The organism is Nocardia sp. NPDC004654 (assembly GCF_040609595.1).
Lineage (GTDB): Bacteria > Actinomycetota > Actinomycetes > Mycobacteriales > Mycobacteriaceae > Nocardia.
In genome coordinates this window covers 1-57,671 of record NZ_JBEXKI010000002.1, presented here as the reverse complement: position 1 = coordinate 57,671, position 57,671 = coordinate 1, and the positions used below count along the sequence as shown (strand labels likewise).

Sequence of the window (57,671 nt, the reverse complement as noted above, 5' to 3'; positions counted from 1 at the left end):
GCCAGGGCGACTGTCCCCTGATTCGTCCAGGTCAACCGAACCCGCACCCGCCGGGCGCCGTCGGCGTGCAAACGCACCGAAGACCAAGCGAAGGGAACGAGGGTCGGCCGCTCGGCGTCCTCGCCCACGGTCTGCGCGAGACCGAAGGGCAGTGCGTGCATGGCCGCATCGAGCAGTGCCGGATGTATGCCATAGCCCTGGGTAGCGGTCTGCTCGGGCAGCGTGACCTCCGCGAAGAGCACCTCGTCCCGGCGCCAAAGTGCCTCCAGTCCTTGGAAAGCCGGCCCGTAGTTGTACCCGTTGTCGGCGAGTTCGGCATAAGCGTCCGCCAAACCGATCTCGGAAGCACCGGCCGGTGGCCACTGCGCGAGGTCGGCCGAGCCTTCCAGTTCGTCGGACTCGCTGCTCGGGCTCACGGTGCCCTGCGCATGGTGCGCCCATGGGACCGACGGATCGTCGTCGTCATTACGCGAGTAGATGTCGACCCGTCGGCGACCGAACTCGTCACCGCCACCGACGACCACCTGGACCTGCACTCCGCCATGCCCTTGGAGCACGAGCGGCGCGAGAAGAGTGAGCTCCTCCAGTTCTGGACAGTCGACCTGGCCTCCGGCGTAAACGGCCAGCTCGACGAATCCGGTGCCGGGCAGCAGCACGGTGCCGAGCACGTCGTGATCGGCCAGCCAGGGATGGGTAACCGTGGACAGGCGGCCGCTGAATCTGGCGCCCCCATTCTCCGGCTGCGCCACCAATGCGCCCAGCATGGGGTGCTCGGCGGATCGCAGACCGAGTGCATGGGCCCCTCCGGTGTGCCGTGGACCCGTGGCCCAGAAGCGGCGGCGCTGGAAGTCGTATGTCGGTAGGTCTACCTTCGTGGCTCCGGTGCCCGCGTAGTAGCTCGCCCAATCCACCGCCGAACCGGTGACGTGCAACCGGGCAAGACCTGTCACCACGGTCGCGGGAGCCGCGTTGTTTCGTCTGGTCAGCGGGATTGCGGTCGCGGTGTCGAGGGTCTGGGCGATCATCGGGGTCAGCACCGCATCGGGCCCGACCTCGGCGAACCGGGTCACACCCATACCTGCCATCGTGGCGACCGCATCGGCGAAGCGCACCGTGTCCCTCACCTGACCGACCCAATACGACGGATCCGACATCTCGTCGACGATTTGGGCGCCGGTCACCGTGGACACCAAGGGAATGCTCGGGCGACCGAACGTCAAGCCCTCGATCGCCGTCGCGAATTCGGCGAGTATCGGCTCCATCGACACCGAATGGAAAGCGTGGGAGACGCGCAAACGACGCGTGCGCCAACCACGTTCGACGCACGTGTCGACTACAGCCGCAACCGTGTCTTCGAGACCGGAGAGCACCACCGACGTCGGACCGTTGACCGCCGCGATCGACACCTCACCAGCCAGGAGCGGCAGCACCTCCGCCTCCGAAGCACCGACCGCTACCATCGCCCCACCCGCGGGCAGCGCCTGCATCAACCGGCCGCGCGCGGCGACCAGCGCACACGCATCCGCCAGCGACATCACACCCGCGACATGCGCGGCGGCAATCTCTCCGATCGAGTGACCGGCCACCATATCCGCGCGAACGCCCCACGATTCGAGCAGGCGGAACAAGGCCACCTCGAAGGCGAACAACCCTGCCTGCGCGAACACCGTCCGGTCGACCAGATCATCGGACGCCAGCGCGGCGTCCAACGAAACCGACTGCCCCAGCAGCGGATCCAGTCGAGACACGATCCCGTCGAAATGCTCGGCGAACAACGGATACGCCGCACGCAGCCCGGCGGCCATGCCCGCCCACTGCGCACCCTGACCAGAAAACACCACACCCGTCGAACCCGGCACCACACGGCCGGTCACCACACCCGGCGCCTGGGCACCGGCGGCCAAGGCCCGCATACCTTCGAGCAGACCATCGCGGTCATCGGCGACGACAACCGCGCGATGCTCGAACACAGCACGGGTGGACGCCATCGAGAAACCGACGTCCACCGGATCCAGGTCGTGATCGACGACATGCGATGCCAGCCGGGCAGCCTGCCCGGCAAGAGCCGCACCGCTACGCACGGAAACCACCCACGGCAGCCCACCACCGGCCGGGACAGTCTTGGTCACCGGCTCTGGTTGCACAGCCGGGGCCTGCTCGATGACGACGTGAGCATTCGTGCCGCTGATCCCGAACGAGGACACACCGGCCCGACGCGGCCGATCTGTCTCCGGCCACGCCACCTGTTCGGTCAGCAACCGGATATGCCCCTCGGACCAATCGACCTTGGTGCTTGGCTGATCCACGTGCAGCGTCCGCGGCAATACACCGTGCCGCATCGCCATGACCATTTTGATCACACCACCCACACCGGCGGCGGCCTGAGCATGACCGATGTTGGACTTCAACGACCCCAACCACAGCGGACGATCTACAGCACGGTCCTGCCCATAGGTGGCCAGCAGCGCTTGCGCTTCGATCGGGTCCCCGAGGGTGGTGCCGGTGCCGTGCGCTTCGACCACATCCACCTCGGCCGGCGACACCCCCGCATTCGCCAAGGCTTGCCGGATCACCCGCCGCTGCGACGGACCGTTCGGCGCGGTCAACCCATTCGACGCACCATCCTGATTCACCGCCGAACCAGCGATCACCGCCAACACCGGATGACCATTGCGGCGAGCATCGGACAACCGCTCCAACACCAGAACACCGGCGCCTTCGGACCAGCCCACCCCATCGGCCGCGTCGGCGAACGACTTACACCGCCCATCCGGCGCCAACCCCCGCTGCCGACTGAACTCCACGAAGATCTCCGGTGTCGCCATCACCGCGACACCACCGGCCAACGCCAGATCACATTCCCCCGACCGCAGCGACTGCGCGGCCAGATGCATTGCCACCAGCGATGACGAACACGCGGTGTCCACGGTGACCGACGGCCCTTCCAGACCGAACACATACGACACTCGCCCGGACACCAAACTCCCGGCAGCGCTGTTGCCGGTTCCCTGGGCGTAGTCGTGGTACATCATGCCGGTGAAGACCCCGGTCGAACTGCCGCGCAGCGCAGCCGGATCCACACCAGCGCGTTCCAACGCCTCCCACGAGGTCTCCAGCAGCAACCGCTGCTGCGGATCCATGTTCACGGCCTCGTTGGGACTGATCCCGAAGAAATCCGCATCGAAATCCGCCGCCGAATACAGGAATCCACCCTGACGTGTGTAGGTCTTACCAGCCTTGCCAGGTTCGGGATCGTAGATGCCTTCGATATCCCAGCCACGATCCACCGGCAACTCACCGGTGGCATCGACTCCCGAAGCGACCACCCGCCACAGATCTTCCGGCGAGGCGACACCACCGGGATAACGACAAGCCATCGCCACCACGGCAATCGGGTCGTCGTCGACAGCTCTGCTGGCGGTGACCTCGACATCCCGCCCCGTGCCGGTGAGCTCGTCGGCCAGATATTCGGCCAAAGCCTGTGGTGTCGGGTAATCGAATACCAGGGTCGCGGGTAGGTGCAGGTCTGTCACGGTTTTGAGGGCGTTGCGGAACTCGACAGCGGTGAGCGAGTCGAAACCCAGCTCACCGAAGGCTTTGTCGGCCGCAATCGCGTTCGCGTTCTGGTGTCCCAGAATCGCCGCGACCTGACCGCGGACGATCTCGACGAGTACACCGAAACGTTCACTGTCGGGAGTGTTCGCCAGACGGGCGCGAAGTGCCGTGGACGCGACCGAAGCCGCCATCCGGCGATGCGGAACCAGCGCGGAAAACAGGGCGGGCGCGGTGAATCCCGCGCTGCGCATGGCATCCAGGTCGAAGCGGGCCAGGACGAGGGCGGCGTTGTCCATTCCTGTCGCGGCATCGAACAGCGCGAGGCCCTGTTCCTCCGACAACGGCAGCATGCCCGAACGAGACATGCGGTGCCGGTCGACGTCGCTGAGCTCTGCGGCCATCCCCCCGTCCGTGCTCCAGAGCCCCCAGGCGAAAGACTTGCCCCTGCGCCCGGTTGCCCTGCGGTGTGCCGCCAGGGCGTCCAGGCAGGCGTTGGCCGCGGCATAGTTGCCTTGACCTGCATTGCCGAACGCGCCGGCCACCGAGCTGAACAGCACGAACGCCTTCAACGGCAGATCCGCGGTCAGCTCGTGCAGATGCAGGGCGGCATCGACCTTGGGCCTCAACACCGCGTCCAACCGATCCGGCGTCAGAGAAGCGATGGGACGATCATCGAGCACACCAGCCATGTGGAACACGCCCGTGAGCGGATGACCGGCAGGCACGCCCGCCAGCACCGCGGCGAGCGCGCCGCGGTCGGCGATATCGCAGGCGACGAATTCGGCCTCGGCGCCGAGACGCTGCAACTCCGCGCGTAGCTCGGCGGTTCCGGAAGCAGACTCACCGCGCCGGCTCAACAGCAGAAGTCGGCGCACGCCATGTGCGTCGACCAGGTGGCGCGCGAACAACCCACCGAGGTAACCGCTGGCACCGGTGATCAGAACTGTGTCGTCGGGGTCGAAGGAGTCGGTCGCCGGAGCGGTCGCGGCAGTGGCGACGACTCGGGCGAGTCGCGCTCTGTATACCTGCCCGCCGCGCACGGCCACCTGCGGTTCCTCCGCCGCCAGAATCCCACCCAGCAGCGCACCGAGTTCGGAATCGGCATCTCGGGAATCGGTGTCGACCAATACGATCCGGCCAGGGTTCTCCGCCTGGGCAGAACGCACCAGACCGCCAACAGCGGCGCCCGCCAAGTTCGTAATATTCTCTCCGGCAACGGATACCGCACCACTGGTCCGGACCACCAGCACCGACTCGCCGAATCGACGATCAGCAATCCAGGGCTGAAGTGCCTGCAGCACATGATGGGTCGCGGCACGAACGGCGGCGGGATCATTACCCGCCGGGCAGTCCAGCACCACCACGGCCGGAACCTCGTCACCGAGATCCGCCCATGCGACCGCGGCGACTTCAGCCTCGGACACCGCAATCGGTGTCCAGCCGACATCGAACACAGCGGTGCGAGCAATGGGTGTACCGATGGTGAGCTGCGCGGGATCGATCGGCCGGGAAGCCAACTGCCGCACCGTCGCCACCGCGGCACCGGTCGAGTCCGCGAGATCCAGAGCAACCCCATGCGCACCGACACGAGTGAGCCGAACACGCAACGCATCGGCCCCAGCCGCGTGCACCGTGACACCGGACCACTCGAACGGCAACGCCAAACCGGTTCCGTCCGCCGAGGTGTCATCGGCGAAACGCAATGCGTGCAGCGCCGCATCCAGCAACGCCGGATGCATGCCGAAACGCTCCGCTTCGGGCCGGGCCTGCTCAGGCAATTCGATCTCGGCGTAGAGCCCGTCGGATCCCCGCCAGACCGACCGCAGTGCCTGGAAAACCGGACCGTAGTGGTAGCCCTGCGCATCGAGAGAGTCGTAAGCCCCATCGATATCGACCGCGACCGCACCGGCGGGCGGCCACTGCACCAGATCCACCGACGAGCCGCCAGCTCCTGGTGCGAGCACGCCTTCGGCGTTCAACGCCCATGATGACGCCGAGTCGATGTCGTCATCAGGGCGCGAGAAGATCCGCACTCCGCGACGCCCCGCGCTGTCCTCACCACCGACTACGACACGCACCGCGACGCCCGCCGACTCCGGCAACGCCAGCGGAGCCCGCAGAATCAGTTCGTCCAGGCTGGAACAGCCCACTCGCTCCGCGGCGTGCAAGGCGAGTTCGACCAAGCCCGTACCAGGGAAGAGCACGGTGTCCACGATCCTGTGATCGGCCAGCCAGGGGTGGGTCCGCAGCGACAACCTGCCACTCACGGCGACCACGTCGGAATCCGGTTGCGACACCACCGCGGAGACCAAGGGATGTCCGGTGGCCACCAGACCCATCGATCGAGCGTCACCACTACCGGCGGACCCCTCGGGCATCCAATAGCGCCGACGCTGGAAAGCGTAGGTAGGCAAGTCGATTCGCTTGGCGCCGGTACCGGTGTAGAAACCGGCCCACTCCACCTCGGCGCCGGAAACGAACAATCCGGCCAACCCGCCCAACACCGTGGACGGGTCGGCATGGTCTCGACGCGCCAAGGCCACCACAGTAGAAGCCGAAGTAGCCGAGCTCACCTGCTCGTCATCGAGGGTCTGGGCGATCATCGGGGTCAGCACCGCATCCGGCCCGACCTCGGCGAACCGGGACACACCCATACCAGACATCGCGACAACCGCATCAGCGAACCGGACAGTATCCCTGACCTGACCCACCCAATACGCCGGATCCGACATCTCATCGACGACCCGGGCGCCGGTCACTGTCGACACCAACGGCATGTTCGGCCGGGCAAACGTCAAACCCTCGATCGCCGAGGCGAATTCGGTAAGCATGGGTTCCATCGACGCCGAATGGAAGGCATGCGAGACCCGCAACCGATGCGTCCGCCAGCCACGCTCGACGCACCTATCGACCACAGCCACGACCGCGTCCTCGACACCCGACAGCACTACCGACGACGGACCATTCACCGCCGCGATCGACACCCCATCGACATCGACCAGCAACGGCAGCACATCGGCCTCGGACGCACCAACCGCCACCATCGCCCCACCAGCAGGCAACACCTGCATCAAACGACCACGCGCCGCCACCAACACACACGCGTCCGCCAGCGACAACACACCAGCCACATGCGCGGCAGCGACCTCACCAATCGAATGACCAGCCACCACATCCGCACGAACACCCCACGATTCGAGCAGCCGGAACAACGCCACCTCGAACGCGAACAATCCCGCCTGCGCGAACACCGTCCGATCGACAAGCTCACCGTCCGCCAACGCGGTACCAAGCGAAACAGGCTGTGCCAAAATCGGTTCCAGCTCGGCAACGATCGCATCGAAGTGCTCGGCGAACACCGGATAGACGCTCCGCAGCCCGGCCGCCATACCGGCCCACTGAGCACCCTGACCCGAGAACACCACACCCGTCGACCCCGGCACCACACGACCGGACACCACACCCGGAACCGTCTCGCCGCGACCCAACGCCTGTGTACCGGCCTTCAGGCCATCGCCGTCGGGTGCCAGCACCACTGCCCGATGCTCGAACAACACTCTCGAAGTCACGAGAGAGAAGCCGATGTCGATCGAGTCGTGATCGTCGACATGCGACGCCAGGCGCCTGGCCTGCTCGGCAAGCGCCTCGCCGGTACGCGCCGAGACCACCCATGGCAGCACTCCACCGGCCGGGCCGGTCTTGGCCACCGGCACGGGAGCCGGATCAGCTGCCGGAGCCTGTTCGACGATGAGGTGAGCGTTGGTGCCGCTGAGACCGAACGAGGACACACCGGCACGACGCGGCCGATCCACCCCCGGCCACGCCACCGCCTCGGTCAACAACCGGATATGACCCTCGCTCCAATCGACCTTGGTGCTGGGCTGATCCACATGCAGCGTCCGCGGCAACACACCGTGCCGCATCGCCATCACCATCTTGATCACACCACCCACCCCAGCCGCCGCCTGAGCATGACCGATATTGGACTTCAACGACCCCAACCACAGCGGACGATCCTGGTCACGGTCCTGCCCATAGGTCGCCAGCAACGCCTGCGCTTCGATCGGATCACCCAAAGTCGTACCGGTGCCATGCGCTTCGACCACATCGACCTCGACCGGCGAGATACCGGCGTTCGCAAGTGCTTGGCGAATGACCCGCCGCTGTGCCGGACCGTTGGGCGCCGTCAGACCATTCGACGCACCATCCTGATTCACCGCCGAACCGGCGATCACCGCGAGAACTTCATGCCCATTGCGGCGAGCATCGGACAACCGCTCCAACACCAGAACACCGGCGCCTTCGGACCAGCCCACCCCATCGGCCGCGTCGGCGAACGACTTACACCGCCCATCCGGCGCCAACCCCCGCTGCCGACTGAACTCGAGGAACATGTCCGGAGTGGACATCACCGCGACACCACCGGCCAACGCCAGATCACATTCCCCCGACCGCAGCGACTGCGCGGCCAGATGCAATGCCACCAACGATGACGAACACGCCGTATCCACCGACACGGCCGGGCCTTCCAACCCCAGGGTGTAAGCGATGCGACCGGAGACCAAACTGCCGGCCGTGCTGCTGCCGGTCCCGGTTGACTGGGCGTAGTCGTGGTACATCACGCCGGTGAAAACCCCGGTCGGACTACCGCGCAGTACCGCAGGATTCATACCGGCGCGTTCCAGCGCCTCCCACGAGACCTCCAACAGCAACCGCTGCTGGGGATCCATCATCGTGGCTTCGTTGGGGCTGATTCCGAAGAAGTCCGCGTCGAATTCCGCTGCGGAGTAGAGGAATCCACCTTGGCGGGTGTAGGTCCGCCCCGCCTTACCTGGTTCGGGATCGTAGATGCCTTCGATATCCCAGCCGCGATCCACCGGCAACTCACCCGTGGTATCAATGCCCGAAGCGACCACCCGCCACAGATCTTCCGGCGAGGCGACACCGCCGGGGTAGCGGCAACTCATCGCCACCACGGCAATCGGCTCGTCCGCACCAGCTCTGCTGGCGGTGACCTCGATGTCCTGGTTCGTACCGGTGAGTTGGGAATCGATGAACTCGGCGACGATCTGCGGATTGGGCTGATCGAAGATGAGCGTGGCAGGTAGTTGCAGACCGGTCGCGACGTTGAGCTTGTTGCGGAACTCGATGGCGCGCAAGGAGTCGAACCCGAGCTGCTGGAACGCTTGCTGAGGTTCGACAGCCTCGACAGAGGCATGACCGAGGACCTCGGAAGCCACCGATCGGACGAGGCCGAGCAGAGCGCTCTTGCGGTCGGTATCGGAGAGACCGGCCAGCTTGTGCGCGAAGGCCTGATCCGCTGGCGTTCGGTTGTGGCGGCGCACGGTGACCGGTGCGAGCGTGCGGACCAGAGCGGGGATCTGCTCGCCCCTGGTTCGAAGCACGGCCGGGTCGACGCGCAGCGCCACCAGCTGGGCGGTATCGGTGGCTATCGCGGCATCGAACAATGCCAGGCCCTCGGCCTCGGTCAGCGGCGGGAAGCCCTGCCTGCGCATCCGATCGAAGTCGTCCTCGGACAACTCGGCGCCGAGGCCGGTCGATTGCACCCACAACCCGTAGTCCACCGAGGTCGCGGGCAATCCCAGCGTGCGACGATGAGCGGCGAGAGCATCCAGGAAGACGTTCGCCGCGGCGTAGTTCGCTTGACCGGCGGCGAGGACGAGCCCACCCGCCGACGACAGCAGCACGAACAGCGAAAGCGAGTGCGGGCGGGTGAGTTCGTGCAGATGCCATGCCGCGTCGAGCTTGGGCCGGAAGACATGGTCGATCCGGTCCGGCGTCAGCGACTCGATCAGGCCGTTGTCGGCGGTTCCGGCCGCGTGCACCACACCCGTGAGCGGATGCTCGGCCGGGATGCTGTCCAGCAGCGCCGCCAGCGCATCCCGATCGGAGACGTCGCACGCGGCAACGGTGACCTCGGCGCCGAGCTCGATCAGCTCCGCACGCAGCTCAGTGGCACCGGGAGCATCCGGGCCTCGCCGGGATGTCAGAAGCAGTTGGCGCACACCGTGTTCGGTCACCAGATGCCGAGCGATCACCGCACCGAGGCCACCGGTGCCGCCGGTCACCAGCACGGTGCCCGGCTGGGTCGGCTGGGCGATCGCGCCGGGTGCGTGGCGGGTCAATCGCGGCACGAGCAGGGTCGTGCCGCGTAGTGCGGCCTCCGGTTCCGTCGCGGCAGCCGCTGCGACGGTCGCGACGAAGACCGGGTCACGGTCCTGGTCCACGCCGTCCTGAGCAAGATCGAGAAGCTGGAATCGACCCGGGTGCTCCGCCTGCGCGGCACGCAGCAGCCCCCACACCGGCGCCTGCCCCAGATCCACTTGCTCCGAACCCTCGACGGCCACCGCGCGCCTTGTCAGCACAACCAATCGACTACCGGCGAAACGGGTTTCGGCCAGGAAGGCCTGAACGGTGCCGAGAACACCGGTCACGACTTGCCGTGCCGTCGCTGTCGGCGGACCCTCGTGGTGCGGGCACTCGAGCAGCACGAGGTCGGGAACGACAAAATCGGGAGTCGAATCCAGGTCGGCGATCAACGCCGCGAGATCGAGATAACGCCGTCCCGCACCGGAACTCGGGCCGGAACCGAGTACCGTCACACGGCCAGGCTCGACGGCCCCCGACGGCAGTGGCGGAACTGTAATCCATTCCACGCCGAAAAGAGCATCCGAGACCCGGTCGACGACCAAGCGATCAGCCGACACCGGCCGAGACACCAAAGCGCCCACCGACAACACCGGGTAGCCGTGCTCGTCGGCCATCTGCACGGCGAACCGATCGCCATGAAGCACGACACGAACCCGCACCGAGGCAGCACCGGCCGAGTGCACCACCACGCGGTTCCAACTGAAAGGCAGCGCGGGGGTTCCCTCGCCACCACCGCGCAGGCCATGAACTATCGCGACATGCAACGCCGAATCGAACAGCGCCGGATGAATGCCGAAACCCTCGGCTTCCCGCGGATCCGGCAGCGCGACCTCGGCGAACAACTCGTCACCGCGCCGCCACGCCGCCCGCAAGCCCTGAAAGAACGGGCCGTACCCGTACCCAGCATCCAGCAACTCGTCGTACGCACCATCGATGGGCATCGGCTGCGCGCCGCTGGGAGGCCATGCGGTGAGGTCGAAATCAGCCGCCACCTGCCCCGGAGCGAGCATGCCTTCGGCGTGCAGCGACCACGGACCCTCTTGCCGAGAATGGACACTGAGCCGTCGACGACCGGCCTCATCGGCGGCGGCAACCACAACCTGCACCGTGACACTGCCCTCACTCGGCAACGTCAACGGGCTGTGCAGAACGAGCTCGTCCACTACGGCGCAGCCGAGGACACCGCCGACGTAGCCCGCCAGCTCGACGAACCCGGTTCCCGGCAGCAACACGGTTCCGAGCACACTGTGGTCGGCCAGCCACTCCACCGAGTCCGCCGACCACCGGCCGGTGAAGCTCATGCCTCCCGAATCCGGCTGCGGCACAACAGCACCGAGCAGCGGGTGATCCACCACATCCAGCCCGGCCGAGCTGATCCCGCCGAGCTCGGCACCCAGCCACGACTGCGCCAACACCTGCTTGGCATCGAGCCAGAAACGCTCGTGCTGGAACGCGTAGGTGGGCAGATCGATTCGCTCGGCCCCGCAACCGGCGTAGAAACCGGTCCAGTCCACCTCGGCGCCGGAAACGAACAATCCGGCCACCCCATCCAACACCGTGGACGGGTCGGTGTGGTCCCGACGCGCCAGAGCCACCACCGCGGCAGACCCGTCATCGAGAGTCTGGGCGACCATCGGGGTCAAGACCGCATCGGGGCCGACCTCTGCGAATCTGGACACACCCATACCAGCCATCGCGGTGACCGCATCAGCGAATCGCACGGTGTCCCGGACCTGGCGCACCCAATACGAGGGATCCGACATCTCATCGGTCACCCGCACACTGGTCACCGTCGACACCAACGGCATGTTCGGCCGGGCAAACGTCAAACCCTCGATCGCCGAGGCGAATTCGGCAAGCATGGGTTTCATCAGCGCCGAATGGAAGGCATGCGAGACCCGCAACCGACGCGTCCGCCACCCACGCTCGGCGCAGACCTCGACAACAGCCAGGACCGATTCCTCGACACCGGAGAGCACCACCGAAGCCGGACCATTCACCGCCGCGATCGACACCTCACCAGCCAGCAACGGCGACACGTCGGCCTCGGACGCACCAACCGCCACCATCGCCCCACCAGCAGGCAACGCCTGCATCAACCGGCCACGCGCCGCCACGAGCACACACGCGTCCTCAAGCGACAACACCCCGGCCACATGCGCGGCGGCGATCTCACCGATCGAGTGACCGGCCACCACATCCGCGCGGACACCCCACGATTCGAGCAGCCGGAACAACGCCACCTCGAACGCGAACAATCCCGCCTGCGCGAACACGGTCCGATCGACCATGTCCTCGCTCGACAAAGCCTCGCTCAGCGAAACCGACTGTCCCAGCGCGCGATCCAATTGAACCAGGATGGCATCGAAAACCTCCGCGAACACCGGATACGCGCCGCGCAGCTCGACGGCCATACCCGCCCACTGCGCACCCTGACCGGAGAACACCACACCCGTCGAACCCGGCACCACGCGGCCGGTCACCACGCCGGGAGTCGTTTCACCGCGGCCCAGCGCCCGCACTCCCGCCAGCAGACCATCACGGTCATCGGCCACGACAACGGCGCGGTGTTCGAAAACAGCGCGCGTGGATGCCAAGGAGAAACCGGCATCCACCGGATCCGGGTCGTGATCACCGATATGAGACGCCAGGCGGGCAGCCTGACCCGCAAGAGCCTCACTACTGCGCGCCGAAACGACCCACGGCAGCAATCCGCCGATCGGGACAGTTTTCGCCACCGGCACCGAAGCCTGCTCCGCCACCGGCTCGGCCACCGGGGCCTGCTCCACGATGACGTGCGCGTTGGTACCACTGATGCCGAACGACGACACACCGGCACGACGCGGGCGATCCGACGCCGGCCACGGCACCGGCTCGGTCAACAACCGCACATGCCCCTCGGACCAATCGACTTTGGTGCTGGGCTGATCGACGTGCAGCGTCTTCGGCAACACACCGTGGTGCATCGCCATGACCATCTTGATCACACCGCCGACCCCCGCGGCGGCTTGAGCGTGACCGATGTTGGATTTCAACGACCCGAGCCACAGGGGACGATCGGCGTCACGGTCTTGGCCGTACGTGGCGAGCAGGGCTTGGGCTTCGATCGGATCACCCAACGTCGTGCCGGTGCCGTGGGCTTCCACCACATCGACATCGACCGGCGACACCCCGGCGTTCGCCAACGCCGCCCGAATCACCCGACGCTGCGACGGACCGTTCGGGGCGGTCAAACCATTCGACGCACCATCTTGATTCACTGCGGAACCAGCGATCACCGCAAGCACCTGATGACCTTTGCGTTGCGCGTCGGACAACCTCTCCAGCACCAGTACGCCAACACCTTCGGACCAGCCCACCCCATCGGCGGCATCGGCGAAGGACTTGCACCGCCCATCCGGGGCAAGCCCGCGCTGGCGGCTGAACTCTACGAAGGTCTCTGGGGTGGCCATCACCGCCACGCCACCGGCCAACGCCAGATCGCACTCTCCGGACCGCAACGACGCCGCAGCCGAGTGCATTGCCACCAATGACGACGAACACGCTGTGTCAACGGTGACCGACGGCCCCTCCAGGCCGAACACGTACGAGACCCGACCGGACGCGATAGATCCCGAATTCGCATTGGCCGGATAGTCGTGATACATCATGCCGACCCACACACCGGTCCGGCTTCCCTTCAGCGAGCCGGGGTCGACGCCGGCCCGCTCGAACGCCTCCCAAGAGGTTTCCAGCAGCAGGAACTGCTGCGGATCCATCAGCGCGGCTTCACTGGGACTGATATTGAAGAACGCCGGATCGAATTCGCCGGCAGAATGCAGGAATCCACCCTCACGGGTATAGGTGCTGTTCGGTTTTTCGCCGGTCTGATCGTAGAGACGTTCGGTATACCAGCCTCGATTTTCGGGAAGCTCCGACGTCGCGTCGGTCCCCTCCGAGACCAACTGCCAGAGGTCCTCGGGAGAGCCGACACCACCCGGATAACGACATGCCATACCCACGATCGCAATAGGTTCGCGAAGGGCTGCGTCGAGCTTGCGGTTGCGGGCACGCAACCTCTCCGTCTCCTTGAGTGAGACGCGTAACGCCTGAGCGAGCTTCTGAGTATTGTCGTCGGGCTTCGTCACTATTGCTCCAGGTCTTCTTACGGTCACCGCGACTCGTCGGCGAAATAACGTCTACAAGGCGGAATTCCAAAGTATTTACGGGTGGTCACGGCACGGGTTCGTCCGCCCGTGCCGCGCACATCGCCGTCAGTCCTCTGATGAGTTGTTGTAAGCCATGTCGATCAAGTCATCGATATCGAGCTCGTCGATCGATTCGTCCGTGCCGCTCTGCTCGATCTCGCTGTGACTTCCCTGTCCATGTGCGAGCCGCATGAGTGCGTCCAGCAGGCCCGCGTCGCGGAGACGGGCGACGGGGATCGTTTGCAGGGCCCTGCGAATATCGTTTTCCGACAGATCCGCCGACCGGCCGGAGTCACGGTGGTCGGTGAACTCGTCTGCCAGATATTTGGCCAAAGCCTCCGGTGACGGATAGTCGAACACCAGAGTCGCGGCCATCCGCAGACCTGTCGCGGACTCGAGGGCGTTGCGGAATTCGACAGCGGTGACCGAATCGAAGCCCAATTCGGTGAAAGCCCTGTCCGCCAGAATCGCATTCGCATTCCGATGCCCCAGCACCGCCGCCACCTGACCGCGAACGATCTCGACGAGCACACCGAGACGTTCGCTGTCCGGAGTCTCGGCCAGACGAGCGCGCAGATCCGAGGCCGCACTCGCGGCTGCCTTCCTGCGATGCGAGCTGAGACCTGCCAACAGGGCGGGCGCGAATCCCGCGCTGCGCATGGCGTTCAGGTCCAAGCGGGCGAGAATCGGGGCCGGTGTGTCGATCTGCGCCGCGGCGTCGAAGAGCGCGAGGCCTTGCTCTTCGGACAGGGGCAGCATGCCCGAGCGAGACATGCGGTGGCGGTCGATATCACTGAGTTCCCCGGCCATACCGCCGTCCCACAGACCCCAGGCAAGGGATTGCCCGCGGCTGCCCGACGCCCTGCGATGCGCCGCGAGCGCGTCCAAACAGGCGTTGGCAGCCGCGTAGTTTCCCTGTCCGGCGTTACCGAACGCACCCGCCGCCGAGCTGAACAACACGAACGCCTTCAGCGGAAGCTCGCGGGTCAGCTCGTGCAGGTGCAGTGCGGCATCGGCCTTTGGCCCCAACACCGTGTCCATCCGGTCCGGGGTGAGAGAACCGATGGCGCCGTCGTCGATGACACCAGCCATGTGGAACACACCAGAAAGCGGTTGGTCCGTACGCACTTTGGCAAGTGCTTCGGCGAGCGCATGGCGATCGGCGACATCGCAAGCGACGAACTCGACCTCGGCCCCCGAACCCTCCAGTTCCGCCCGCAACTCGGCGGCACCTGGAGCGGATTCACCGCGGCGGCTGAGCAGCAGCAGGTGACGGACACCCTGGGTGGCGACCAGGTGCCGGGCGAACAACCGACCGAGAAGACCGCCCGCACCGGTGATCAGCACGGTGTCATCTGGATCGAAGGATGGAGCCGGCACCGAACGCACTGCGGCGGAACCAATTCGGACCAACCGCGCGGCATGTACTTGCCCAGCGCGCACGGCGACGTTCGGCTCCCCCGCGGCCAGAATCCCGCCGAGCAGCCCGTCGATGTCGGAATCCGTGTCGATGAACACGATCCGGCCGGGACTTTCCGCCTGCGCGGAACGAACGAGACCACCCACAGCGGCGCCGGCCAGGTTCGTGATGTCTTCTCCGGCAGTCGATACCGCTCCACCGGTCCGAACGACCAGCACCGATTCGCCGAATCGCTGATCGGCTATCCAGGACTGGATAGCCCCCAGCGCCTCGTGTGTCGCGGTTCGGACGGCGGCGGGGTCGTTGCCCGCGTGGCAGTCCAGCACCGCCACCGCTGGGATCTCGTCACCGAGATCCGCCCACGGTACTGCGCTGATCTGGACCTCGGACACGGTGATCGGTGTCCAATCGACCTGGAACAACGCATTGCCGACGGTGGACGCGCCTGCCGTGAGCTGTGCGGGATCGGTGGGCCTGGAAGCCAGATTCCGCACCGTGGCGACCGGAGCACCCGACTGATCCGCCAGATCGAGCGCGGCGCCGTGCTCACCGACGCGGATGAGCCGAACGCGCAGCGCGTTGGCCCCAGCCGCATACACGGTGACGCCGGACCACTCGAACGGCAGCGCGAGCCTGCCCGCCGCGGCCTTGGGCTCGGCAATGAGTAGCGTGTGCAAGGCGGAGTCGAACAGCGCGGGATGGATCCCGAAGCCCTCGGCATCCCGCGAGTCCGGCAGAGCGACTTCGGCGAACAACTCATCGCCACGCTGCCACGCCGCCCGCAGACCCTGGAAGAACGGGCCGTACCCGTACCCGACATCGAGCAGCTCGTCGTAGGCGCCGTCGATGGGCAACGGCTGCGCGCCGACCGGCGGCCACGAGGCGAGGTCGAAATCGGCCAACGTCTCGCCTTGCGCGAGCACACCTTCAGCGTTCAACGTCCACGACGACGAAGCGAAAGCGACATCGTCAGGACAGGAGAAGATCCGCACAGCCCGACGGCCCATCGGGTCTTGGTCGCCGACCACGATGCGCAGCGCGACACCGTCGGACTCAGTCAACACCAGCGGGGCATGTAGGACCAGCTCGTCCAGGGTCGAGCAGCCGACCTGTTCCGCGGCGTGCAAGGTGAGTTCGACGAGACCTGTGCCGGGGAACAACACGGTGTCCAGCACCCTGTGGTCGACCAGCCACGGGTGTGTCTGCACCGACAGGCGGCCAGTGAGGGTTACCGCGTCGGTGTCCGGTTGCGATATCACCGCCGAAACCAGGGGATGTCCGGTCGCCGCCAGACCCATCGCTCGAGCGTCACCGCCACCGGCGAAACCTTCCGCGACCCAATAGCGGCGCCGCTGGAAGGCGTACGTGGGCAAGTCCACTCGCCGACCACCGCTACCGGCATAGAAACCAGCCCAATCGATCTCGGTACCGGCCACGAACAACGCGGCCAGGCCCGTCAGCAGGGTCGTGGGGTCGTCGTTGCGTTTGGTCAGAGCGATGGCGGTCGCGGTGTCGAGAGTCTGGGCGATCATCGGGGTCAGCACCGCATCGGGCCCGACCTCGGCGAACCGGGACACACCCATATCGCTCGCCGTGCGGACCGCGTCGGCGAAGCGCACCGTGTCGCGGACCTGGCCGACCCAGTACGACGGGTCCGACATCTCGTCGGTGACACGGGCGCCGGTCACCGTAGACACCAACGCCATGGCCGGCCGAGCGAACGCCAATCCCTCTATCGCCGTGGCGAATGCGGACAACATCGGCTCCATCAGAGCCGAATGGAAAGCATGCGACACCCGCAAACGATGCGTACGCCAACCACGTTCGATACACCTATCGACAACAGCCAGGACCGCGTCCTCGACACCGGAAAGTACCACCGACGAATGACCATTCAACGCGGCGACCGACACCCCATCGACATCGACCAACAACGCCAGCACATCGACCTCCGAAGCACCGACAGCCACCATCGCACCACCCGTCGGCAGCGCTTGCATCAACCGGCCACGCGCAGCCACCAAGACACACGCGTCCGCCAGCGACATCACACCGGCCACATGCGCGGCAGCGACCTCACCGATCGAATGACCAGCCACCACATCCGCACGCACGCCCCATGATTCGAGCAGCCGGAACAACGCCACCTCGAACGCGAACAACCCCGCCTGCGCGAACACCGTCCGATCGACAAGCTCACCGCTCGCCAATGCCACATCCAGCCGGACCGACTGTTCCAGCAGCGGATCCAGCTCGGCGACGATCGCATCGAAGTGTTCGGCGAACACCGGATAGGCGGCCCGCAGCCCGTCAGCCATACCGGCCCACTGCGCACCCTGACCCGAGAAGACGAAACCTGTCGACCCCGCCGCGGCACGACCGGTGACCACACCGGGTGCCTGCGTACCGGCGGCCAGCGCCCGGACGCCCGCGAGCAGACCGTCACGGTCGTCGGCCACGACGACCGCACGGTGCTCGAACACCGCACGGGTGGACGCCAGGGAGAACCCGACGTCGACCGGATCGTGTTCGCCCACCCGCGATGCCAGGCGGGCAGCCTGAGCGGCGAGAGCCTCGGCGCTACGGGCAGAGATCACCCACGGCCGTGCGGCCGGTGCCGAGGCCGGCTCCAGAGCCGGAGCCACCACGGGCGCGGTCACCGGGGCCTGCTCCACGATCAGGTGGGCATTCGTGCCGCTGATACCGAACGAGGAGACACCCGCGCGACGCGGCCGATCCACCTCCGGCCACGCCACCGGTTCGGTCAACAACCGGACATGCCCCTCGGACCAATCCACGTTGGTGCTCGGCCGATCTGCGTGCAGCGTCTTCGGCAGCATGCCGTGGCGCATCGCCATGACCATCTTGATCACGCCACCGACGCCCGCCGCCGCTTGGGCATGACCGATGTTGGACTTCAACGACCCCAACCACAACGGCCGATCCGCAGGGCGCTCCTGGCCATACGTGGCAATCAGCGCCTGCGCTTCGATCGGATCACCCAATGTCGTGCCGGTGCCGTGCGCCTCCACCACGTCGACCTCGACCGGCGATACACCGGCGTTGGCCAACGCCTGCCGGATCACCCGCCGCTGCGACGGACCGTTCGGGGCGGAGAAACCATTCGACGCGCCATCCTGATTCACCGCCGAACCAGCGATCACCGCGAGCACTTCGTGACCGTTGCGACGGGCATCGGACAACCGCTCCAACACCAGCACACCGGCGCCCTCGGACCAGCCGACGCCATCTGCGCTGTCGGAGAACGATTTACACCGACCGTCCGGCGACAAGCCCCGCTGCCTGCCGAACTCGAGGAACATGTCCGGTGTTCCCATCACCGCCACGCCACCGGCCAGTGCCAGATCGCACTCACCGGACCGCAGCGACTGCGCGGCGAGATGCAGGGCGACCAGCGAGGACGAGCACGCGGTGTCCACGGTGACCGACGGTCCTTCCAGACCGAACACGTAGGACACCCGGCCCGAAACCAAGCTGCCCGCCGCGCCGCTGCCGGTGCCGGTGCGCTGGGCGTAGTCGTGGTACATCAGGCCGGTGAAGACACCGGTCGAACTGCCGCGCAGCACCGCCGGATCCACACCGGCCCGCTCCAGCGCCTCCCACGAGATCTCCAGCAGCAATCGCTGCTGCGGATCCATCATCGTGGCTTCGTTGGGACTGATCCCGAAGAAGTCCGCGTCGAAATCGGCTGCGGAATATAGGAATCCACCCTGCCGGGTATAGGTCTTGCCCGCCTTGCCAGGCTCGGGATCGTAGATGCCTTCGATATCCCAGCCACGATCCGTTGGCATCTCGCCGGTCGTGTCGGTGCCGGAAGTGACCAGGTCCCAGAGGTCTTCGGGCGAGGCGACGCCACCGGGGTAGCGGCAGCTCATCGCCACCACCGCGATCGGGTCGTCGCCCGTGCGCACCCGGCCGATCACCGGCTTTTCGGCCGCCGCGGTGCCGGTGAGCTGCGAACCGATGTACTCGGCGACGATCTGTGCGTTCGGGTAGTCGAAGACCAGCGTCGCGGGCAGTTGCAGACCCGTCGCGGCATTCAGCTTGTTGCGAAACTCTACGGCGCTCAACGAATCGAAGCCGAGCTGCTGGAAAGCCTGCTGCGGCTCGACAGCGTCCACCGACGCATGCCCCAGAGTGGCGGCGGCCACCGATCGGACCAGATCGAGCACAGCGCGCGCACGGTCCGCGTCCGGCAAACCGGCCAGCTCGAGCGCTAAGGCCTGGCCCGCAGCGGTCCTGGTCTGGCGGCGGACCGGTGTCGGTGCCAATGAGCGGACCAGAGCGGGGATCTGCTCGCCCCGCGTCCGGAGCACCGCCGGATCGACGCGCAGCGCCACCAGTTGCGCGGCATCGGTCGCGATCGCGGCATCGAACAGCGCCAGACCCTCGGCCTCGGTCAGCGGCGGGAAGCCCTGGCGGCGCATCCGATCGAAGTCGTCTTCGGACAGCTCGACACCGAGCCCCGACGACCGCGCCCACAACCCGTAATCCACCGCCGTCGCGGGCAACCCAAGACTCCGGCGGTGTGCCGCTAGCGCATCCAGGAAGACATTCGCCGCTGCGTAATTCGCTTGACCGGCGGCCAGCACCAACCCGCCCGCCGAGGACACCAAGACGAACAACGACAGCGAGGCATCACGCGTCAGCTCGTGCAGATGCCACGCCGCATCGACCTTGGGACCGAACACATAATCGACCCGCTCGGCCGTGATCGACTCGACGAGACCGTTGTCCGAGGTCCCCGCCGCGTGCACGACACCCACCAAGGGATGCTCAACCGAAATACCGTCCAGCAACGCGGCCAGCGCAGACCGATCCGACACATCACACGCGGCGATGGTCACCTGCGCACCGAGCTCGGTCAGCTCCTCCCGCAGCTCGGCCGCCCCGGGAGCATCCAGCCCACGCCGAGACGTCAGAAGCAGCTGGCGCACACCATGTTCGACCACCAGATGCCGGGCGATCACCGCACCGAGACCACCGGTACCACCGGTCACCAGCACCGTACCCGGCTCGGAGAGCAGAACAATCGCGCCGGGCGCATGCCGCCGCAGCCGCGGCACGTATGCGTTCATACCCCGCAATGCGGCCTCCGGCTCCGTCCCGACGGCGGCCGCCGCGGCGAGCGAATCACCGTCGGCCTCCAGGTCGAGCAGCTGGAATCGGCCCGGATGTTCCGCTTGCGCGGCACGCAACAGACCCCACACCGGCGCCTGTCCCAGTTCCACCTGCTCCGAATCGGTAACCGACACCGCATGCCTGGTCAGCACCACCAAACGCGAACCAGCGAAACGACTGTCGGCCAGCCAACGCTGCACGGTGCCGAGCACGTCCATCGCGACCCGACGTGCCGCCTCCGGCGGCGCACCCTCGTGAGTGGGGCACTCGAGCAGCACGAGATCGGGCACCACCAAGTCGGGGTTCGCGTCCAGATCGGCGATCAATGCCGCGAGATCACGGTCGCGTCCGCCGAGTACCACCACTCGATCCGGCTCGACGCTCGCCGTGGACGGCGCGGCAGCGACCCACTCGACGCCGAAGAGGGCATCCGATACCCCGGCTGCGCTCAGGCGATCGGCCGACACCGGCCGCGAGATCAACGCGCCCACCGAGAGCACGGGTCGCCCCTGCTCATCGGCCATCTGCACCGTGAACCGGTCGCTCTCCAGCACGATCCGCACCCGCACCGCGGCAGCGCCCGCCGCGTGCAGTACCACGCGGTTCCAGCTGAACGGGAGCGCCGGGAAACCCTCGATGCCGCCACGCAGACCGTGGACGATCGCGGCGTGCAGCGCCGCGTCGAACAGTGCGGGGTGGATCCCGAAACCTTTGGCGTCCTTCGGGTCCGGCAGCGCGACCTCGGCGAACACCTCGTCACCGCGCTGCCACGCGGCCCGCAGCCCCTGGAAGTAGGGGCCGTAGCCGTATCCGACATCGAGCAGCTCGTCGTATGCGCCGTCGACGTCCAGTGGTTGCGCGCCGGCCGGTGGCCACGCGACGAGGTCGAAGTCGGCCGTCCCCGTGCCGGGGACGAGCACGCCTTCGGCATGGAGCACCCACGGACCCGCGGCCGTCTGGCGCGAGTGCACGCTCAGTCGGCGCCGTCCGGCCTCGTCCGGAGCGGCCACCACGACCTGCACGGCGACATCGCCCTCGGCCGTCAGGGTCAACGGAGTATGCAGAACGAGCTCGTCGACCATCTCGCAACCCAGCAGTCCACCGACGTGACCGGCCAGTTCGACGAATCCGGTGCCCGGAAGCAACACGGTGCCAAGCACGCTGTGGTCCGCCAGCCATTCCACCGAATCCAGCGACCACCGGCCGGTGAAGCTCACCGCTCCCGAATCCGCGTGCGGCACAACGGCACCCAGCAGCGGATGCGCCGCCGCGTCCAGCCCGACCGCGGTGACGCCACCCAGTTCGCCGCCGAGCCACGACTGGGCCAGCATCTGCTTGGCATCCAGCCAGAACCGTTCGCGCTGAAAGGCGTAGGTGGGCAGGTCGATTCGCCGCGCTCCGGAACCGGCGTACACGCTCGCCAAGTCCACCTCGGCGCCGGCCACGAACAACCCGGCCAGCGCACTGATCACGGTCACCGCGTCCGCGTGGTCGCGTCTGGTCACCGCGACCGCCGTGGCGTCGCCGAGAGTCTGGGCGACCATCGGGGTCAACACCGCATCCGGCCCGACCTCGGCGAACCGCGACACACCCATACCAGACATCGCGACAACCGCATCAGCGAACCGGACAGTATCCCTGACCTGACCCACCCAATACGCCGGATCCGACATCTCATCGACGACCCGGGCGCCGGTCACCGTCGACACCAACGGGATGGTGGGCTGGGTGAACACCAAGCCCTCGATCGCCGAAGCGAACTCGGCCAACATCGGCTCCATCAATGCCGAATGGAAAGCATGCGAAACCCGCAAACGACGCGTCCGCCAACCACGCTCAGTGCACTTCGCGACGACCGCGACCACACTGTCTTCGATGCCGGACAACACCACCGACGACGGACCATTCACCGCCGCGACCGACACCCCATCGACCAGCAACGGCAGCACATCGGCCTCGGACGCACCAACCGCCACCATCGCCCCACCAACAGGCAACACCTGCATCAAACGACCACGCGCCGCCACCAACACACACGCGTCCGCCAGCGACAACACACCAGCCACATGCGCGGCAGCGACCTCACCAATCGAATGACCAGCCACCACATCCGCACGAACACCCCACGATTCGAGCAAACGGAACAACGCCACCTCGAACGCGAACAACCCCGCCTGCGCGAACACCGTCCGATCGACAAGCTCACCGTCCGCCAACGCCGTCACCAGCGAAACAGGCTGCCCCAGCATCGGATCCAACTCGGCCACAACCGCATCGAAGTGCTCGGCGAACACCGGATAGACGGCCCGCAGCCCGGCCGCCATACCGGCCCACTGCGCACCCTGACCCGAGAACACCACACCCGTCGAACCCGGCACCACACGACCGGACACCACCCCGGATGCAGGCGCACCGGCGGCCAGCGCCCGCACGCCCGCGAGCAGCTCCGCACGGTCCTCGGCCACCACGACGGCTCGATGCTCGAACACACTGCGCGTCGACGCCAGCGAGAAACCGACGTCGATCGGATCATGGTCGACCACATGCGACGCTAGCCGCGCCGCCTGAGCGGCCAGAGCCTCGCCGCTGCGCGCCGACAGCATCCACGGCACGGCCGGGACGGTCCGGATCTCCGGGACCGACTCGACCGCCGATACCGGAGCCTGCTCGAGAACGAGATGCGCGTTGGTGCCGCTGATACCGAACGAGGACACCCCCGCGCGACGCGGCCGATCCACCTCAGGCCAGGCCACCGGTTCGGTCAGCAGCCGGACATATCCCTCGGACCAATCGATCTTCGTGGACGGCTGATCCACGTGCAGGGTCTGCGGCAGCAGTCCGTGCCGCATCGCCATCACCATCTTGATCACACCACCCACACCAGCCGCCGCCTGAGCATGACCGATATTGGACTTCAACGACCCCAACCACAGCGGCCGATCCGCAGGGCGCTCCTGGCCATACGTGGCGAGCAGCGCCTGCGCCTCGATCGGATCACCCAAGGTCGTACCCGTGCCGTGCGCCTCCACCACGTCGACGTCGAGCGGCGACACCCCGGCATTGGCCAAGGCCTGACGAATGACTCGCCGCTGCGAGGGGCCATTCGGCGCGGTCAAACCATTCGACGCGCCATCCTGATTCACCGCCGAACCGGCGATCACCGCGAGCACCTGATGACCGTTGCGTTGGGCATCGGACAACCGCTCGAGCACCAGCACACCCGCGCCCTCGGCCCAGGCGACACCATCGGCGCTGTCGGAGAACGATTTACACCGGCCGTCCGGCGAAAGCCCTCGCTGCCGACTGAACTCCACGAAGGTCTCCGGAGTGGCCATGACGGTGACACCACCGGCCAACGCCAGATCGCACTCCCCCGACCGCAGCGACTGCGCCGCCAAATGCATGGTCACCAGCGACGACGAACAGGCCGTGTCCACCGTGACCGACGGCCCCTCCAGACCGAAGACATACGAGATACGTCCGGATGCAATGGATCCCGAGTTCGAGTTGACCGGATAGTCGTGGTACATCATGCCGGCGAAGACACCGGTCGCGCTGCCGCGCAGCTGCGCCGGATCGACACCGGCACGCTCGAATGCCTCCCACGAGGTCTCCAACAGCAGGAACTGCTGCGGATCCATCAGCGCGGCCTCGTTCGGGCTGATATTGAAGAACGCCGGATCGAATTCTCCTGCGGTATGCAGGAATCCGCCCGACCGCGTGTACGTGGTGTGCGGGGTCTCCCCGGTCGGGTCGTACAGCCGCTCGGTATCCCAGCCGCGATTCACCGGGAACTCCGACGTCGCGTCGGTTCCGGTCACGACCAGCTGCCACAGCTCCTCGGGCGATCGGACCCCGCCGGGGTACCGACACGCCATGCCGACGATCGCGATCGGTTCGCCGTCGAAGGCTTTCGCGGCGGTGACCGACACGCTGTGCCCGGTGCCGGTGAGCTCGTCGGTCAGGTGTGCCGCCAGCGCCTGCGGGGTGGGGTAATCGAAGACGACCGCGGCCGCCAGCGACAGGCCGGTGGCCGTCTTGAGCCGGTTACGCAGCTCGACCGCACCCAGGGAATCGAAACCCAGATCCTGGAAGGCGCGATCGGGATCGATCGCGGACACACTGCCGTGACCGAGAACGGCAGCGATGTGCGTGCGGACGGTATCGAGCACCGCCTGCCGCTGCCGACCGGCGTCCAGCCCCGAAAGCCGTTGCCGCAGAGTCGAGCCCGCCGTAGCGGGCGCCGTGGACCGCCGTACCGCCGGCGCCAGTGCGCGCAGCAGCGGGGGCAGCAGACCGGCCTCGGCCTGAGCGCGGATGGTGGCGGTGTCGACCGTGGCGATCACCGCGTGCGCCATGCCGCGTTCGAGCACCGCGTCCCAACCGGCCAACGCCGGCTCGTCCGGGATCGCGGTGAACCCGGCCCGGCTCATCCGAGCCAGGTCGGCCTCACCCAACTGTCCGGCCATACCACCCGAGCGCGCCCACGGACCCCAAGCCAGCGACTGACCGGCCAGCCCGCGGGCTCGCCGGTGGGCGACCAGCCCGTCCAGGAAGGCGTTCGCGGCCGCGTAGTTGCCCTGTCCGGGACCGCCCACGGTGCCGGATATCGACGAGAACACCACGAACGCGGCAAGATCCAGGTCCGCGGTCGCCTGGTGCAGATGCCATGCGGCATCCACCTTCGGCGCCAGCACCGCATCCACCCGCTCGGCGGTCAACGATGCGATGACCCCGTCGTCGAGCACACCCGCGGCATGGATCACACCGGTCAACGGCCACTGCTCGGGGATGTCGGCCAGCAGCCCGGCCACCGCGTCGGCGGCGGTGACATCACACGCCGCCACCCGCACCTGCGCGCCCAGCTCCTCCAGCTCCGCGCACAACGTCGCGACGCCCTCGACCCGAGGACCACGGCGACTCACCAGCAGCAACGACCGTACGCCGTGCTCGGCCACCACGTGCCGGGCCACCACAGCGCCCAAACCACCTGTGCCGCCGGTGATGAGCACCGTACCCGCACCGAAGGCGTCGGGGGCGACCGATGCGGACGCGGCGGGCAGGGGCCGCGTGAGCCGCGCGGTGTGGGTGATGCCGTCACGCAGGACGACCTGGGGTTCGCCGACGGCCACGACGGTGGCCGCGACGGACTGGGCGACGCCGGTGTCGGTGTCCACCAGGATGATTCGTCCCGGATCCTCGGTTTGCGCGGTCCGCACCAAGCCCCACACCGCGGCACCGGAGAGATCGGTGACGTCCTCGTCGGCCAGTGCGACCGCACCGCGGGTGGCGACCAGCAGGGTGCTCGCGGCGAACCGGTCCTCGGACAGCCACGCCTGTACCACCTCGAGGACGCGCGCGACCTCGGCATGGGTAGCGGTCACCACGTCGGTGCCGAGGGCCTCGCTCCAACCGGACCCGGCCTCGAGCACCACGACCGGAGGCACCGTCGCATCCGGATCCAGCCGATCCCATCGTATGGAGTCAGAATCCATTGCAGGCGAACCAGATTCGACCGGCGACCACACCACTTCCAGCACCGGATCGGCCGCGCCGCTCGCACCCGTGGCGAGCTGATCCAGTCGCATCGGCCGGGGCGTCACCGATCCGGACAACACGGGCTGCCCCTGCTCGTCCGCGGCCCACAGCGACACCGACGATCCGGTGGTGGTCAACCGAACGCGCAGCACCGATGCCTCGGCCGCGTACAGCGCGACCGACTCCCACGAGAAGGGCAGCACGACTTGCCCGGCAGCCACCGTGAACGGTGAATCCTGCTGTCCTGCCGCACCCTCGAGGACGCCCGCCAGCAGTCCGGCCTGTAGTGCACCGTCCAGCAGTGCTGGGTGAATTCCGAATCCTTCGGCGCGCGCACCACTCTCGGCGTCGACGGCGATCTCGGCGAACACCTCGGCGCCACGTCGCCACAACGCCCGCACACTTTGGAACGCCGGACCGTATTCGTAGCCCCGTTCCGACAGGACCGTGTACGCGGACGCGACATCGAGATCGGTCGCCGCGGCCGGCGGCCATGTCTCCGATGCGGGCGCGGCCGGGTCGTCCAGGGTGGTCAGCTGCCCCCGCGCGTTCAGGACCCACTGGCCGTCCGGGTCCTGCTCACTGCGCGAGTAGATCGAGATCGGCCGCTGTTCGAACTCCGGTCCTGGCCCGCCGACGACAACCTGGATCCGCACACCGCCCGAGGCGGGCAGCAGCAGCGGCGACTGCAGCGTCAGGTCGTCGACCACCGGGTATCCGGCTTCGGCGCCAGCGCGCAAGGCCAGCTCGACGAAGCCGGTCCCCGGCAGCAAGATCGATCCGGCGACCACGTGGTCGGCCAGCCACGGCTGCGTCGCCACCGACAACCGTCCGGTCAGCAGCACGTCGCCGGACTTCGCTTCCGACACGACCGCGCCCAGCAGCGGATGCCCCATCGCGCCCAGACCCACCGATTCGACACCGGCGGCACCGAGCGAGGGTTCGAGCCAGAATCGCCGGCGCTCGAAAGCGTAGGTGGGCAACGGCACTCGCGAGACCGGGCGACCGGCGAAGAACACGCTCCAGTCGACGTCGATACCGACCACGTGTGCGTGCGCCAGGCAGTTCACGAACTGCTCGACCTCGGCGCGCCCGCGACGTGCTCCGGCGATTACCGACGACTGCGATTCGATCTCGTCCGGCAGACACTGACGGGTCATCGCCGTCAGCACCGCGTCCGGACCGATTTCCAGGAATCGGCGCACACCCGAGGCGACCAGGGTGTCGACGCCCCGGGCGAACTGAACGCTCGCCCGGACTTGCTGGACCCAGTAGGCCGGTTCGAGCACTTCATCGCCCGCGATCCGGCCGGAGATATTCGAGACCAGTGGAATCTGCGGGCGGCGGTACGTCACACCCTTTGCGACAGCGGCGAACTCGGCCAGCATCGGTTCCATCCGGTGCGAATGGAACGCGTGCGATACCCGCAGCCGCGAGGTCTTTCGCCCGCGATCGGCAAAACGCTGTTCGAGTGCCGTCACGGCGTCTTCGTCACCGGAGACCACCACGGACGCGGGTGAATTCACCGCGGCGATGGACACATGGTCGTCGTGCTCGGCGAGCGCCTCGGATACCTCGTGCTCGCTCGCCGCGATGGCGAGCATCGCCCCTCCTTCGGGCAACTGACCCATGAGTCGGCCACGCGCCGCGACCAGCCGGCACGCGTCCGGCAGCGACCACATACCGGCGATGTACGCGGCGGCCAGCTCACCGATCGAATGTCCCACCAGGACATCCGGTGTCACACCGAACGAGTTCAGGAGTCGGCTCAGCGCGACTTCGTATGCGAACAAAGCGGGTTGGGTGAACTCGGTCCGATCCAGAACGCCGGCATCGGCAGCGCTGCCCTCGGCCGGCTGATCGGTGAACATCACCTGCTTCAGCGAACCGCCCAGCAGTGGATCGAACTGCTCGCACAGCTCGTCCAACGCGGCGGCGAATACCGGGAACGCCTCGTACAGCTCACGTCCCATTCCGGCCCGCTGCGCACCCTGTCCGGTGCAGAGAAAGGCTGCCTTGCGCGTCACCGCATGACCGGCCGTCACGCCGTCGGCGGTGCTCGCCGAGCCGTGTTCGGCGAGTGCTGCCAATCCGGCGAGCATCGTTTCGCGGTCGTCGGCGACCACCGTGGCCCGCCAGTCGAGCCGGGCGCGGGTCGACAGCAGCGAATAGCCGATGTCTTCGGTTGTCAGGTCGGGGTTTTCGATCACCCAGTGCCGCAGTTTCGCCGCCTGTGCGCGCAAGGCGTCCTCGGTTTTCGCCGAGAGCAGCCATGGGTGGACAGCGGCGGCCACCGCCATCGCACCACGATAGGCGGTGTCGTCCGCCGGTTCGGCGGGAGCCTCCGCCAGGACGGGCGCCTCTTCCAGAATGAGGTGAGCGTTGGTACCGCTGGCGCCGAAGGAGGACACACCGGCGCGACGAACCCGCTCGCCCGCAGGCCAGGGTTCTGCCGTGGTGAGCAGCCGCACCGATCCCGCCGACCAGTCCACATGCGGTGTCGGAGCATCGACATGCAGTGTCGCGGGCAACATTTCGTGTCGGAGCGCCTGCACCATCTTGATCACGCCGCCCACACCGGCCGCGGCGGAGGTGTGGCCGATGTTCGACTTGAGCGAGCCGATCCGCAGCGGCTCGCCGGCGCGATCGCGTCCGTAGGCGGCGATCAGCGCCTGCGCCTCGATCGGGTCGCCGAGGGTGGTACCGGTGCCGTGCGCTTCCACCACATCGACGTCGGCGGGCGTGAGACCGGCACTGGCGAGGGCCTGCGCGATCACCTTCTCCTGCGACGGACCGTTCGGTGCGGTCAGATGGCTGCTGGCGCCGTCCTGGTTGACCGCGCTGCCGCGGATGACCGCGAGAACTCGGTGGCCGTGACGGCGTGCATCCGACAACCGCTCGATCGCGAGCATGCCGAGGCCCTCGGAGAATCCGGTCCCGTTCGCCGCTGCCGCGAAGGCCTTGCACCGCGCGTCCGGGGACAGCGCACCCTGCCGGGCGAAGGCGATGAGCAGCGTGGGGTCGGACATCACGGTGACACCGCCCACCAGGGCGAGAGAGGTCTCGCCCTGGCGCAGCGCCTGACACGCCAGGTGCAGGGCGACCAGCGACGACGAGCACGCCGTGTCCACCGAGAGCGTCGGGCCTTTGAACCCGAAGGTGAAGGCGACGCGCCCGGACAGCACGCTGGCCGAAACGCCCAGGTAGGCATGCCCTTCCGTCTCAGCGGTCAGGCCGGGCGAACCCACGCGGGGACCGTAATCCTGGTGGATCACACCGGCGAAGACTCCGGTGTCGCTGCCGCGCAGCGTCATCGGATCGATACCGGCGTCCTCCAATGCCTCCCACGCCGCTTCCAGGAACAGGCGCTGCTGCGGATCCATCGCCTCGGCCGCGCGCGGACCGATTCCGAAGAAGGCGGCGTCGAAATCCCCCGCCGCGTTGAGAAATCCGCCTTCGCGGGTGTAGATGGTCCCCGGCGTATCCGGATCGGTGTCGAAGAGGCGCTCTAGGTCCCAGCCTCGGTCGGCGGGGAAAGGACCGACAGCGTCGGTTCCGGAAGCGACCAGATCCCACAACTGTGCCGGAGTTTCGACACCGCCCGGATACCGACAGCTCATGCCGACGATCGCGATCGGTTCGCCGGCCCGTTCTTCCAGATTCTGGATGTGTTTCTTGGCGGCGCGCAGGTCTCCGGTGAGCTTCCTCAGATACCGGCTCAGCCGTTCCTCGTTACTGGCGGCGGGGCTGCTCATGCTGGGCCAAACTCCTCGTCGATCAGGTCGAAAAGCTCACTGTCGGAATGGAAATCGAGATCGTCGTACGCGCCGTCCGGCGACCTGCCGGTCAGATAGGTGCGCAGACGCTCGTTGACACCCCGCAATCCCGCGACGGTCTCGTCGGTGTCGCCACCGTCGGCGATGATCCGCTCGAGCAGGGCCTCGAGTCGCGCGATGTCGTCGGGCACGGCCGGTGCCGGTTGCGCGGGCGCTGACGCCACGGTCTGCGCCAGTAGGTAGTCGGTGACATCTCCCGCGGTCGGGTAGTCGAAGACCAAGGTCGAGGGCAGCGACAGACCCGTCGTCTTCGAGAGCCGGTTGCGGAACTCGACGCCGCCGAGAGAATCGAAGCCGAGTTCGCTGAAGCCGCGATCGGGTCCGATGTCGTCGGCCGACCCGTAACCGAGCACCGCCGCCACGTGTTCTCGCACCAGATCCAGGACGAACCCACGTCGCTTCGCCTCCGCCACACCGTGCAGACGCTCCCCGAGCGACAGTTCACCCCTCGATGTCGGGGACGACCGGCCGCGTGTGCGAACGAAGCCGCGCAGCACCGCCGGAATCGGGCCGGCATGCGCTTCCATGCGCAGTTTGTCGGTATCCAGCTGCAACAGCGCAGGCACCGGTTCGGCCGTGGTCAGCGATTCATCGAACAATCGCAGGCCGTCGGTGCGCTCCAGCGGAGCCAGGCCCAGTCGCTCCAACCGGTTCATGGCCGCGCGGTCCAGCGCGCCGGTCATGCCGATGTCCTGCTGCCACGGCCCCCAGGCGAGTGCGAGTGCCGGTAGTCCCGCGGCCCGGCGTTGCCGCGCCAGAGCGTCCAGGAAGCTGTTCGCGGCAGCGTAATTCGCTTGCCCGGCCGAACCGATCGTTCCGGCGATCGAGGAGAACATCACGAACGCCGACAGATTCAGGTCCCGGGTGAGCTCGTGCAGATGCCACGCCGCGTCGGCCTTGGGAGCGAACACTCGATCGACCTGGTCACCGGTGAGCGTGTGGAACGTGCCGTCGTCGAGCACGCCGGCGGTGTGCACGACACCGGTGAGCGGGTGCTCCGCGGGCAGGCCGACCAGCAGCTCGCGAAGCGCGTCGCGGTCGGTGACATCGCAGGCGGCGATCCGCACCTCGGCACCGGATCGGGAGAGTTCCGCCGCGAGTTCCGTCGCACCGTCGGCCTGCTCGCCACGGCGCGAGACCAGCAACAGCCGCCGCACGCCGTGCGTGGTGACCAGGTGCCGGGCCAGCAGCGCGCCCAATCCCCCGGTTCCGCCGGTGATCAGAACGGTCCCGGACCCGAACGACACTTGCTGTGCGACATCTCCCGAGGTCAGCGCCTCCAGTCGCGGTATGAGCACGTGGTCGCCCCGCACCGCCACCTGCGGCTCGCCGGTCCCGAGCACGACTCGGACGAGGTCGGCCGAAATTGGCTGTGCACCGCCGGATTCGTCGGCATCGAGCAGCACGATCCGCTCCGGGTATTCGGTCTGAGCGCTCCGTATCAGCCCCCAGACCGCGGCCGACGCGGCGTCCGGCGTCTCATCGGGCGGTGCTGCCGCACGGCTGGTCAGCACAATCAGCCGCGATCGTGCGAATCGCTCGTCGGCCAACCAGTCTCGCACCGTGCGCAAGGCAGCCTTGACTCGGCCGCGCGCGGATGGCCGCGACTCACTGTGCGGTGCGGCGGCTTCGGACCACACCACGACGTCCGGAACGATCGAAGCCGAAGCGAGCGCGGTCAGATCCGGATACCGCTGGTCGATTCCGTCCACGTGCGCGGCTCCGAGCACGGCCGCGCTGCCGGTCGGGATGTGCCCGTCGGGTATCTCCACGGGCGCCCAGCGCAACCCGTACCGTGCCGCGCGTCCGCCCGGGAGCGTGGCGCGGAACTGCTGGACGTCGTAGGAGCGCATGACCGCTTCCTCGATGGTGACCACCGGAGTTCCGTCCTGGTCGACGGCCACGACAGCGATCGCCTCACCGCTGCGCTGGATGGCCATCACCCGCAACGTCCGGACGGTGGACGTGCTGTGGATCCGCGTTGCGCCCCAACGGAACAGGAGTTTGCCCTCGGCGGGATCGCCCTTGTGGTCGGGCCAGATCAAACAGGCGATTCCCGCATGCATCACCATGTCGAACAGCGCCGGATGCAGCTGGAACCGTTCGGCCGGGAATTCCTCGTTCAGGCTGACCTCGGAGAAAACCGTGTCACCGCTGCGCCACGCGGCGTCGACGCCGATGAACGAGGCACCGTATTCCAGTCCGGCGGCACGCGCCACCTGGGCCGGAATCCAGTCGGTATCCACCGGTTCGGCGTCGACCGGCGGCCACGGCGTGTTTCGCAGCATTTCCATCAGTCCGATGTCGATCAGCTGCCGGCTGCTCAGCACGCCACTGGCGTTGCGCGTCCACTCACTGTCGGCTCGATCGCCGGTGAGGCGGTAGTGGAATGTGAACGATCTACGTCCCGTGGAATCCGGTTCCCGCACCAGTACCTGGAGTTCGACCTCGCCGTCCGCAGGCGGGAGGATCGGCGCCTCGAGGATGAGCTCCTCCACGGCGCCGCAGCCGATCCGCGGACCCGCTACCAGCAGCATCTCCATGAGCGCGGCACTCGGGACGAGCACAACGCCGTAGGTGGCGTGGTCGGCGATCCATGGATGGGTGCGCAGCGAGAGCCGCCCCGTGAACAGCCACTCGTCGCGGTCGGCCACGCGCACCACGTCGGTGAGCAGCGGGTGTTCCGAGGTCGCGTTCCGGGTCTCCTCGAGACTGGGTTCGAGCCAGTATCGCCGATGTTCGAAGGCGTAGGTGGGCAGAGCGATTCGTGACACCCGGCGGGTGTCGAACAGCGGGTTCCAGTCGACGGCCAGCCCGGCGGTGTGCGCCTGGGCGAGCAGCGTCAGGAACTGCTCGACCTCGTCGTGATCCCGGCGGGCCGCCGCGGCGACCACCGATCGAGCCTCGTCCTCCGCGGACAGCGTGTGCCGCGTCATCGCCGCCAGCACCGCGTCGGGTCCGACTTCGAGGAACCTGCGCACGCCCGACGCCGCCAGCGTCTCGACGCCGGGCGCGAAACGCACCGCGGCGCGCACCTGCGACACCCAGTACCCCGGATCCAGGATCTCGTCTCCCGCGATCCGGCCGGAGACGTTCGACACCAGGGGAATACGCGGGGCGTTGAAGGTCACTCGCGCCGCCACGGACTCGAACTCGGCCAGCATGGGCTCCATCCGAGGGGAATGGAACGCATGCGACACCCGCAGTCGGCTGGTCTTGCGGCCCCGCTCGGTGAACTGCCGATCGATCTCGTCGATGGCGTCCTCGTCACCCGAGACCACCACGGACGCAGGCGCATTCACCGCTGCCACCGACACACGTTCGCCGAATCCGGCGATCGCCGCGCTGATTTCCGGCTCGGACGCGGCGACCGCGAGCATCGCGCCGCCGGAGGGCAGCGCATCCATCAGCCGCCCTCGTGCCGCGACCAGCGCGCAGGCATCCTCCAGCGACCAGACACCGGCCATATAGGCCGCGGTCAGTTCACCGATCGAATGCCCGATCACCATGTCCGGGACCAGTCCGAACGACTCCAGTAGCCGAGACAGCGCCACTTCGAACGCGAAGAGCGCGGGCTGGGTCAAGCGTGTCCGATCCAGAATCCCGGGCTCCGCGGCGACTCCTTCGTCGTCGATCAGGTGCCCGGTGACCATCGCCTGCTTCAGCGAGCAGCCCAGCAGCGGATCGAACTGGGCGCACACCTCGTCCAGTGCGGCGGCGAATACCGGGAAGGTCTTGGCGAGACCCGCGCCCATACCCACCCGCTGCGCGCCCTGACCGGTGAACAGGAAGGCCGTCCTGCCGGAGCCCACCGTGCCGGAAACCACTCCGGCCGAGGGAGTTCCGGTGGCGAGCGTCGCCAGCCGCGCCAGCAGTTCGTCGCGATCGGAGCCGAGGACCGCTGCCCGCCACTCGTGCTGCGCGCGTGTCGTTATCAGCGAATACGCCACATCCGCCGGATCGGCATCGGGGTGATCGATCAGCCACTGCTGGAGGTTCGCCGCCTGTGCCCGCAGGGCGGTCTCGGTCTTGGCCGACACCAGCCACGGCGCCGCCGTCGGTGCGTGGTCGGTAGCCGGTGGCGAGACGACGGACTGCGGGGCGGGCGCCTCCTCGATGATCGCGTGCGCGTTGGTGCCGCTGACTCCGAACGAGGACACTCCGGCTCGGCGGACCGTCCCCCCTGAGCGCCATGGCTCCGGCCGGTTCAGCAGACGCACCGCGCCGGACGACCAATCCACATGCGGGGACGGCGTTTCCGCGTGCAGGGTCGGAGGCAGGGTTTCGTGTCGCAGCGCCTGCACCATCTTGATCACGCCACCGACACCGGCCGCCGCGACGGTGTGACCGATATTCGATTTGATCGATCCGATGCGCAGCGGCTCCCGATCCCCACGCTCCTGCCCGTATGCGGCGATCAACGCGTTGGCTTCGATGGGATCCCCCAGGGGAGTGCCGGTCCCGTGCGCTTCCACCGCGTCCACGTCGGCGGGCGTGAGCCCGGCATTCGCGAGGGCCTGCGCGATTACTCGCTCCTGCGACGGACCGTTCGGCGCGGTCAGGCCATTGCTCGCACCGTCCTGATTCACCGCGCTGCCCCGGACGACGGCCAGGATGTCGTGGCCGAGCCGCTGCGCGTCCGACAGCCGCTCCAAGACCAGGACACCCACGCCTTCGGCGAAGGCCACACCGTCGGCCGCGGCGGAGAACGCCTTGCAGCGGCCATCCGGAGACAGGCCGCGCTGCCGCGCGAAATCCACGGAGAGATAAGGGGTCGCCGCCACGGTGACGCCGCCCGCCAAGGCCAGCGACGTCTCGCCCTGACGCAAGGCCTGACACGCCAAGTGCAAGGCCACCAATGACGACGAGCATGCGGTATCGATGGTGACCGCCGGTCCCTCGAGGCCGAACACGTAGGCGACGCGGCCCGAGACGACACTGTGGGTGGTGCCGGTCAGCCGGTACCCTTCGAGGTCGCCGGTGACCCGGTCGACGTACCCCGAGGCGCACGCGCCTGCGAACACTCCGGTGTCGCTGCCGCGCAACGTGACCGGGTCGATTCCGGAGTGCTCCAACGCCTCCCAGGAGGCTTCCAGGAGCAACCGCTGCTGCGGATCCATCGCCAGCGCCTCGCGCGGGCTGATTCCGAAGAATCCGGCGTCGAAATCACCGGCGTCATCGAGGAATCCGCCGCCGCGGCTGTAGACCGTCCCCGGTTTGTCCGGGTCCTTGTCGATCAGCTGCTCTAGATTCCAGCCGCGATCGTCCGGAAATTCCGTGGTGGCATCGGTGCCGGACCGCACCAGATCCCACAACTGCTCCGGGGTTCGGACGCCGCCGGGGAACCGGCAGCTCATGCCGACGATCGCGATGGGCTCGTCCACGCGGACGCGACGCGACACCCGGGTCGTCCTGGAACCGGACTCCGTTCCCGCGATCTTGGCGTGCAAGAGGGTGGCGACCGCCGCGGCGGTGGGGTGGTCGAAGACCAGGGTGGACGGCAGCTGGACACCGGTGGCCTTGGACAGGCGGTTGCGGAACTCGACGCCGCCGAGCGAGTCGAATCCCAGTGCGTCGAATCGCTCGCCGGGATTGATGTCGTCGGCGGAACCGTGGCCGAGCACGGCTGCCGCATGCTCCCGGACCAGGTCGAGCACCACTTGGGCGCGTTCGGCCTCCGGGACCTGGCTCAGCCGGGTGCCCAGCGAACTCGACGCGGCCGCGGGCCGGTCCGTGGTGCGGGGCAGGAAACCGCGGAGCACCGCGGGCACCGCACCGTCGCGCGCTTCGCGCCGCAGCTCCGCCGGGTCGAACCCGATCGCTGCCGCGTGCGCGGTGGCGCGGCCGGTGGCCGCATCGAACAGGCGGAGACCTTCGTCGTCGCTGAGGGGGTGGAGACCGAGCCTTTCCCAGCGGGCGAGGGCGCCGCGGTCCAAGCCGCCGGTCATACCGGCGGCGGAGTTCCAGGGCCCCCAGGCCAGCGCGATGGCGGGCAGCCCCGTGGCGCGGCGGCGGTGGGCCAGCGCGTCGAGGAATGCGTTGGCCGCCGCGTAGTTGCCCTGTCCCGCCGTACCGATCGTCGCCGCGACGGACGAGAACAGCACGAAGGCCGACAGGTCACGATCCCGCGTGAGCTCGTGCAGGTGCCATGCGGCCGCAGCCTTCGGGTCGAACACGCGCCGCAGCTGCCCGGCCGACATACCCGCGAGGGTGCCGTCGTCGAGGACGCCCGCCGCGTGTACTACACCGGTCAGCGGGTGATCGGCCTCGATCGAATCCAGAAGGGCGCGAAGGGCTTCGCGATCGCCCACATCGCAGGCCGCCACCCGCACAGCAGCGCCCGCTTCCACCAGCTCGGACGTCAGTTCCGTTGCGCCCTCGGCGGTTTCGCCTCGCCTGGACACCAGCAGCAAACGGCGAACTCCGTGTGCGGAGACCAGATGACGAGCCACGAGTGCGCCGAGGCCGCCGGTACCGCCGGTGATCAGTACGGTGCCTGTACCGAAGGACGGGTCGGCCGGTGCCGGGTCGGCATCGTGCTCGGCTCGCGCTCGCACCAGCCTGGGCACGAGCAGCGCCCCCGCGCGCACCGCGGCCTGCTCTTCGCCCGCCGCGATCACCGCGCCGACCAGCGTCGGATCGGCCAGGGGCGCGGCCGACGGGTCGGCGTCGAGGAGGACGAATCGGCCCGGATATTCGGTTTGCGCGCTGCGTATCAGGCCACGGACGGCTGCCGCGGCGAGATCGGGCGCCTCACCGGGCAGCCCGGCACCGTTCGTGGTCAGCACGACCAGGCGAGTGTCGGCCAGACGGTCTTCCGCCAGCCAGGCCTGCAACGTCGCCAACACCGCTTCCAGGTGACCGCGAACGATCACCGGGTCGTCGGCCGCGGCGCCGACCTCCGGATGCCAGCATACGACGTCCGGAATCGTCTGTGCCGCAGCGAGTTCCGAAGGACCGGGATAGCCGGTGCCGATTCCGGCGACCGGCGCCGAACCGAGTACGGCCAGGCGGTCCGCGGACACGCTCGGTGCCGCTACCGGCGCGGGCGTCCACTGGATCTCGTAGATGTCGGCGTCATCACCGGCCAGGGTGCCACGCATCTGTTTCACGTCGTACGGCCGCATGACGACCGCGTCGACGGAGACCACGGGCCGTCCCGCATCGTCGATGGTCGCGACGGAGATCGTCTCCGGTCCAGTTGCCACGGCGATGACCCGCAGCGTCGTCGCCTGAACCAACGGCCGATGCAGTCGCGCCCCGCCCCAGCGGAACAGCAGTCGGCCGGTGTTCGGATCGCTGTCCAGATCACGCCAGACGAGCCCGGCCAGTCCGGCGTGCATCACCAGGTCGAGCAGGGCGGGATGCAGATCGAACCGCTCGGGTTCCGGCGCGGCGGCGGTGTCCAGGGTGATCTCGGAGAGGACGGTCTCACCCCGCTGCCATGCGGCGTCGACACCGATGAACGCCGGACCGTATTCGAGTCCGGATCCCTTGGCGATGCGCTCGGGAATCCATGCGGTGTCGAGTGTTTCGGCGTCGACCGGCGGCCATGCCTCGTCCCGCAGCCGGTTCAGCAGAGCGTCGTCGCCGTCCCACGAAGGAGCCAGTACGCCGCTGGCGTTGCGCACCCATTCGCCCGATCCGCGACCGGACTTACGGAAGTAGAAATCGAACTGCCGTCGCCCGGTCCCGTCCGCTTCCCCCACGGACACCTGGAGCTCGACCTCGTCGTCTTCCGACGGAAGTATCGGAGCCTCCAGCGTCAGCTCTTCGACGACGCCGCAATCGATTCGGCTGCCCGCGACGAGCAGGAACTCGACGAGGGTCGCGCTCGGCAGCACCACGGTGCCGTAGGTCATATGGTCGGCGACCCACGGGTCGGTCGGCAGCGAGAACCTGCCGGTGAAAACGAACTCGTCCTTGCCGGCCACCGGCACCACACCGGTGAGCAAGGGGTGGCCGGTCTCGCCGGTGGCTTCGGGACGCGGCGGTAACCAGAATCGCTGGTGCTGGAAGGCATAGGTGGGCAGGGGAACTCGTCGCATCGACCGGCGCGCGAAGATCGGCGTCCAATCGACGCTCACACCGGATGTGTGCGCGTGCGCCAGCATCGTCGAGAACTGTCGAAGCTCATCGTGTTCCCGCCGCGCGGCCGCGATCACTACAGACTCCGCCCCGTCCGGAAGGGTCTGCCGGGTCAGCGCCGTCAGGACCGCGTCGGGACCGATTTCCAGGAATCGGCGGATACCCGAGGCGAGCAACGTCTCGATACCCGGCGCGAATCGCACTGCGGCCCGCACCTGCCGAACCCAGTACGCGGGATCGGCCATCTCGTCCCCGGCCAGCTGACCGGACACATTCGATACCACCGGCAGGCGCAGCCGGTTGTACGTCAAGTCCGCAGCGACAGCCTCGAATTCGGCCAGCATCGGCTCCATCCGATGCGAGTGGAAGGCGTGGCTGACCCGCAGTCGCGACGTCTTCCTGCCGCGCTCGGCGAACAGTGATTCGACCTCGGCGACCGCGTCTTCGTCACCGGAAATCACCAGGGCCGCAGGCGCGTTCACTGCCGCGATCGACACTCGGCTGGGATACCGGGCGACCACATCGTTCACTTCGGTCTCCGATGCCGCGATGGCCAGCATCGCGCCGCCCTCGGGCAACGCACCCATGAGGCGGCCACGCGCCGCCACCAACCGGCAGGCGTCCTGCAGCGACCACAGGCCAGCGAGGTACGCGGCCGCGACTTCTCCGATCGAGTGGCCGATCAACACGTCCGGGGTCACACCGAACGACTCCAGCAGGCGATACAGCGCCACCTCGAAGGCGAACAGCGCGGGCTGGGTGAACTCCGTCCGATCCAGCACCGTGGCGCCGGTACCGCCGACGGCGCCACTGAACATCAACAGCCTCAGCGAACACCCCAGCACCGGATCGAACTGGGCGCACACCGAATCCAACGCGTCCGCGAATACCGGGAACGCCTCGTACAACCCGGCGCCCATACCGACCCGCTGCGCGCCCTGACCGGTGCACAAGAATGCCGTCTGCCCCGAACCGACGGCACCCGCGACGACACCGGCGCCGGTCCCCGATTCGGCGAGATTCGTCAACCGCTCGAGCAGCTCGTCTCGATCGCGACCGAGAATCACACTCCGCGAATCCAGCTGGGCCCGTGCGGTCGCCAGCGAATAGGCCGCGTCCGCGATGTCGATCTCCGGTCGCTCCGAAAGCCACGCACGCAGCCGGGCGGCTTGCGCGCGCAGTCCTGCATCGCCCTTACCCGACACCAGCAATGGGATGAGCGGCACGGCCGTGTTCGACTGCCGCTCCGCGTCTTCCACGACCTCGGCAGCCGCTACCGGTGCGGCAGGTGCTTCTTCGAGGACCACATGCGCGTTGGTGCCGCTGATTCCGAACGACGACACACCCGCCCGACGCACCCGCTCAGCGACGGTCCACGGTTCGGCTTCGGTCAACAGACGCACCGCACCAGAAGCCCAATCGACGTGCGGCGACGGCGAATCGACGTGCAGCGTCCGCGGCAACCGCTCGTGCCGCATCGCCTGCACCATCTTGATCACACCGGCCACACCGGCGGCGGCCACGGCATGGCCGATATTCGATTTCAGCGAACCGATCCGCAACGGCTCCCGATCGCCGCGATCCTGTCCGTAGGCAGCGATCAACGCCTGTGCTTCGATCGGATCGCCCAGCGTCGTGCCGGTCCCGTGCGCCTCGACAGCGTCCACGTCGACCGCCGAGATCCCCGCGTTGGCGAGGGCCTGCGCGATCACCCGCTCCTGCGCCGGGCCGTTCGGAGCGGTCAGACCGTTGCTCGCGCCGTCCTGGTTCACCGCACTACCGCGAACGACGGCCAGAATGTTGTGGCCGAGCCGCTGCGCGTCCGAAAGGCGTTCGAGCACAAGGACACCCGAACCCTCGGACCACGCCACACCGTCGGCCGCAGCCGAGAACGCCTTGCAACGACCGTCCGGCGCCAAGCCGCGCTGTCGGGAGAAGTCCACGTACAGGTACGGACTCGCCGCGACGGTCACACCACCGGCGAGAGCGAGCGAGCTGTCGCCCTGGCGCAGTGCCTGACACGCCAGGTGCAACGCCACCAGCGACGACGAGCAGGCCGTATCCACCGTGACCGCCGGACCTTCCAGGCCGAACACGTACGCGACACGACCCGAGATGACGCTGTGCGACGTGCCGGTCAGCCGGAATCCCTCCAGGTCACCGGTCACCCGGCCGGCGTATCCCGACGAGCAGGCGCCGGCGAAGACGCCGGTATCACTGCCCCGCAACGACGTCGGGTCGATGCCCGCGTCCTCCAAGGCCTCCCATGCTGTTTCGAGCAACAGCCGCTGTTGCGGATCCATCGCCAGCGCTTCGCGAGGGCTGATGCCGAAGAAGCCCGGATCGAAATCGCCCGCACTGCCGAGGAATCCGCCGTGGCGCGAGTAGACCTTGCCCGGCTTGTCGGGGTCCGGGTCGAACAGCCGGTCCAGGTCCCAGCCGCGGTCGGTCGGGAATTCGCCGATCGCGTCCCGCCCCGCGGCCACCAGGTCCCACAGATCCTCGGCGGACCGCACACCCCCCGGGAATCGGGCGCTCATGCCGACGATCGCGATCGGTTCGTCCGAGGTCGTCCGTCGCGATATCCGCCGCTGCCCACGATCGGCGCCCGTGACCCGTGCCCGGAGCAACGCCGCGACCGCGGTCGCGGTCGGATGGTCGAAGATGAGCGTCTTCGGCAGCGGCACACCGGTGGCCCGCGTCAGCCGGTTCCGCAACTCCACCCCGCTGACGGAGTCGAAGCCGAACTCGGTGAACGGCAGGTCGGGTTGAATGGATCGGGCCGACTCGTGGCCCAGTACGGCAGCGGCATGCTCGCGAACGATATCGAGAACGACTGTGTCGCGCTGATATTCGGGAGCGGCCAGTAGTTTGCGTGCCAGCGGTCCGTTGTCCCAGGCTCCGGTTCGTTCCCCGTCCTCGGAAATCCGGCCCTCGGAAACTTGCTCCTCGGCCACCGCGAGATCGGCGAGATTCCCACCGGAAGTGACCGGCGCACCGGCCCAGAAGTTTCTGCGCTGGAACGCGTATGGCGGCAGGTCGACCCGCGCCCCACCGGCGACCAGCGCACGCGGATCCACCTGAACACCGGCGCAATGTGCCTGTGCCAGCGACGCCATGAACTGTTCCGGGCCGCCGGCGCCGCGCCGCAACGACCCGACAACGGATACGTCCTCGGCCGCACCGGCCGCCTCGGCGGTTACGCCGATGCCCATCGTGAGCACCGGATGCGGACTCGCCTCGATGAATCCGTCGACGCCGTCGCCGATGAGCGCCGTGACAGCATCGGCGAATCGAACCGGTTCCCGCAGCGACCGATACCAGTAGTCGGCGTCCAGTTCCGCCGTATCCAACCGGTCGGCGAAAACCGTGGAGAAGAAGGGCACCGAACCGGACCGCGGGCGGATCGGCTCCAGTTCCGCGAGCAGTCGATCACGGAGCCGCTCGACCGCCTTCGAATGCGACGCGTAGTCGACCGGAATCCGACGGGCCCACACACCGTCGTGAGCACAGTCGGCGAGAAACTCCTCCATCGCCGGAACATCACCGGCTATCACGCTCTGCGCCGGTCCGTTCACCGCCGCCAGCGACAGCCGATCCCCGTACGCCGACAAATGTTCCCGGACCGCGTCCGCGCCGAGTCCGATCGAAGCCATGCCGCCGTGTCCGGCCAGCTCATCGGCGACCGCCCGGGACCGCAGAGCCACCACGCGCGCCGCATCGGACAGCGACAGTCCACCGGCGATGTAGGCAGCGGCGATCTCGCCCTGGGAATGGCCGATCACCACGTCCGGCCGCACGCCCGCCGCCTGCCACATCCGGGCCAGTGAGACCATCACCGCGAAGAGCACCGGCTGCACGACATCCACGCGATCCAGCGAGGGCGCGGTTTCTTCGCGACGCAGCACCGCCGTCAGCGACCAGTCCACGTACGGCGCGAGCGCCGTCGCGCATTCCGCAATCGACTCCGCGAACGCGCCACCCGAATCCAACAGCCCGAGCGCCATCCCCTCCCACTGGCTGCCCTGTCCAGGGAAGACGAACGCGACCCGCCGCTGCTCGGCCCGCCCGATGGTCGGCTCGATCGCCGCGGCGGGCGCGGTCGGGTCGGCCAGGACCGCCAGACCGGTCAGCAACTCCTGTCGATCGCGCCCGACGACATTGCCGCGCCACTCCAGTTGGGCTCTGGTGGTCAGCAGAGAATGCGCAACGTCGACCACATCCAGCTCCGGATGACGGAGCAACCACTCTTGTAGCCGGGCCGCTTGCGCGCGCACGCCATCCTCGGTGCGGGCCGACACCACCCACGGCACCGCTCCGACCGCGACGTCGCCAGTGGACGCGGCGGAGAAGACGGCGGGTGCCTCCTCCAGGATCACGTGGGCATTCGAGCCCCCCATACCGAACGAGGACACACCTGCCCTGCGCACATCGGTTGCGGGCCAGTCCTCGATACCCGTCACCACCCGCAAACCCAGTTCCTCGAGCGGAATTCGCGGATTCGGCGTCTCGAAGTTCAAGCTGGCCACCAGTTCTCGGTGACTCAGCGAGAGCACGGTTTTGATCAGGCCCGCGATGCCGGAAGCGCCCTCCAGATGCCCGATATTCGTCTTGACCGACCCGACGGCCAGCGGTGCGTTCCGCGCCCGGCGCACGCCGTAGGTTTCACCGAGCGCGGCCGCCTCCACCGGATCACCGGCGGGTGTTCCGGTGCCGTGCAATTCGACGTACTGCACCGACGGCGCCTCGACACCGGCCGCACTCAGAGCGGAGCGGATCGCCGTCGCCTGCGCGTCCCGGCTCGGGGCGCTCAACACACGGCGTTCGTTGCCGGTGTTGACCGCGCTGCCGCGGATCACAGCGTGAATCCGGTCGCCGTCGGCGATCGCCCGCGCCAGTGGTTTCAGCACCACCACGCCGCCGCCCTCGCCGCGCACGAACCCGTCGGCCCGCGCGTCGAAGGTGTGGCACGCGCCCAGCGCCGACTGCGCGCCGAACTGCTCGATCCGTTCACCGCTCGTCGGCGACAGAATCAGGTTCAGGCCACCGGCCAGGGCCACGTCGCTCTCGCCGCTGCGCAGGCTCTCACAGGCCAGATGCACCGCGACCAGCGAGGACGCCTGGGCGCTGTCGACGACCATGCTCGGACCGCTGAAACCGAAGTAGTTCGAGACGCGGTTGGCGATGACGCCGCGTCCGACACCCCACAGAGAATGGCGGCTGACGCCCGGGCCACCTTGGGAAGCAACGATTTCGGCGAAATCACCACCGGTGCAGCCGAGGAACACGCCACACCGCCGGTCATCGCGCGCCGTGGCGGCCAGGCCCGCGTCCTCGAGCGCCTCCCAGCTCAACTCCAACGCAAGCAGCTGCTGCGGATCGATCGCCCGCGCCTCGTTGGGCGATACTCCGAAGAAGTCCGCGTCGAACTGCCCTACGGTGTCGACGAATCCGGCCCGCTCGGTGATGTTCCCGCGTACGGAAGGAGCTGCGCCGATCGCGGCGCGCCCCGCTCTGAGGAGCTGCCAGAAACTGTCGAGATCGGCCGCTCCCGGCATTCTGCAGGACATGCCAACAATAGCGACGGCAAAGGCCGATCCGGTCACCTCTGACCATCCTTCCTCAGTGCACGCTGTGACCCCCCGTCACGATTGATTCACGGTTAAACCAAAGATTGCATTAAGATTTCTCGAGGCAGTTCCGGCTTGGACCGTTCATGCTTCGACATAACCGATTTCGACGTTGTCGAGGGTCGGCGAAGGGCCCCGAATAAAACGGAGCATCGTCCACAATAATGCGGAGCAACTTCCACGGACAGCCCAAGCCACGACGAAACGACGCAGGTCAGACTGGACCTAGCGGTGTCGTCGGTGCTCGGTAGAGCAATCGAGTCAGCGAGCGACGCTGGAAACAGAAGCGCTACAGGGCATGCCAGAGGATTGCGGCGCGCGTTAGAGGGGATAGTGCCCGAACAAGGTGCGTACGTCGCACCTACACTATGGCGATGTGGATTGGCACAACGATCCCTCTCGGAATTTCGTACGACGGCACAGGATTCATGGTTACCGAACAGTATTTGTACGGTCTCGAGCTTGTCAACCGTCCGAGAGCATCTCGTCGGTTACCCGAACCGAAGACGCGCCGCGTGTTCGCAATGCCCGGACCGAGCGGATCGAACGACTCGCGGCGGCAGTCGACACCCGAGTGGGTGACCAGCCGCACCCGCGACGATGCGCATCGCCCTGGGCCGACCTGAGCGTCATCAGGTGCCCTGCTCCGCAGCGGGCCCCGCGGCTCGCAGCGCCACATATTTGACCGATCGGTCGAAGCGTCCTAATATCTCGAAATATGCTGCCTACCAAGCAATTCGACCCTGGGTCGGTGATCATCCGGGCACCGAAGCCGTACTGGCAGCATGGTTGCGAAGCGACCTCGACATCGGAGTCGTCCGAGCATCTCGATGCTACCGGCGCATACGCGACCTCGGCCGCACACACGAGCTCTTCGTGACGAGCGCTGCCACGCCACGTGGAGGTCGCCGACGCGCGCTGGTCACGGCGGAACCGGCCCGTCCAGATCCGGCAAGCCCGACGAATCCGGGGTCGCTCTCGTCGAATCGCGTTGGGCGCGAACAGGACACATTACTGTGCGCCGAGCGTAGAACGCGCCGAGACCCGACGCGAACCCGCGCCCGGAGGCCAGCGGCGATTCTGTCGAGCGCGCGGATCTCTTGTCAGGGCGATCTACTCAGTTCGAGCAACGAGGTGGGTTACCGCACCTTCAGTCCGCCGCGCCCGCCATGACCAGCTGGTGTAGCGCGCCGTCCACGTCCTCGCGCTCACCGAAAAGCCGCACCAGCAGTGCGCGCTCGGCCGCGCCGTGCTCCGCGGCCAGCACCAGTTCCATTGCCCCGTCCCGCGTTTCGACGCCCGATTCCTCCGCGAGCGACGCCACGATGTCGGCTGCGCTCTCCCTGGTCCATACCCCGGGAATCGCGGCCGCGACCTCGCTCGCGGGCGGTGCGGCGCCGCGATACCAGTGGCCGCCCTCCCACCAGTAGCAGAAGGAGAGCAACCCGGACCCGGCGCGCGGGTTGAGCAGCGGGTTCGCCACCCACCCCGGCGCGCCCGCGTAGAGATCCGGCATGGGAGCGCCGGCGTTGTAGACCGCGTCCAGCACCGGGTCGTTCCATACTCCGCCGGAGAGCACCGCGCGGTCGCCGGGGACCAGCCACAGCGAGGAACCGCTGCGCTCGGCGCCCTCGAACAGGCCGAGCGCGGGCAGCACCCGTGGCCCCCACGGAGATCCGGCCGCCACGAACGCCGCGGCGATCGCCGCCCAGCGCATCGCCAGCAACGGCAGCGCGGGCAATGTCGTCTCGATTTCCGGGGTGAGCGTGGCGGTCCGGGCCAGTGCCCCCGCCTGCTCGGTGGGCCGGGACTGCCGGTTCTCGTGCCCGATATGGGCCGCCAACCAGATCGGGAGCCGCGCCCGCGGAAACGCCTCCAGGTCGGCCCGATACACCTCCGGCGGGAAGAGGTGGTCATCCGGGAAGGGCTCGGCGCCGAAGTCGGGCTCGGCGCCGACCTCGCCGGACGCCGACGCCGTCACCAGGTAACGCCACCACGGGCCGCCGGGCAGGGCGGCCGACGCCTCGCGGTGTCGCCGGACCAGTGCCAGCACCTCCTCGGAGGGCAACACCTGGGCCGGATGGCCGTGCTCGTCGGTGAAGAAGACCGACGCCAGCTCCGATACGGCGGTGAGCGCGAACACCGCATGCATCTCGTGCCAGCCCGGCGGGGCGAGCGCGCTCAATTCCGCGGCGATCCGGCGGCTCGCCGCGTCGGCGAGCGGTGACTCGGAAACGGCGGGGAGCGAATCCTCTGCTGCGGTCATGAAAGGCGGCACCTCCTCGATGGGGCCCGCACGCTACCACTCGGGAGCGAACGGCGCCGGTGCGGCGAATTCGTTTGCCCGTCATCGCGAATTAAGTTGTCTGCGTTCTAATCCCACGACATCGGACGCCGAGAGGAGAGCTGCGGTGAGCAATCCGACGGTGCGGTGCGGAGCCGCGGTGCAGCGATGACCATTCACATGCCCGAGGGGTTGCAGTGGCTGGCCTGGGTGGCCGGAACCACCTGGCCGGAGGGCGACGAGGACGTCGCATGGGCGGTGTCGGAGGCATGGAAGACGGCGAGCGCGGAGCTGACGGCCTTGCTCGCCGATGTCGACGCGGCGAAACAGGCCACCATCGACGCCTATGGGCAGGGCGAGGGCGGTACCGCCATGGGCGCCCGCTACGACGCGCTGCGCACCGGTGAGCACTCCATCGAGGCGCTGGCGAACTTCATGAGCACCGTCGGCGACAGCACGTTCGACATGGGCACCGAAATCCAGGCCACCAAGATCACCGTCATCGTGACGCTGGCCTGGCTGGCGCTGGAGATCCTGTGGGCCTGGCTCTTTCCGCCCACCGCTCCCGCGGTGGAGGCGGCCGCGATCACCACCACGCGCTCCTTCCTGAAGGTATTCGAGGACTTCGTGCAGAAGGCGATCACCAATCTCGCTGCGCGCCTGGGCGCTTCGACCGCCAAGCGGCACTTCTGGACCCAAGCCGCGCGGCTGCGGCCGGTCTTTCCCACCGCGAAGGGCTGGGGCGTCTACGGTGCGCGGGCCATCGAGGCGACCGCCATCGTCGGGACCATCAACGGCTCGGTGCAGGTCGGTCAGCTCGCGGCGGGCAAACGACGGCACTTCAACGGCACGGAGTTCGGGCTGTCCATCCTCGCCGGTGTCGCGGGCGTGGTGCCCGGGCGCGAATTCGGGCGCTATCTCGGGCACGGTATCGACAAGGTCGCGGGCAAGCAATTGAACAACATCCCGGGCCGGGTCGGTCGTGGCGCGGTGATCGGTGGCGCCTCCGGTGTGGTCGGCACCGCCTTCGGCAACCTGGCCGTGGGCGCGGTGACCAGAGACTTCTCGTCGTTCGCCTCCGGGCCCGGCTGGGTCGGCGGTGCCACGCGGGGTGCGGTGGTGGGCGGTGCGCGCGGCGGTTTCGCCATCGGCAAGCCGATTCCGCCGGGGCACGGCGACATTCGCTCCTACGTCTGGATGCCGAAACCGAATTCCGGCAATGCGGCGCCCCGGCCACCGGTGAGCGACGGTTCGTCCAGCGGGTCGAGTTCCCGGCCGTCCAGCGTTTCCGACGCGAGCGTGTCGTCCTCGGTCCAGCCGGTGCACGCGGGCTCGTCGCACCGGCCGTCGTCCTCGCACAGCAGCGCCTCGGGCAACAGCGTCTACTACGACGCCGCGAGTTCGTTCCACAGCGCCGGAAGCAGTTCGAGCAGTAGCTCGGGCCGCACGATCTACCACGACGCCCGCACCCACCAACCCCCGACCTCGTGGTCGTCCTCGGTCGACGGCGGCTGGACCCCACCGCCTCCGTCCGGCTCGGGCGGTGCGCAGCGACCCCCGCTCCCATCCGGTGCTGGGGTGACCGGCGCGAATGGCGGGAGCAGCAACGGAAACCCGATCGCCACACACCACAGCGAACCGTTCCTGGGCGAGGGCAAGGACGTGCGCGGCAAGCCGCGGCCGAAGCAGTGGCCGTGGGTGGAACCGCTGCCGGGCCCGTACTCCGCGCCATCGTCGAGTGGCTCCTCGGGAGAGCAGTGGTTGCCGACCACAGACGCGCGGAATGCCCCACTCGCGAACGCCGGTGAGCAGGTCGACGTCCCGTTCACTCCGTAACCCGACGACACAGGAGGAAATGCCATGGCCGCGGACCAGTTGGAGGTCGATCCTCACAAACTGCGCCACGCCTCGGATCTGACCCGGGAGCTGTCGAACGACACCACGGGGGTCGCCGAGAAGCTGCGCAACACCCTCAGCGGTATCGAGTCCGACGGCACCGTCATGCCGTGGGGTGATGACAAGCGCGGCCACAAGTTCTTCGACGGCGACAAGGGCTACAAGGCGGCGCGGGACAACCTGATCGAGGGCGCCATCGGCGCCGCGACCACGTTGGGCGACATGGCGACCGGGCAGCGCGATGCCGCGGACGCCTTGGCCGCTACCGACTCCGGCAACGCCGGCCAGTTCGGGAAGCCGACGCCGTGACGGGGCAGCCCACCGTCAACGAACGCCTGCGCGCCGACATGGCGACGCTGGTGGAGGGTCTCGGCGAGCAGTTCCGCGGCATCGCCGAACTGCAGCAGCGGCGTTCGCGGCTCACCGAGACGGTGCGCGTGTGCGATCAGCGCATCGAGGTCACGGTGAACGCCGACGGCATCCTGATCGACACCAAGTTCGCCGACGACGTCCTGGATCTGACCCTCGAGGAGATCGCGGAGAACGTCACCGCTGCGGTGCAGGCCGCTGCCGCGAAGGCGGCCGAGCGCAGCCGAGAGCTCATGCGCCCGCTGTTGGAACGCAAGAACGCCCTGCCGAAACTCTCCGAGATCATCGAGGGCGCACCGGATCTGGGCTCGCTCATGCCGACGGCGCCGCCACCGCCGCTGATTCTGCCGGACCCGAGCCGCTGGCCCGTAGATGACGATTCCGGCGCCCGCGCGCCCCGGTCCGTGGTGGCCGACAACGACGACTGACGCGGCGCACGCGGTGCGCCCGCGCGACAAGAAGGGTGAACGGGATGGCTCTCGAACCAGGCACGTGGTCGGGCCTGAAGAACCAGGCGCAGGCCGGGTATCTGAAGTTCGACACGGCCGACGCGCTGGCCGCCGCTCGGGCCTGCGCCGATCTGGTCGACGACCTGCTCGGCATGGCCGCGGCCGTGACAGACCTGCGCCTCGACAATTTCGCGCCGATCGGCACGCTCACCTCCGGCACGCAGTTGGCGATGGCGTTCACCACCAAAGGAAACCGGCTGCGAACGATCCTCGAAGATCACGCCGACATCGTCACGGACATGGGCGAGACCTACATCGCGGCGGGCAAGGCGTACGCGAACGCCGAGGGTGAGTCCGAGAGCGACTTCAAGGCGCTCGACAACCTGAAGATGCCGACCGAGGCCAGCACCTACACTCCCGGCGCACGCAAGCCGGGCGGGCCGGACGCCGAGTTCGACAAGCCGAACGGCGGATTCGCATGGAAGGGCAAGGACGGCAAGCCACACATCCAGCGTGCCGACGCGGAGAGCTTCCCCGCCTCGCTGAAGGACTACCAGGGCGAGAAGGATCCGGGCGTCACCGCCAACGTCGAGAACAAGGACAGCCTCGCCTTCAGCGAATTGTACGAGCTGGGCCGCGATCTCGACCCGGCTCCGGTGCTGGCCGCCGCGGGCACCTGGCACAGCATGGCCACCGACCTGCTCGGCAAGCTCAACACGTTCGTGAACGCCATCAACACCGGCACCGAGTCATGGGAGGGGCAGGGCGCGGCCGCGGCGGCCGCGGCGATCGAGAACTACTCCGAGGGCGTGCAACCGCTGGCCACCTCGATGATCGCGATGAGCCAGAACCTGGACTACAGCGCGCAGTGGCTGCACCTGACCAGGCTCAGCATGCCCTCCAGTCCCGATCCCGGTGACTGTTGCCCGGGCAAGGTGACCCGCCGGTACCGCGACGAGTGGCAGAAGCACTACGGCGAGGGCATGAAGAACACCGTCTCGGTGATGCCCGTGGTGAACGGTCCGATCGCCCAACCGGCGCCGCAGGGTGGTCAGGGGCAGAACCAGCCCGGGAACGACCAGCAGGGCAATGGCCAGTACGGCAACGGCCAGTATGGCAACAACCAGGACGGCTACGGGAACCAGCAGCCGGATCCGAGGCAACAGCCGGGCTACGGGCAGGTCGTCCCGGCGAGCCAGTCCGGTTACGGCACAGCGGATTCCGGCACAAGCCCACGCCCTGACAGCGTCGGATCGCAGGGCGCCGAATCGCGCGGCACGGGATCGGGCGGCACGGGGTCGGGCGGCACGGGGTCGGGCGCGAGTGCCCCGCTGCCCAACGGCGCCAAGGGCGGTGGCGGCAGCAGCGCGGGTTCCAGGTCGCAGGGGCAGCTCCCACCCGGCTACGAAGCCGCGCAGCAGAAGGCCGAGTCTGCCGCGGCCGGCGCCCGCGGTGCGGCGACCCCGGTCGGTTCGTCCGGCGCTGGTTCACTGGACGGCGGCGGGACGCAGACGCGCCCGTCGAGTTCGGGGAATCCGTTCCCGCGCAGCAGCTTTCCCGGCGAGTCGTCGTCCGGCTCCCCCTCGGGAGGCAGCGGCACCAGCATGCCAAGCGTCCCGTCGCTCGGGTCTGCTCCGCTGCCCAACGGCGCGAAGGGCACTCCGCTGCCCAACGGTGCGAAGGGCAGATCGTCCGGCGGCGGTGGAACGGGCAGTGGGTCATCGGGGACGGGTGGATCCGGCGCGAGCGCGCTGGAGGACGCGCTCGCCAAGGCCACCGGCGCCGATCCGGCCCAGGTGCGTTCGATGCTCGGCGAACTGCCGAAGCTGCTGAACGAGAACACCCTGTCCACGAAGAGCGGCCTCTCCCCGGAACAGGTGCGCTCGGTGCTGAAGAACATCCCGGAGGCGGCCGACGTCGACGAACTGGCGAAGCGCACCGGTCTCGACCCGGCGCAAGTGCGGTCGGTGCTGGACAACCTGCCGCACGCACTGGACGAGAAGGCGCTGGCGGCCGCGACCGGCACGAGTGACCACTCGGCCTGGCGTGCCGGCGTGCCGGGCCAGTCGTCCTCCGTGGCCGGGCTGTCCGGTCCGACTGCGGGCGCCGACGGCGGCCCGGCGTCGTTCGCCCAGGCGGGCAGGGACTTCCTCGGCCAGATCGGTATGGCGCTCACCCAGGGACTGGAGTCGCTCGGTCAACTCGGTGCCACCCTGCCCGGCGCGGACCAGTTGCACGAGATGCTGCGCCGCTTCGACCCGGCCGCACTCGCCGCCGCCGTGGGCGATCTGCCGGTCGATCCGGCGTCCGGCGCGGGCGGCGGCAGCACCGGTTCCGGTGGTGTGGGCAGCCCAGCTGGTTTCTCCGAGCATCCTTACCAGCAGGCACGTGCGTTTCCGCGCGCGTCGCTGCCCGGCGCCGAACACCCGCCCTATCCGGCCACAGCGGCGGCGAGCCAGGGCTCGCACGGGATGGGAGGTCCCCCGATGATGGGTCCGGCCGGCGCCCCCGGCGCGGGCGGTGGGCAGGGCGATACCGCGCAAAAGCCGGCCAAGTACCTGAAGTCCAAAGCGCATCTGAACGACGGCATCGGCGCCGTGCCAGACCGAGTGAAGCCGGTGATCGACTTGTGAGCCGAACCTGGAAGTTCACCGACCTCGAGTTCAACCTGCTGTGCGAGGAAGTGCGGCAAGGCGAACTGCCCGCCCCGTTCGTCTTCACCAGCCGCACCCGGCTGGCGGACGACTACGAGCGGGAGAAGTCCGAGGTCCAGCAGCGGTTGCGGGGACGGTTCGACCACGACCTGGACGCCATGGCGAGCGCCATCGCCCGACCTGACATCTTCATCGTGGCGCACGCCTGGGACGACCAGGATTTCGACAACCCCGAAGCGCGCACTCGGGTGCATGCCGTCCGGCAACGCGCCCGCGGGTACGTCATCACCCAGCGCCCCGGTGAAACCCTCATGCACGCGGGTGGTTTCGACGCTGTCGAATGCGACCCGCATGCCCTGGCCGATACCGTGCTCGGACTGCTGCCCAAATGCAATGCGGGCAATCTGGACGACATCCAGCTCACCCTGCCGACCTCGGAACCCACGATCGTTCACCAGGGCCCGTCGTCCGGCGTCATGGACAACGACGACACAGACGACGACACGATCAGCAGCGACGCCTTCTTCGCGACTCCCGCGGTGAGCACCGGCATCGTCAAGGTCCTGCAGGGCCGTTCCAAGTACGGCCCACGCGGCCGGATCGAAGCAGGCATGCTCTGGCGCGACCTCCCCGACGACGGCCGCTACGTCATGCCCCTGGACCACCCGGCCCCGGTCGCCACCGCGATGAGCAGCGACGGCCTCACCGAGTGGGTGCGCGAACAGATCGACCACATTCTGGCGCGCATGGAATCGCATATGGAGACGGAAGACTGACGCCGCTCAAGCGCTCCGGGCCTGTGCGGCAACGCAATTCGATGTCGGTATGAGCGATAGCTTGGGTTGTGCTTACGGTGCAGATGAACGACCGAGCGGCGAGACTGCTCGGTGTGCGGGACGGCTTCGGTGGTCTGGATCCAGAGGAGGGCTTGGCCTCCGGTTTGCGTACCTGGGTGGACGGCGGGATCGAAAGTCGCGGCGAGGTGGTGTCCTGGGCCCCGATTCCCGCGGACGCTGACGACGCACCGGGACGTTTGGTCGACCTCTACGATTGGGAGCACTGGCACAACGACTTCCACCTGGAAGACTTTGTGTCCGTCGACTACACGTATGCCGACGGGCCGATCGTCGGCGTCGACGCGCAGCGGACACTGCTCAGGCAAGGGATCGCGTTGGCTCGGGAGGTCGGACGGCTGGCCGGTGAGCTGAGCACGCCCATTCCGTTGCGGTGCATCATCAAGGTCGACGAAACCAACGGCAAGTTCGCGTTCTATCGGATTCGGCCCGAGGACAGTTGGGTGCTCGATGACCTCGACGGGGACGACCGTGGCTATGTAGTGATCATCGACTTTGTTCCTCGGCCTCGCGACAGGTTCCGAAGCGCGCGCATCGGTGCGGCGCAACGGGCGGCGCTCATCGACCTCGTCGAGCTGCTCGCACCCGATGTCGAGAAGGCTCGTGGCAGATTGGCGTACGTCCTCGAGAATGCGTTGTGGTCAGCGTTCGATCCCGAAGATGCGCTGATAGAGGCGTTGTTCGACGGCATCGAGAGCGCCTTGACCTACTTTCTTCGCGTTGTCGCTGATCCCGACACGATTCGCCGCCGCCTGGAGCTGATGCCCACCTGTCCGGAAGGACTGGCCTGGTACTGGGACCAGTGCGACGACGATATCGGATCCTGGAACAGCGAGACCGATCTTCAGCCTTACCTGCGGTTGTTGGCCGATCGCTGTCGTGCGGTCGATACCGCGTTGATCGGCGTCTTCACCGGCGCGGATGGACTGGTGCTGGGTTTCCTGCCTTCGGACAAGCTCGAGCGATTCATCGTTCTCGCCGCGACGGCCAAGGCCGAGATCGTCATCTACGGCTCGGTCGAGCCTGTCGAGCACTGAACCGGTTTCATCGATGACGTCCTTTCACCCGGATTGCGTTGTGGCACTGCAGCATCCGGGTGCCGATCGGGAGTACGCAGAGGAGCGCCGACGTGGTGCAGGTGTCTCAGCGCCTCGCGGTAAGAGGAGATCAGACCGGTTTCGTGGTAGGGCACGCCGATTTCGGTGCAGTAGTCGCGGACGATCACCTGGGCATGACGCAGGTTCGGCGTCGGCATGCTCGGGAACAAATGATGCTCGATCTGATAGTTGAGCCCGCCGAGGGCGAGGTCGGTCAACGCGCCACCCCGCACGTTGCGGGAGGTCAGCACTTGGCGACGGAGGTAGTCGGGGCGGTCGGCGCCGGTCAAGGTTGGCATGCCCTTGTGGTTCGGGGCGAAGATGCAGCCCATGTACAGGCCGAACAGGCCTTGGTGGACAGCAAGGAACGCGAAGGCTTTGTCGGCGGGCAGAACCGCGAACAGTGCGACCAGGTAGATGGCGAAGTGGCCGAACAGCAGTGCGCCCTCCAATCCGCGGTGGTCGACCGATCGATTTCTGAGCGCACGTACACCGGCCACATGGAGGTTCAGGCCCTCCAGCAACAGAAGGGGAAAGAACAGGAACGCCTGCGCCCTCCCGATGAGTCGAGGCAGACCGCGGCTGGACCGTGCCTGCTGTTGTGACCAGACAAGAATGTCGGGCGCGACGTCGGGGTCGAGTTCCTCGTGGTTCGGGTTGGCGTGATGCCGGGTGTGCTTGTCCTGCCACCAGCCGTAGCCCAGGCCGATGCCGGCGTTGCCGACGAGTCGTCCCATGAGCTCCGTCGGTTGCCGTAGCCGGAAAACCTGGCGGTGCGCGACATCATGCATGACGAGTGCGATTTGAGCGAACGTCACGGCCATGAACCCCGCGACCAGCAGCGTCCACCACGAATCGCCGACGAGGACGAACGCCGCCCAGCCGGCTGCGAACGCGACCCCGACGAGGCTGAGCCGGACGACGTAGTAGAGGGGACGCCGGTTCATCAGTCCCGCCTCGGAGATCCGGCGCAACAGACGGGCGTAATCACCGCCGCCGCCGCGCTGCGGTGACCGTGGAGAGGACTCGGGGGACAAGGCAGATGTCGTCATAGATCTTCCTGAGAGCTGAGTCGGAGACGCCACCTCCGTCCGCCGACGATGTCGATCGGTCGACGTCGGGAGCGGGGCCGATTTCGATATCCCGAAGCTATCGGCCGAATTCTCGTTGCCCGTAACCCTCTGGTATGACATGGAATCGGACTGCGGTGTGATGTTGGATGCCTACCGCGGACCGAGGCCGCCGAACCGATTACCGGCCAACACATCGGACCGGACGTCGTCGACCACACGGTGACGATGGTGTCGCGCTCCCACGCGACGGTGCCGGCGGCGTCGGCGTATCCGCCCCAGATATCGACCACCGGCGCACCGTCGACGAACACCGCCGCCGCCGCGCCGCCATCATCGGAGTCCAGCGAGGCCGCCAGCGCTTCGGCGACCGCGCCGAATCGGTCATCACACCAGCCTTGGATCTGCGCCACCGGCGTAACCTAGCCGGACCACGAACATCCGAGCCGCCGATTTCCCGCCAATAGGTTGACTACCGCCGGCTTCCGATACGCCTGTCTCCCAGGCGATCCCGGCGACGGGTTCCCCGCTGCGCAACCGCGCACATATGGGTTGAGTACTACGTACTCCGGGCGAGCGATCCGTTTGGCATCGAGTGCTATTCGACGGAATGTCGCTGTGGCATAACCGGTTTCTTACTCAGCCCAACCCTCGGAGGCAACGGACAACAGCCAGCCGCCGAGCACTACATGCTTGGCGGTGACGTACCCGCCGGACAGAAGCCGCAAGCGCTGGTCCCGGCCGGTTGGCGGCAGAGCGCCGAACCGCTCGCCGGAGACGCCGACGAGGTCCTCGTCATCCACGAGGGCTGGTCAAGGCGATTTGCTACCGAATCCGCCGGTCTGGTCTCGGTGGACACACTGGCACACACGACCGCGTAGATTGCGTCGGCAAACAGGATCTAGCCACAACGGGGGTGAACGCGGGGCCGGATACGACAAAACAGGTCAGGCCCTCAACTCAATCGTTGCTGGTGGGGCATGATGCGCTGGTGGATTCGGATCATCTGGTGTCGATCGAACTATTGGATATGGAGCGGGAGGTATTGAGCTGTGGGCTGCGTGAATGGGGCGGCCCCGCCAGATGTACCGACGCACTCGCGGCCGCGATGGGCTTCCGGAACGTGGAAGACCTGTTCGAGGAGGGGCGTCGACTGCGGCCGCTGCTGATCGATGGCGAGCCAATGAGTGCGAAGGACTGGCGGCGGACGGTGATCGCCACCGAGTTCGCTTTTGCCAGCGACGTCTTCGGGTCAGGTACGGACTGGTCAATCACCACAGGGTTCTCCGATGCGGAGACGATCAAAATCTTGCGTGGATTGCAGCGAAAGATCGGTGGCACGCTGCGCGAGGCGCTGTACGGCCCTCGTCGGGTGACGGGCAGTCGGCGAGACACGATCGGCCTACCGTTGAAGGGCACCGCAGCGCTACCGAATCCATTGCCTGGGAAGCAGACGGATAGGCAGGAATAACACTCTGACCTGGGCTGGCGGTTTCGCGTGAGGTACCCAGATTTACCCCCCGTCGACCCTGGCTCGGGGCACGAATAGGGCACGGCCGGGACTGGCACAGGTGAGCTCGTTCATGCGCGGTCGCCGTCGACATGGTGGAGTGGCGAAGTGGAGAAACCTGCGGGCCTCGATGCACACTTCGCCGGGTGGGGGCGCACCAGAGGGTGGAAGCCGTTGGACCCGAACAACCTGACCGAGCGCGAGTACCTCCTGCAGTTCGCAGCGCGCCCAGGCGCGTTCATCGGTTTCACTACCGTTCGTGGTGTGACGTGCTTCCTGGACGGTTACGACTACGCCGCACGTCGGTCTGGAGGTCGAGGACTGGATGGCTTTCGCGAGTGGCTTCTCACCAACCACCTTCGTCGCGAGAGCAGCCTCTCCTGGTCGGGTGTGATCACGCAGATTGCACTGCCCGAGCGGGACGCTGAAAGCGTGTGCCGAAATTCCCAGCTTCTCGCCAGGCAAGATCAACATGCGCTGGGCGCTGGTGACCGCAGTCGAGCTCGGCGCCCGATCGATCGCGAACAGTGCAGCCGTGACGGGCGGCTGGCCAGACCACTAAGCCCTCATTCAGCCACGACACAAGGAAGCCCCGTTGTCCTTGCCGATCACGGTCTCGGAGTAGTCGGCATCTGCGAAGTCAAAGGTGAGCTCATCGCCTGGATTCATCCAGTAGTCCTCGCCATACGGTTCGAGCCAGACCACGAGCGTGTTGTCTGAGTGAGGGTTGGACAGCATGAGCTTGGGCACCGCAGAAGCGTAGGTCACACCACGGCCCGGGCCACGTGGCAAATGCTCGCGGCAACCACCGACCTCCCCCCGGCTTGCGTTCAGCAATTCACTCACACCTGTTGAGCGGCTTGGTGATCAGGCAGAAGATCCAAGCGCTCCGACTGACCGGATAACACTGGGTGCACGGGTACGTAGGTCCGGCAGACTGGTCTATGAGGCATGCAAGCGGAGCTCGTGCGGCAGCACCGTATGGGAGTCGGTGCGCTGGTGGCCGTCGATCGGGCGGATGCCGGCCGATTCGGGCTCGGGAGTTCCGTGCAGCAATTCCGGTCGGGGCCCGTGATCGGGCCTCGTCATCGGCTCGGGTCGATGCTGCCTGAGCTGTCAGGAGTCCGGCCGCCTGCTGATAGCGCGTGCGCGCCGCCGACGTGCCGACGCGCCGGGGCGGTGAGGTACGAGCAAGACCCGTTGCGAGTCGTCGCCGCAGGCGGCTTGATTCGATGGATGCCCTGTTCGGCACCTCGGCCGACGACACCGCGATCCGAACTGTCGTCGGTCGTGTCGTCAACGGTGCTCGTGAGAGGTTCGCGAACGACGAAAGCCAGGTCCGTAATTTCGCCGGACCTGGCTTTTTGTTCGAGTGGAGCTAAGGGGACTCGAACCCCTGACCCCCACTCAGGGGTTCATGATGTCTCGCGCTTCCCACTGGGTCCCGAAACATCCCGCTACCTGGGATAGTAGGACCATCGCCTGTCCCGACTGTTCCCGGCGTTTCCCAACTTTTCCCGTTCAAAGCGTGGGGTAAGCGTGGGGAGGGTCAAGTTGGTGCCACGCCGGGTGACTGGTCATCGTTGGCCTCGCGTCAGGGCCCAGCGCGGTTCGGTCGGGCGGGTCACCGGCCGGCCCCATCAGGATCCTGGCTTACATCTTGACGATCGCGGCGGTCTCGATGTCGGTCCTGCCAAGAACTTCGGCAGTATCGGATCGAGACTTCATGTAGCTAAGCCATAACAGCGAGGATGTGGGTCAAGGTTGGTCGAGTCTCAGCGGGGGCTCAGTACCGGTAGTGGTCCGGCTTGTAGGGGCCCTCGACATCGACGCCGATGTACTCGGCCTGGTCCTTGGTGAGCTTGGTCAGCGTGCCGCCGAGCGCCTCGACGTGAATGCGAGCGACCTTCTCGTCCAGGTG

16 protein-coding genes (1 of these 16 running past the window's edge) are annotated in these 57,671 nt (G+C 67.6%); 7 read left to right on the top strand and 9 right to left on the bottom strand.

Annotation, left to right across the window (positions count from 1 at the left end; genetic code table 11):
- The 4 genes from ABZV58_RS05925 to ABZV58_RS05910 form a co-directional block, all read right to left on the bottom strand.
- Positions 1-13,853: the 5' portion of a type I polyketide synthase gene (locus tag ABZV58_RS05925; RefSeq protein ID WP_354999072.1), read on the bottom strand. The gene continues 2,485 nt to the left of window position 1, outside the view; only the first 13,853 of its 16,338 coding nucleotides appear in the window; its start codon is at positions 13,851-13,853; the stop codon falls past the left edge of the window.
- Positions 13,854-13,979: 126 nt separating this feature from the next.
- Positions 13,980-29,768 (bottom strand): type I polyketide synthase, encoded by a 15,789-nt coding sequence (locus ABZV58_RS05920; RefSeq protein ID WP_354999071.1) that lies wholly within the window; start codon positions 29,766-29,768, stop codon positions 13,980-13,982.
- On the bottom strand, positions 29,765-43,543 hold the full coding sequence (locus tag ABZV58_RS05915; protein ID WP_354999070.1) for a type I polyketide synthase: 13,779 nt from the start codon (positions 43,541-43,543) through the stop codon (positions 29,765-29,767). The genes ABZV58_RS05920 and ABZV58_RS05915 overlap by 4 nt, the downstream gene beginning before the upstream one ends.
- 1,174 nt (positions 43,544-44,717) lie before the next feature.
- A complete protein-coding gene (locus tag ABZV58_RS05910; RefSeq protein WP_354999069.1) occupies positions 44,718-45,833 on the bottom strand; it encodes a hypothetical protein in 1,116 nt (371 codons plus the stop codon).
- Positions 45,834-46,019: 186 nt separating this feature from the next.
- On the opposite strand from ABZV58_RS05910, the gene ABZV58_RS05905 reads away from it, so the two are divergent.
- The 6 genes from ABZV58_RS05905 (at position 46,020) to ABZV58_RS05880 (ending at position 53,110) form a co-directional block, all read left to right on the top strand.
- Positions 46,020-47,687, top strand: coding sequence for a hypothetical protein (locus tag ABZV58_RS05905; protein ID WP_354999068.1), 1,668 nt, complete (start codon positions 46,020-46,022; stop codon positions 47,685-47,687).
- Between the two features lie 24 nt (positions 47,688-47,711).
- Complete coding sequence (locus ABZV58_RS05900) at positions 47,712-48,056, top strand: hypothetical protein (protein ID WP_354999067.1); 345 nt, start codon at positions 47,712-47,714, stop codon at positions 48,054-48,056.
- Positions 48,053-48,544, top strand: coding sequence for a YbaB/EbfC family nucleoid-associated protein (locus ABZV58_RS05895; RefSeq protein WP_354999066.1), 492 nt, complete (start codon positions 48,053-48,055; stop codon positions 48,542-48,544). The genes ABZV58_RS05900 and ABZV58_RS05895 overlap by 4 nt, the downstream gene beginning before the upstream one ends.
- Before the next feature lie 44 nt (positions 48,545-48,588).
- Positions 48,589-51,198, top strand: a complete 2,610-nt coding sequence (locus ABZV58_RS05890; RefSeq protein ID WP_354999065.1) for a hypothetical protein — start codon at positions 48,589-48,591, stop codon at positions 51,196-51,198.
- Complete coding sequence (locus ABZV58_RS05885; RefSeq protein ID WP_354999064.1) at positions 51,195-51,995, top strand: ESX secretion-associated protein EspG; 801 nt, start codon at positions 51,195-51,197, stop codon at positions 51,993-51,995. Before ABZV58_RS05890 ends, ABZV58_RS05885 begins: the two co-directional genes overlap by 4 nt.
- Before the next feature lie 176 nt (positions 51,996-52,171).
- The gene (locus ABZV58_RS05880) at positions 52,172-53,110 is read left to right on the top strand and encodes a hypothetical protein (RefSeq protein ID WP_354999063.1); all 939 of its coding nucleotides are present in this window, start codon (positions 52,172-52,174) and stop codon (positions 53,108-53,110) included.
- On the opposite strand, the gene ABZV58_RS05875 is transcribed toward ABZV58_RS05880, so the two are convergent.
- The 3 genes from ABZV58_RS05875 to ABZV58_RS05865 all read right to left on the bottom strand — a co-directional run bounded on the left by ABZV58_RS05875 (position 53,080) and on the right by ABZV58_RS05865 (position 55,043).
- Positions 53,080-54,144: an acyl-CoA desaturase gene (locus ABZV58_RS05875; protein WP_354999062.1), complete on the bottom strand. Its 1,065-nt coding sequence runs from the start codon at positions 54,142-54,144 to the stop codon at positions 53,080-53,082. The genes ABZV58_RS05880 and ABZV58_RS05875 overlap by 31 nt on opposite strands.
- A 74-nt stretch (positions 54,145-54,218) precedes the next feature.
- Entirely contained in the window at positions 54,219-54,653 is a 435-nt protein-coding gene (locus ABZV58_RS05870; protein ID WP_354999061.1) for a serine hydrolase, read from the bottom strand.
- Between the two features lie 222 nt (positions 54,654-54,875).
- Complete coding sequence (locus tag ABZV58_RS05865) at positions 54,876-55,043, bottom strand: hypothetical protein (protein WP_354999060.1); 168 nt, start codon at positions 55,041-55,043, stop codon at positions 54,876-54,878.
- A 113-nt stretch (positions 55,044-55,156) separates the two neighbouring features.
- Here ABZV58_RS05865 and ABZV58_RS05860 point away from each other — a divergent pair, with 113 nt between their 5' ends.
- Entirely contained in the window at positions 55,157-55,711 is a 555-nt protein-coding gene (locus ABZV58_RS05860; RefSeq protein WP_354999059.1) for a hypothetical protein, read from the top strand.
- A 609-nt stretch (positions 55,712-56,320) separates the two neighbouring features.
- Here the strand turns inward: ABZV58_RS05860 and ABZV58_RS05855 are convergent.
- Both ABZV58_RS05855 and ABZV58_RS05850 read right to left on the bottom strand, forming a co-directional pair.
- Entirely contained in the window at positions 56,321-56,500 is a 180-nt protein-coding gene (locus ABZV58_RS05855; protein WP_354999058.1) for a hypothetical protein, read from the bottom strand.
- Between the two features lie 1,036 nt (positions 56,501-57,536).
- Positions 57,537-57,671, bottom strand: a 135-nt coding sequence (locus tag ABZV58_RS05850; protein ID WP_354999815.1) for an adenosylhomocysteinase, incomplete at its 5' end; no start/stop codon positions are given.

What these genes read in the sequence shown, in the direction of transcription:
- ABZV58_RS05920 (WP_354999071.1), bottom strand. Translation starts at nt 29,768, where the DNA reads ATGAGCAGCCCCGCCGCCAGTAACGAGGAACGGCTGAGCCGGTATCTG.
- ABZV58_RS05910 (WP_354999069.1), bottom strand. Translation starts at nt 45,833, where the DNA reads ATGACCGCAGCAGAGGATTCGCTCCCCGCCGTTTCCGAGTCACCGCTC.
- ABZV58_RS05905 (WP_354999068.1), top strand. Translation starts at nt 46,020, where the DNA reads ATGACCATTCACATGCCCGAGGGGTTGCAGTGGCTGGCCTGGGTGGCC.
- ABZV58_RS05900 (WP_354999067.1), top strand. Translation starts at nt 47,712, where the DNA reads ATGGCCGCGGACCAGTTGGAGGTCGATCCTCACAAACTGCGCCACGCC.
- ABZV58_RS05890 (WP_354999065.1), top strand. Translation starts at nt 48,589, where the DNA reads ATGGCTCTCGAACCAGGCACGTGGTCGGGCCTGAAGAACCAGGCGCAG.